62 protein-coding genes and 2 tRNA genes (2 of these 64 cut by a window edge) are annotated in these 54,767 nt (G+C 60.7%); 31 read left to right on the forward strand and 33 right to left on the reverse strand.

The features are described from left to right. Positions 1-619 carry the 5' portion of a fatty acid desaturase gene (locus ACX3VQ_RS09535; protein ID WP_462580832.1) on the reverse strand. 269 nt of this gene lie to the left of the window's left edge, so only the first 619 of its 888 coding nucleotides appear in the window; its start codon is at positions 617-619; its stop codon lies beyond the left edge, outside the window. A gap of 374 nt (positions 620-993) precedes the next feature. Beyond that, positions 994-1,626: a tyrosine-type recombinase/integrase gene (locus ACX3VQ_RS09540; RefSeq protein WP_462580834.1), complete on the reverse strand. Its 633-nt coding sequence runs from the start codon at positions 1,624-1,626 to the stop codon at positions 994-996. 286 nt (positions 1,627-1,912) lie between these two features. Between ACX3VQ_RS09540 and ACX3VQ_RS09545 the strand changes: the two genes are divergently transcribed. Next, complete coding sequence (locus ACX3VQ_RS09545; protein ID WP_462580835.1) at positions 1,913-2,473, forward strand: hypothetical protein; 561 nt, start codon at positions 1,913-1,915, stop codon at positions 2,471-2,473. Between the two features lie 23 nt (positions 2,474-2,496). On the opposite strand, the gene terL is transcribed toward ACX3VQ_RS09545, so the two are convergent. From terL to ACX3VQ_RS09565, 4 genes are all read right to left on the reverse strand, one after another. Next, the gene (gene terL / locus ACX3VQ_RS09550; protein ID WP_462580838.1) at positions 2,497-3,933 is read right to left on the reverse strand and encodes a phage terminase large subunit; all 1,437 of its coding nucleotides are present in this window, start codon (positions 3,931-3,933) and stop codon (positions 2,497-2,499) included. A 43-nt stretch (positions 3,934-3,976) separates the two neighbouring features. After that, positions 3,977-4,435 (reverse strand): DUF5681 domain-containing protein, encoded by a 459-nt coding sequence (locus ACX3VQ_RS09555; RefSeq protein WP_462580840.1) that lies wholly within the window; start codon positions 4,433-4,435, stop codon positions 3,977-3,979. After that, positions 4,428-5,858 (reverse strand): DNA modification methylase, encoded by a 1,431-nt coding sequence (locus ACX3VQ_RS09560; RefSeq protein ID WP_462580842.1) that lies wholly within the window; start codon positions 5,856-5,858, stop codon positions 4,428-4,430. The genes ACX3VQ_RS09555 and ACX3VQ_RS09560 overlap by 8 nt, the downstream gene beginning before the upstream one ends. A gap of 550 nt (positions 5,859-6,408) precedes the next feature. Then, positions 6,409-6,498 (reverse strand) — tRNA-Ser (locus ACX3VQ_RS09565). A 162-nt stretch (positions 6,499-6,660) separates the two neighbouring features. Here ACX3VQ_RS09565 and hspQ point away from each other — a divergent pair. Then, positions 6,661-7,041, forward strand: coding sequence for a heat shock protein HspQ (gene hspQ / locus ACX3VQ_RS09570; RefSeq protein WP_462573069.1), 381 nt, complete (start codon positions 6,661-6,663; stop codon positions 7,039-7,041). Between the two features lie 17 nt (positions 7,042-7,058). Here hspQ and ACX3VQ_RS09575 read toward each other — a convergent pair whose 3' ends face one another. After that, positions 7,059-7,640, reverse strand: coding sequence for a YceI family protein (locus ACX3VQ_RS09575; protein ID WP_462573067.1), 582 nt, complete (start codon positions 7,638-7,640; stop codon positions 7,059-7,061). Positions 7,641-7,797: 157 nt separating this feature from the next. Between ACX3VQ_RS09575 and ACX3VQ_RS09580 the strand changes: the two genes are divergently transcribed. The 6 genes from ACX3VQ_RS09580 (at position 7,798) to ACX3VQ_RS09605 (ending at position 13,669) form a co-directional block, all read left to right on the forward strand. Further along, complete coding sequence (locus ACX3VQ_RS09580) at positions 7,798-8,373, forward strand: thymidine kinase (protein WP_462573093.1); 576 nt, start codon at positions 7,798-7,800, stop codon at positions 8,371-8,373. A gap of 27 nt (positions 8,374-8,400) precedes the next feature. After that, a complete protein-coding gene (locus ACX3VQ_RS09585) occupies positions 8,401-9,120 on the forward strand; it encodes a site-2 protease family protein (RefSeq protein WP_462580844.1) in 720 nt (239 codons plus the stop codon). Then, positions 9,120-10,100, forward strand: coding sequence for a tRNA pseudouridine(55) synthase TruB (gene truB / locus ACX3VQ_RS09590; protein ID WP_462581202.1), 981 nt, complete (start codon positions 9,120-9,122; stop codon positions 10,098-10,100). The genes ACX3VQ_RS09585 and truB overlap by 1 nt, the downstream gene beginning before the upstream one ends. A 12-nt stretch (positions 10,101-10,112) precedes the next feature. Then, positions 10,113-10,382, forward strand: a complete 270-nt coding sequence (gene rpsO / locus ACX3VQ_RS09595; protein ID WP_462573063.1) for a 30S ribosomal protein S15 — start codon at positions 10,113-10,115, stop codon at positions 10,380-10,382. 257 nt (positions 10,383-10,639) lie between these two features. Beyond that, on the forward strand, positions 10,640-12,913 hold the full coding sequence (gene pnp, locus ACX3VQ_RS09600) for a polyribonucleotide nucleotidyltransferase (RefSeq protein ID WP_462573062.1): 2,274 nt from the start codon (positions 10,640-10,642) through the stop codon (positions 12,911-12,913). A 66-nt stretch (positions 12,914-12,979) separates the two neighbouring features. Beyond that, positions 12,980-13,669 carry a spermine/spermidine synthase domain-containing protein gene (locus ACX3VQ_RS09605; protein ID WP_462573061.1) on the forward strand — a complete coding sequence of 230 codons (690 nt, stop codon included), beginning with the start codon at positions 12,980-12,982 and terminating at the stop codon, positions 13,667-13,669. Here the strand turns inward: ACX3VQ_RS09605 and ACX3VQ_RS09610 are convergent. The 3 genes from ACX3VQ_RS09610 to ACX3VQ_RS09620 form a co-directional block, all read right to left on the reverse strand. Beyond that, complete coding sequence (locus tag ACX3VQ_RS09610) at positions 13,657-14,604, reverse strand: DUF481 domain-containing protein (protein WP_462580846.1); 948 nt, start codon at positions 14,602-14,604, stop codon at positions 13,657-13,659. The genes ACX3VQ_RS09605 and ACX3VQ_RS09610 overlap by 13 nt on opposite strands. Before the next feature lie 60 nt (positions 14,605-14,664). After that, entirely contained in the window at positions 14,665-15,189 is a 525-nt protein-coding gene (locus ACX3VQ_RS09615) for a DUF1993 domain-containing protein (RefSeq protein WP_462580849.1), read from the reverse strand. Between the two features lie 66 nt (positions 15,190-15,255). Beyond that, complete coding sequence (locus ACX3VQ_RS09620) at positions 15,256-15,930, reverse strand: GcrA family cell cycle regulator (protein WP_462573057.1); 675 nt, start codon at positions 15,928-15,930, stop codon at positions 15,256-15,258. Between the two features lie 106 nt (positions 15,931-16,036). Here ACX3VQ_RS09620 and ACX3VQ_RS09625 point away from each other — a divergent pair, with 106 nt between their 5' ends. After that, positions 16,037-16,930 carry an ABC transporter permease gene (locus ACX3VQ_RS09625; RefSeq protein ID WP_462580851.1) on the forward strand — a complete coding sequence of 298 codons (894 nt, stop codon included), beginning with the start codon at positions 16,037-16,039 and terminating at the stop codon, positions 16,928-16,930. Between the two features lie 2 nt (positions 16,931-16,932). Here ACX3VQ_RS09625 and ACX3VQ_RS09630 read toward each other — a convergent pair whose 3' ends face one another. From ACX3VQ_RS09630 to pspF, 9 genes are all read right to left on the reverse strand, one after another. Beyond that, positions 16,933-17,424 (reverse strand): GNAT family N-acetyltransferase, encoded by a 492-nt coding sequence (locus ACX3VQ_RS09630; protein WP_462573054.1) that lies wholly within the window; start codon positions 17,422-17,424, stop codon positions 16,933-16,935. Continuing rightward, positions 17,417-17,809: a ribosome-binding factor A gene (gene rbfA, locus ACX3VQ_RS09635; protein ID WP_462580853.1), complete on the reverse strand. Its 393-nt coding sequence runs from the start codon at positions 17,807-17,809 to the stop codon at positions 17,417-17,419. The genes ACX3VQ_RS09630 and rbfA overlap by 8 nt, the downstream gene beginning before the upstream one ends. 1 nt (position 17,810) lies before the next feature. Continuing rightward, positions 17,811-18,251 carry a PaaI family thioesterase gene (locus ACX3VQ_RS09640; protein ID WP_462580855.1) on the reverse strand — a complete coding sequence of 147 codons (441 nt, stop codon included), beginning with the start codon at positions 18,249-18,251 and terminating at the stop codon, positions 17,811-17,813. Then, positions 18,248-20,746, reverse strand: coding sequence for a translation initiation factor IF-2 (gene infB / locus ACX3VQ_RS09645; RefSeq protein ID WP_462573049.1), 2,499 nt, complete (start codon positions 20,744-20,746; stop codon positions 18,248-18,250). The genes ACX3VQ_RS09640 and infB overlap by 4 nt, the downstream gene beginning before the upstream one ends. A 16-nt stretch (positions 20,747-20,762) precedes the next feature. Next, the gene (locus ACX3VQ_RS09650) at positions 20,763-21,515 is read right to left on the reverse strand and encodes a DUF448 domain-containing protein (RefSeq protein WP_462580857.1); all 753 of its coding nucleotides are present in this window, start codon (positions 21,513-21,515) and stop codon (positions 20,763-20,765) included. Then, positions 21,496-23,160 (reverse strand): transcription termination factor NusA, encoded by a 1,665-nt coding sequence (gene nusA / locus ACX3VQ_RS09655; protein WP_462573047.1) that lies wholly within the window; start codon positions 23,158-23,160, stop codon positions 21,496-21,498. Before nusA ends, ACX3VQ_RS09650 begins: the two co-directional genes overlap by 20 nt. Next, on the reverse strand, positions 23,160-23,744 hold the full coding sequence (gene rimP, locus ACX3VQ_RS09660; RefSeq protein WP_462580858.1) for a ribosome maturation protein RimP: 585 nt from the start codon (positions 23,742-23,744) through the stop codon (positions 23,160-23,162). The genes nusA and rimP overlap by 1 nt, the downstream gene beginning before the upstream one ends. A gap of 200 nt (positions 23,745-23,944) precedes the next feature. Continuing rightward, positions 23,945-24,826 (reverse strand): hypothetical protein, encoded by an 882-nt coding sequence (locus ACX3VQ_RS09665; RefSeq protein WP_462580859.1) that lies wholly within the window; start codon positions 24,824-24,826, stop codon positions 23,945-23,947. A gap of 178 nt (positions 24,827-25,004) precedes the next feature. After that, entirely contained in the window at positions 25,005-26,069 is a 1,065-nt protein-coding gene (gene pspF / locus ACX3VQ_RS09670; protein WP_462580860.1) for a phage shock protein operon transcriptional activator, read from the reverse strand. Positions 26,070-26,221: 152 nt separating this feature from the next. Between pspF and ACX3VQ_RS09675 the strand changes: the two genes are divergently transcribed. The 10 genes from ACX3VQ_RS09675 to ACX3VQ_RS09720 all read left to right on the forward strand — a co-directional run bounded on the left by ACX3VQ_RS09675 (position 26,222) and on the right by ACX3VQ_RS09720 (position 30,115). Beyond that, entirely contained in the window at positions 26,222-26,374 is a 153-nt protein-coding gene (locus ACX3VQ_RS09675) for a hypothetical protein (RefSeq protein WP_462573042.1), read from the forward strand. Further along, positions 26,371-27,318 carry a phage shock protein PspA gene (gene pspA, locus ACX3VQ_RS09680; protein ID WP_462573041.1) on the forward strand — a complete coding sequence of 316 codons (948 nt, stop codon included), beginning with the start codon at positions 26,371-26,373 and terminating at the stop codon, positions 27,316-27,318. The genes ACX3VQ_RS09675 and pspA overlap by 4 nt, the downstream gene beginning before the upstream one ends. 3 nt (positions 27,319-27,321) lie before the next feature. Beyond that, positions 27,322-27,624 (forward strand): envelope stress response membrane protein PspB, encoded by a 303-nt coding sequence (gene pspB, locus ACX3VQ_RS09685; protein WP_462573040.1) that lies wholly within the window; start codon positions 27,322-27,324, stop codon positions 27,622-27,624. Continuing rightward, positions 27,621-27,998, forward strand: coding sequence for an envelope stress response membrane protein PspC (pspC, locus tag ACX3VQ_RS09690; RefSeq protein WP_462573039.1), 378 nt, complete (start codon positions 27,621-27,623; stop codon positions 27,996-27,998). Before pspB ends, pspC begins: the two co-directional genes overlap by 4 nt. Before the next feature lie 24 nt (positions 27,999-28,022). Continuing rightward, positions 28,023-28,334: a hypothetical protein gene (locus tag ACX3VQ_RS09695; protein ID WP_462573037.1), complete on the forward strand. Its 312-nt coding sequence runs from the start codon at positions 28,023-28,025 to the stop codon at positions 28,332-28,334. Next, on the forward strand, positions 28,334-28,684 hold the full coding sequence (locus ACX3VQ_RS09700) for a hypothetical protein (RefSeq protein ID WP_462580861.1): 351 nt from the start codon (positions 28,334-28,336) through the stop codon (positions 28,682-28,684). The genes ACX3VQ_RS09695 and ACX3VQ_RS09700 overlap by 1 nt, the downstream gene beginning before the upstream one ends. Then, entirely contained in the window at positions 28,681-28,962 is a 282-nt protein-coding gene (locus ACX3VQ_RS09705; protein WP_462580862.1) for a hypothetical protein, read from the forward strand. Before ACX3VQ_RS09700 ends, ACX3VQ_RS09705 begins: the two co-directional genes overlap by 4 nt. A 29-nt stretch (positions 28,963-28,991) precedes the next feature. Further along, positions 28,992-29,225, forward strand: coding sequence for a hypothetical protein (locus ACX3VQ_RS09710; protein WP_462573032.1), 234 nt, complete (start codon positions 28,992-28,994; stop codon positions 29,223-29,225). 133 nt (positions 29,226-29,358) lie between these two features. Further along, positions 29,359-29,766 (forward strand): SufE family protein, encoded by a 408-nt coding sequence (locus ACX3VQ_RS09715; RefSeq protein WP_462573091.1) that lies wholly within the window; start codon positions 29,359-29,361, stop codon positions 29,764-29,766. Next, positions 29,741-30,115, forward strand: a complete 375-nt coding sequence (locus ACX3VQ_RS09720) for a YbaN family protein (RefSeq protein ID WP_462573030.1) — start codon at positions 29,741-29,743, stop codon at positions 30,113-30,115. The genes ACX3VQ_RS09715 and ACX3VQ_RS09720 overlap by 26 nt, the downstream gene beginning before the upstream one ends. Here the strand turns inward: ACX3VQ_RS09720 and ACX3VQ_RS09725 are convergent, their stop codons facing one another. Then, complete coding sequence (locus ACX3VQ_RS09725) at positions 30,116-30,625, reverse strand: sterol desaturase family protein (protein WP_462573028.1); 510 nt, start codon at positions 30,623-30,625, stop codon at positions 30,116-30,118. It abuts the gene before it with no gap. A 30-nt stretch (positions 30,626-30,655) separates the two neighbouring features. Further along, entirely contained in the window at positions 30,656-31,054 is a 399-nt protein-coding gene (locus ACX3VQ_RS09730) for an acyl-CoA thioesterase (RefSeq protein WP_462573027.1), read from the reverse strand. A 118-nt stretch (positions 31,055-31,172) separates the two neighbouring features. Between ACX3VQ_RS09730 and leuC the strand changes: the two genes are divergently transcribed. From leuC to ACX3VQ_RS09775, 9 genes are all read left to right on the forward strand, one after another. Then, positions 31,173-32,606 carry a 3-isopropylmalate dehydratase large subunit gene (leuC, locus tag ACX3VQ_RS09735; RefSeq protein WP_462581203.1) on the forward strand — a complete coding sequence of 478 codons (1,434 nt, stop codon included), beginning with the start codon at positions 31,173-31,175 and terminating at the stop codon, positions 32,604-32,606. Between the two features lie 39 nt (positions 32,607-32,645). Further along, positions 32,646-32,798, forward strand: coding sequence for an isopropylmalate isomerase (locus ACX3VQ_RS09740; protein ID WP_462573025.1), 153 nt, complete (start codon positions 32,646-32,648; stop codon positions 32,796-32,798). Between the two features lie 27 nt (positions 32,799-32,825). Beyond that, complete coding sequence (locus ACX3VQ_RS09745; protein ID WP_462580864.1) at positions 32,826-33,665, forward strand: N-acyl homoserine lactonase family protein; 840 nt, start codon at positions 32,826-32,828, stop codon at positions 33,663-33,665. Continuing rightward, positions 33,665-34,267, forward strand: coding sequence for a 3-isopropylmalate dehydratase small subunit (gene leuD, locus ACX3VQ_RS09750; protein ID WP_462580865.1), 603 nt, complete (start codon positions 33,665-33,667; stop codon positions 34,265-34,267). The genes ACX3VQ_RS09745 and leuD overlap by 1 nt, the downstream gene beginning before the upstream one ends. Further along, positions 34,264-35,262, forward strand: coding sequence for an NADPH:quinone oxidoreductase family protein (locus ACX3VQ_RS09755; protein ID WP_462580866.1), 999 nt, complete (start codon positions 34,264-34,266; stop codon positions 35,260-35,262). The genes leuD and ACX3VQ_RS09755 overlap by 4 nt, the downstream gene beginning before the upstream one ends. A gap of 69 nt (positions 35,263-35,331) precedes the next feature. Further along, positions 35,332-35,655: a DUF1476 domain-containing protein gene (locus ACX3VQ_RS09760; RefSeq protein ID WP_462573019.1), complete on the forward strand. Its 324-nt coding sequence runs from the start codon at positions 35,332-35,334 to the stop codon at positions 35,653-35,655. 4 nt (positions 35,656-35,659) lie between these two features. After that, positions 35,660-35,899: a BolA/IbaG family iron-sulfur metabolism protein gene (locus ACX3VQ_RS09765; protein ID WP_462573017.1), complete on the forward strand. Its 240-nt coding sequence runs from the start codon at positions 35,660-35,662 to the stop codon at positions 35,897-35,899. A gap of 30 nt (positions 35,900-35,929) precedes the next feature. Next, complete coding sequence (gene grxD / locus ACX3VQ_RS09770) at positions 35,930-36,259, forward strand: glutaredoxin family protein (RefSeq protein WP_462573016.1); 330 nt, start codon at positions 35,930-35,932, stop codon at positions 36,257-36,259. A gap of 294 nt (positions 36,260-36,553) precedes the next feature. Beyond that, complete coding sequence (locus ACX3VQ_RS09775) at positions 36,554-37,336, forward strand: NUDIX hydrolase (RefSeq protein ID WP_462580868.1); 783 nt, start codon at positions 36,554-36,556, stop codon at positions 37,334-37,336. A 308-nt stretch (positions 37,337-37,644) separates the two neighbouring features. Here the strand turns inward: ACX3VQ_RS09775 and ACX3VQ_RS09780 are convergent. Beyond that, positions 37,645-37,721: transfer RNA gene (locus ACX3VQ_RS09780), tRNA-Arg, on the reverse strand. A 61-nt stretch (positions 37,722-37,782) separates the two neighbouring features. Here ACX3VQ_RS09780 and ACX3VQ_RS09785 point away from each other — a divergent pair. Continuing rightward, complete coding sequence (locus ACX3VQ_RS09785; protein WP_462573014.1) at positions 37,783-38,526, forward strand: queuosine precursor transporter; 744 nt, start codon at positions 37,783-37,785, stop codon at positions 38,524-38,526. Positions 38,527-38,532: 6 nt separating this feature from the next. On the opposite strand, the gene ACX3VQ_RS09790 is transcribed toward ACX3VQ_RS09785, so the two are convergent. The 11 genes from ACX3VQ_RS09790 to ACX3VQ_RS09840 all read right to left on the reverse strand — a co-directional run bounded on the left by ACX3VQ_RS09790 (position 38,533) and on the right by ACX3VQ_RS09840 (position 50,705). Beyond that, the gene (locus tag ACX3VQ_RS09790; RefSeq protein ID WP_462580869.1) at positions 38,533-40,095 is read right to left on the reverse strand and encodes a Ppx/GppA phosphatase family protein; all 1,563 of its coding nucleotides are present in this window, start codon (positions 40,093-40,095) and stop codon (positions 38,533-38,535) included. Continuing rightward, on the reverse strand, positions 40,092-42,245 hold the full coding sequence (locus tag ACX3VQ_RS09795; protein ID WP_462580870.1) for an RNA degradosome polyphosphate kinase: 2,154 nt from the start codon (positions 42,243-42,245) through the stop codon (positions 40,092-40,094). The genes ACX3VQ_RS09790 and ACX3VQ_RS09795 overlap by 4 nt, the downstream gene beginning before the upstream one ends. Positions 42,246-42,320: 75 nt before the next feature. Then, a complete protein-coding gene (gene virB11 / locus ACX3VQ_RS09800) occupies positions 42,321-43,319 on the reverse strand; it encodes a P-type DNA transfer ATPase VirB11 (RefSeq protein ID WP_462580871.1) in 999 nt (332 codons plus the stop codon). Then, complete coding sequence (locus ACX3VQ_RS09805) at positions 43,316-44,422, reverse strand: TrbI/VirB10 family protein (protein WP_462580872.1); 1,107 nt, start codon at positions 44,420-44,422, stop codon at positions 43,316-43,318. Before ACX3VQ_RS09805 ends, virB11 begins: the two co-directional genes overlap by 4 nt. Next, complete coding sequence (locus tag ACX3VQ_RS09810) at positions 44,422-45,231, reverse strand: TrbG/VirB9 family P-type conjugative transfer protein (protein WP_462580873.1); 810 nt, start codon at positions 45,229-45,231, stop codon at positions 44,422-44,424. Before ACX3VQ_RS09810 ends, ACX3VQ_RS09805 begins: the two co-directional genes overlap by 1 nt. Beyond that, positions 45,228-46,403, reverse strand: coding sequence for a TrbL/VirB6 family protein (locus ACX3VQ_RS09815; RefSeq protein WP_462580875.1), 1,176 nt, complete (start codon positions 46,401-46,403; stop codon positions 45,228-45,230). Before ACX3VQ_RS09815 ends, ACX3VQ_RS09810 begins: the two co-directional genes overlap by 4 nt. Beyond that, a complete protein-coding gene (locus ACX3VQ_RS09820) occupies positions 46,400-48,826 on the reverse strand; it encodes a VirB4 family type IV secretion/conjugal transfer ATPase (RefSeq protein ID WP_462580876.1) in 2,427 nt (808 codons plus the stop codon). The genes ACX3VQ_RS09815 and ACX3VQ_RS09820 overlap by 4 nt, the downstream gene beginning before the upstream one ends. Before the next feature lie 17 nt (positions 48,827-48,843). Continuing rightward, complete coding sequence (locus ACX3VQ_RS09825) at positions 48,844-49,128, reverse strand: VirB3 family type IV secretion system protein (protein WP_462573001.1); 285 nt, start codon at positions 49,126-49,128, stop codon at positions 48,844-48,846. A gap of 7 nt (positions 49,129-49,135) precedes the next feature. Beyond that, the gene (locus ACX3VQ_RS09830; protein WP_462580877.1) at positions 49,136-49,435 is read right to left on the reverse strand and encodes a TrbC/VirB2 family protein; all 300 of its coding nucleotides are present in this window, start codon (positions 49,433-49,435) and stop codon (positions 49,136-49,138) included. Beyond that, positions 49,436-50,086 (reverse strand): lytic transglycosylase domain-containing protein, encoded by a 651-nt coding sequence (locus ACX3VQ_RS09835; protein WP_462572998.1) that lies wholly within the window; start codon positions 50,084-50,086, stop codon positions 49,436-49,438. Between the two features lie 220 nt (positions 50,087-50,306). Continuing rightward, positions 50,307-50,705 (reverse strand): hypothetical protein, encoded by a 399-nt coding sequence (locus ACX3VQ_RS09840; RefSeq protein ID WP_462580879.1) that lies wholly within the window; start codon positions 50,703-50,705, stop codon positions 50,307-50,309. Between the two features lie 319 nt (positions 50,706-51,024). On the opposite strand from ACX3VQ_RS09840, the gene ACX3VQ_RS09845 reads away from it, so the two are divergent. Then, complete coding sequence (locus ACX3VQ_RS09845; protein ID WP_462580881.1) at positions 51,025-52,560, forward strand: hypothetical protein; 1,536 nt, start codon at positions 51,025-51,027, stop codon at positions 52,558-52,560. A 124-nt stretch (positions 52,561-52,684) separates the two neighbouring features. Further along, on the forward strand, positions 52,685-54,767 hold the 5' portion of the coding sequence (locus tag ACX3VQ_RS09850; protein ID WP_462581204.1) for a TonB-dependent receptor domain-containing protein. The gene runs 614 nt beyond the window's last position; the window shows 2,083 of its 2,697 coding nt (coding positions 1-2,083); the start codon lies at positions 52,685-52,687; its stop codon lies beyond the right edge, outside the window.

Here is a 54,767-nt window from a genome sequence, read left to right on the forward strand (position 1 = left end):
GCGCCTCCAATGCCAGGCCGTTCCAGGCGATTATCCCCAGGACTACAACGAAAACGAGCCGATAGAGTATAACCAGCGCGATCAGGTCGTCGCGCCCGTTGCGAGCGAGGCTTCGAAGGTAATCTTGGCCGCGCGTGCCATTCGGTTGTCGATGTTTGACCGTTTCCCAGATCGCCGACCAGGGCCCCGGAGCGCGTGAGCTGATATCGCAATCGAGCTCGTCGTCATTCGTATGCCGATGATGGTCCATATGCGTCACGCGAAGGACATTGAAGGGATAGATGATCATCCAGGTTGTGGCGTGTCCGACCAGTTCGTTGAGCCATCGAAGCGGCTGCCCCTTACGGGCGATAATGTCGTGCTGGGCATCGTGAGTGGGAAGATAGACGAGAGTCATGTTGATTGTCGCGATAACGAAACCGAGCCACAGCGGGATCACATTCAGCAACACCAGCGGCCAGAGCGAAAGCCATACCGCCATGTTGCCGAACGCCCAGATAACGCATTCCCATGGGACGCGGCCTGCATATTTCTTCGCGACCTCGAGTTCGAGCCGACGCAAGTCTCTATCGCTTAGACCGGCAAGGTTAGCAGGCATTTCGCGGGCCTCGGCGCTCATATCCACCTCCCAGTTGCCTGAGCGATTAGACCCCAGCTACCGCCAACGATGAGTGCGAATGTAAGCGTCGACAGGCCAAAGGGAGGTGTCACTGCGAGCGCCTGCATACTTTGATCAATCACCGGGACCAGAAATGCAAACGCGAAAAATGCCGGCAAAAGTGCCGCTGCAAGCTTGAGTAAGTGCCCCATTTGCTGCCTCCCCAGACGGAACAATTACCACGGGGGAGCGTGCCGCGCAAAGCTTCCTGCTCAATCGGAAGCTCTTCACCCATGAATGGATCCTGCGGCTGCTGAACTGACTGACGGAGTCGTCTGTCCGCTTTCCACCCAAAAGCGGACGCCAGCCCATAGCGAGCTGGCGCCCAACAGTAGTCAGATTTCAGTCTTCTCGGCTAAGGTGAGGGCATCTTCTATGTCGACGCCCAGGTAGCGGACGGTATTCTCGATCTTGGAGTGCCCGAGCAGGATCTGAATCGCCCTGATGTTGCCTGTCGCTTTGTAGATGATCGAGGCTTTGGTTCTGCGAAGCGAATGGGTTCCGTATTCTTCCGGCCGCAAACCTATCGCATCAACCCACTCATCGACCAGTCGAGCATATTGGCGAGTGCTGAGATGTCGCGCGTGATCGATGCGGCTCGGAAAGACAAAGTCTTCGACTCCACCTGCTCGGCGTTCGAGCCAAGCGAACAAGCTGGCTCTGGCGTCTGATGCGATTTCAAATTGAACTGGTCGGCCGGTCTTTTGCTGAGTGATCGTCGCCCGCGTCCTGACTTCCGGGCCAACAACCAGGTCACCGATCTTAAGCGCGACAAGATCGCAGCCTTTCAACTTGCTGTCGATCGCCAAATCAAAGAGGGCTCGATCTCGAATACGTTTCTCGCGGTCGAGAAAGAACCGGATCGCCCAGATCTGTTTCTGATTGAACGGACGCTTTGGGCCGATCTTGGCTCCAAAATTCCATGGCACACGGTTCTGCGCAGATGGGTCGTATTGAGAGTATGTCATCTTCATTCTCCTTGGCCGGAATGGCCGCAGAGAAGGTCCGCTTTTGGGAACTAAGAAATCGGAAGCCTACGTCTTGGATTGGGGCGCATTTCAGACATTGCGCAGATACTTGGCCTGATTGGTCACTTTCCATTGGACTTCAGCTGCAAAGCAAGCATTGCTGTTCATGCCGGACGACTGAGGATTGATGCCTCGATCAAGGCGCCCCGAATGCTAACTCACGCGATATTCGGGGCTTTGGGTGGTGGGACCAGCATGGTGCTGCGCTAATTCAAGGAGACCACCCATGAGCAATATTTCCAGATCCCCAGGACCCCCAGAGAAGCGAAACGAGGCTCCTTCTCCTGTCCGCCCAGAGCGCTTTGCCTGGAGCGATGGAGAATCCCTGCTGATCTTTACCAGTTCCTCCGCATCCAAGATCTGGCGGCTTTTTGCCGACGAAACCCAGAGCGGAGATAGTGGGCCCTACATCCTGGTTGGTGGCCGTTACTATCCACGCATTCAGAACGTTCCGGACGCGCTCGAAGCTGCGCAAAGCGCGCGGGTTGATCGCTTCGTAATTATCGAGCGATCCTCCAAGCACTTCATGCAGTGCCTGTGCCAGGGGGATCGTTGGATACTCGAGAAACAGGAAGGCAGCAAGGACGCGCATTTCCGGGCGATGCTTCAATCTGCCGATGCGGCCGCAATGACTGGAGACGATCCGCTGATATCAAGGATCTTCTCAGCAAAGCAGCAACCCTCCTACTTCCTGACCTTCGCGCTCGTGTGCGAGGCGATGCAGCGCTACTTCAATGGCGAGCCAGAGCCTCACTGGCTTGGATGGGAGCGTATCGACATCCCATGAGGCCCTCAAGCTGACAGTGATGGCTATCGGCGGCTACCCGGCTCGAACGGCAACCCTTGAGGCCGACGATCGCCCCTTGGCCGCGTTCCTGCAGGCCGCTCAGCGGCCATCTCCTGGCGCAGCCGGCGCTGGAACCACTGAAGCGCCTGGCTGGTGCTGTCGACCTGGTCATCGTGACGCGTATTGGGAAAGCCGAGCAGTTCCTGCTGATAGGTCGCAAGCCAGGGTGCCTCACGGGGGAAGAGCACCTTGCCCGTCTCGAACAGCACCGCCCGGGCCTGCATGCGCTCGATCTTGGCCAGCCTGGGTTTGACGATGCTCGGCCGGCACAGCCTCGAGCTGCTGCGCAGCGACTGCGCGATCGCCCGGCCCAGGTCACCATCCTCGATCAGCGTCAGGTCGCTGCCATAGGCGCAATGCGTGTCCTCGATGAGGTGCGTCAGCTCTGGGCTTTCCATCTTCATGCGGATCACGTCACGCAGATAGATTTGGCCACGGTGCAAGCCCCACACAGTACCCACCGACCAGTCGCTATTCTCACCCAGCGTCGATGCGGTGTCCCAGCTCACGAGCGCGGTCTCGAACTCTCGCGGCTCCTCTTCGTAGTAGCGCAGCCAGTCGCGACGAATGACAATGCCATCGTCCGGCACAGGTTGCTGCTGGTATTGCGCACTAAAGGTGAGATCACCCATGATCCGCCTTTGCCGCTCATATTCGCGATGATCCATGCGATCGGGCTGGATCGGTTCGCCACTGGCGCGAAAGTGAATTCGGCCATTACCCAGGTCCCATCGTTCGTCCTCGATCGCAATCGCGGGTATCAGGATCTGGCGATACTCCTCCTGTTCGAGCAAGTGTCCTGCGAGGTCTTCCTCGTGCAGGCGCTGCATGACGCAGATGATCGCACTTTCCCTCGGATGATTGAGCCGGGTTGAGATGACATTATCCCAAGTACTGATGACCTTGTTGCGCGCAACGCTTGAGAAGATCTCCTGCCCCTTGTTGGGATCATCGAGAATGATGAAGTCTGCTCCGCGCCCTAGCATGCTGCCCTCGACAGACGTCGCAAGGCGAAAGCCACCCACCGTGGTTTGCCATTCGAGCTGGCGGTTATGGACCGGAAAGCGGCAGGCGGGAAAGGCTCGGCGGAACCATCCCGAACGCATTACGCGCTGGAACGACACCGCCTGGGCCTTGGCGACTTCCTGGCTGTAAGTGACGCACATGATCCGCCTTGTTGGATCATGACCGAGGATAAAGGCCGGCAAGGCTATGCTGGTAATGATCGTCTTGAGACCACGCGGCGGCAAGTTGATCATGAGGCGGAGGGTCTCCCCCCGCCTCACGTCTTCCAGCGCATTCGCCATCACCTCAATATGCCAGTTCTCCGTGTAGTCAGTCCCCGGCTCCAGCTCAGCCATCACTTGTGCCAGAAATGTCGGGAAGTCCTCGCGGATCATTGCGTTCGCGATCTCAAGCGGCAGGCTGACAAGTTCTGCAGCATCAGTCATTGCCATCCTCCTCGTTCTCAATTGTCCCGCCCTTACGGGTCAGGAAGCCGAGCACTGTTGCCAATGGAACCACGGCTTGCTCATCGCTGCCATCGCCCTTGAGAGAAGCATCATGCTTAAGCACTTTGTCGACCGCCTTTAGGTCGCCTTTTGCTGCCTTGTTGACTGTGGCCAAGACAATGAGTTCACGCTTGGTCAGCCTGATCGTCTTTCCCCCTTCCGTGATCTGGACCTCCTTATCGAGTTCAGCTTCGAAAAGTTTTTGAAACGAGCGCTCCTTGCGCGGACGCCCGTTGGGATTGCCCGACTGGCCTGGCTGGAAGCGGGTGTCCTTGGACGAACCATCCGCGCTTGACTTGCGCTTGGGTGTGTTGGCCTTCGCTGCGCGCTTGCGCTCGCGAACCGGCTTGCTGGCTGCCTTCTTGGCAGACTTGGGAGGTTGATCAGTCATTGCTCACCTCCTCCCGGTCAGCTTTTCCGGGTACAGCAAGAGCCACCCCGCGCTCTTCGGCGATCTCGCGCCAGCCCTTGCCGCTTTCGACATGCACGGCCTCCTGGCCGGTCTTGGCCTGCCAGCGCTCAATCGTCGCGTCGCAATAGCCAGGATCGATTTCGATCAGCCGGGCGTGCCTGCCGGTAAGCTCAGCCGCCATCAGCGTTGAGCCAGACCCACCGAAAGCATCGAGCACGATGCCTCCACGATGCGAACAGTCGCGCAGCGCATCGGCGATCAACGCAACCGGCTTCACGGTCGGGTGGAGGGCTAGTTCATCATCGCGGGATGCATGGAACGAGTTGTTACCCTGGTAGTCCCACACATTGGTACGATACCGGCCGGTCTCGCCCAGGCCGAAGTTGTTGATCGGCGATTCTTCCCCTGCCTGCCATACGTAAATGAGCTCGTGCTGCGAACGGTAGAAGCTACCCTGGCCGCCCATGCCCTTGTTCCACACCACCAGGTTGCGCAGCTGCGAATAGACCGCTTCGCCTGCATCGAGCATCTCGCGCTGGTGCTGCCAGTCCATGAACTGGTAATGGATTGCTCCATCGACGCTGTAGCGCGCCATGAGATCAAAGGATGTGCGCAGGAAGGTCGTGAACTCTTCTCGGCTCATCTCGCCTGACGCCATCGCGAACTCCTCGCGCTCCCGTCCAGAGATGTTTCGCATAGGCTGATTGTAGGGCGCGTCGCTGATCACAATCTGAGCGCGTTCTTCGCCCATCAGCGTGATGAAGCTCTGCACATCAAGCGCATCGCCGCAGTAGAGCCGGTGGTCTCCCAACTGCCAGATGTCCCCGGGGACACAAACCGGAGGGCGTGACGGAAGACCCGGGAGAGTATCCCCGGGTTCATCCGGCTCGATCAGCAGGTCATCGATCTCGCTCATCGTGAAGCCGGAAAGCTCGAGATTGAAGTCGAGGCCCAGATCGAGTTCGCTCAGTTCCTTGAACTCAAGCCGCAGCGCGTCTTCATCCCACTCACCCAGGTCAGCGATCTTCGTCTCGGCGATGGCGTAGAGCCGCAGCTGTTCCTGCGTGAGGTGCGTGATACAGATGACCGGAACCCGTTCGAGCCCCAGATCCCGAGCAGCCAGCCAGTTCCCGTATCCAAAGACGATCTGACCGTCGGTATCGACGATCATCGGAAGATTCAGTCCGTACGATCGCACCTTGGCGCGGTTTGCAGTATCTCGTCTTTTGTTTGCCCTGCGCAGCCGCCGGTTGGGCGGTGTCAGCTCATCGGTTGGCCGGTACTCAATAGCGAGTTCGAGTCCAACATTGGGGTCGTTGGGCCGGCTCGCTTCTATGGCTCGCGGCGAGGGTGTGTCTTGCAGGTCGAGCTTGCGCCTGCGGGTACGTATGGAGGTAGTCATCGGAAGATTCCTTCGGATGTCGGCAACCGGATGACACAGGGCTACGAGCCGCAATGCGGCTGAGCTCTTCATCCTGCTGCTCGACGGATCCGAATGATCCTCGTGCTGCTCACCTTTGCCTGCCTTTGGGGCCAGGTGCGACTCGGTTAGAGCATAATTCACCGAGCATCACAACCCATTGAATTATAGCCATTATTGACAAAGGATCGTACATATGGCTTGGCCAGATGTGCTCATCGACCTGTTATTCGGAAACAGGCGAAGCCCGCGCAATAAGCAACTCTCTGCTTCTCCAATAGAATCTGGGATCGGCAGCACCTGGGGGCGGTGAAAATTGCCCTGTTTTTGCGGGAATAACAGGGAATGCCTCCAAATCGCGCCAAATACCCAATCCGGTACCTCGCAAAAGGCGCACGGAGAAAACCGGCCATTAGGGCAGAAATTCTCTCTCCTGACCGCTCTTCGCACTACCGGTTCACACGCCAAACCCCGCAGAACTGCGCGGTTTTGTAGGCCAGCTTCTCACATGTCTGGGATAGGGAGGACTAGGTGGCGGAGAGGGTGGGATTCGAACCCACGATAGGGTTTCCCCTATACCGCATTTCGAGTGCGGCGCATTCGACCTCTCTGCCACCTCTCCGCATTCAGGGTGCGCTTGTCGGGCCAGTGGCCCCGGTCGAAGCGAGCGCGCCGGTTAGCCCAAGCCCTGCGCCTTGCCAAGCCCCAAATCGCGCCGAAACTGGGGACTTCGCACAGCACGCATCTTGTTTCGCAACTGCGAAAGCCCATATCCTGCTCCACCATGGAACGTGCTGTGTTCTTTTCCAGCCAGGCGGGCCGCACAATCGAGGCGCCGCGCCACGTCAAGGCCCGCTTCGGGATCGGCGATATCGTGCGCCACAGGATGTTCGATTTCCGCGGCGTGATCTTCGATATCGACCCGGTCTTCGCCAATAGCGAGGAATGGTACGAGGCGATCCCGAAGGAAATCCGGCCCAGCCGCGACCAACCCTTCTATCACCTGCTGGCCGAGAACGACGACAGTTCCTACGTCGCCTATGTCAGCCAGCAGAATCTGCTCGCCGACCCGTCAGGAGAGCCAATAGATCACCCGCACATCGCGCAGCTGTTCGAGCAATTCGATGGCGGGCGTTACCGCATGCGCCGCGCCCTCACCCACTGATATCGCGCATTGGCGCTCTAGGCGGCCGGTTGCGGCACCATTCGAGCCCTGAGCTGGATATTGACCCATTTGCCCACGATCAGGCGATAGGAGGTCATGCCGAACGCATAGCGATTGATGCGGGTTTCGCCCGTCAGTGTAACCGGATCCCCTGGTTTCAGTTCACCCGGCGGCCGATCAAAGCTTACAGCCAAGGTGACCTGCCGTGTAACGCCGCGCGCAGTCAGATCACCTGTCACCTTGCCGGACACGGGCGTATCAAGCGCCATCTCCCGGCCGATAAAGCGAACGGTCGGATATTTCTCAACCCAGAAGAATTTCTCGCCCTTGAGGCGCTTCAAAGTCAATTCATCGCCAGCGGTCAGCGCACGCGCATCGATCGACACATCGAGCGCAATGTCCTGCGGCCTTGCACGATCGAGCCGGACCGTGCCCGAAACCGACGGAAAACCGGCGTGCTTGCTGCCAATGCCTAAAAAGCCGACCTTGGCCGAAAGCTTGCTGGCAGCCGTATCAACTGTGTAAAATTCGCCCCCTGGTGTCGCTGCACCAATCAGGATTGCTGCCAACAAGGTCAGCAAGTTGCGGGCTATCGTCATCAGAGCATTGTACCTCTAGAGCAGCGCTGCTTGCAATCGCCATGCGCCAGGCTGTGCATCGCGCCGCGACACCCAGCGATTCCAGCATCCTTGTTTCCCTGTGAATTGAACGTTGCCATGGCTGGTGCGGTTCCCGCCGCTCGCCTATCACCCTGGCATGGCCAAGCTCTATTTCTACTACGCCAGCATGAACGCGGGGAAGAGCTCAACCTTGCTGCAGGCAGCGTTCAACTATGGCGAACGGGGCATGCGGGTTTCGCTGTGGACCGCCGCGATTGACGACAGGCCGGGCTTTGGCGCGATCAGCAGCCGGATCGGCCTTTCCAGCGATGCGCATCGCTTCACCGCCGAAACCGATATTCTCGAATTCGTGCTGGAAGAGCATTCGCAAGGCCGGGTTGACTGCGTGCTGATCGACGAGGCGCAGTTCCTGACCGAGGAACAGGTGTGGCAATGCGCCCGCCTGGCCGATGACACCGGCACGCCCGTGGTGTGCTATGGCCTGCGCACGGATTTCCAGGGAAAGCTGTTTCCCGGCTCGGCAGCGTTGCTGGGGATCGCCGATTCCTTTGTCGAGCTGAAGGCGATCTGCCATTGCGGGCGCAAGGCGACGATGAACCTGCGGGTCGATGCCGATGGCAAGGCAGTGAAGCAGGGCCAGCAGACCGAGATTGGCGGCAATGACCGCTATGTGGCTTTATGCCGCAAGCATTTCAGCCAGGCGCTGGTATAAGCCGCACCTGGGCACTACCTACCCTCAATGACTGACACCATTCTGCTGGCAGCAATCCTGATCCCCTGCCTGATCATTGCCATCGTATTTCACGAAGTGGCGCATGGCTATTCTGCCTTGTTGCTGGGGGATACCACCGCGCACGATCAACGGCGGCTGAGCCTCAATCCGATCCGCCATATCGACCCGGTCGGAACTTTGCTGGTGCCCGGTATGCTGGCCTTGGCGGGTGCGCCGGTGTTCGGCTGGGCAAAACCCGTACCGGTACGGCAGGACCGGCTCGACAATCCGCGTTACGGCATGATGGCGGTGGCAGCTGCCGGCCCGGCGACCAATTTCGTGCTCGCGGCGATAGGCGCAGTTGCACTGGGCGCGGCCTTGCCAGTGGGCGCGCAGATCGTGCAGTCGGAAACCGGGTTGAGCCTTATTGCAGACACTGCGGGAACCACCTTGATCGTTCAGAGCGCGCTGTTCTATTTCCTGCTCATCAACGTGTTTCTTGGCGTATTCAACCTGTTGCCTATCCCGCCCTTTGACGGTTCGCACATTGTCGAGGGGCTGCTACCGCCCGCCCTCGCCCGCAGTTATCGACAATTGCGGCCTTACGGGATGCTGCTGTTCTTCGGATTGATCGCGATGACCTGGTTCGCCCCGCAATTGGGCGTGCTCGAAAACACAATCGGACCGCCGATCAATTGGACGCTGGAGAAGTATCTCAGCCTGGCCAACGCGGTCGCCGGTCGATGATGCCCCATGGCTGGCTGATCCTCGACAAGCCGCGCGGGCTCGGCTCGACCCAGGCGGTCAGTGCGGTCAAGCGGGTGCTGCGCCAGGGCGGTTATGCCAGGACCAAGGTTGGTCATGGCGGCACGCTCGATCCGCTGGCCGAAGGTGTGCTGCCCATCGCGTTGGGCGAGGCGACCAAGCTTGCCGGGCGGATGCTCGATGCGAGCAAGGTCTATGAATTCACTATCGCATTCGGCGAAGAAACCGATACGCTCGATGCCGAGGGCGCGGTTGTCGCAACTTCCGACCGCCGCCCGCCAATGGCGGCAGTTGCGGCGGTGCTGGAACATTTCACCGGCGAAATCGAACAGGCGCCGCCAGCCTACTCCGCACTCAAGGTCGATGGGCGCCGTGCATATGAGCTGGCGCGCGCTGGTGAAGAAGTGAATATGAAAATGCGGGCGGTGACGATCCACTCGCTGGTTTTCGCGGGCGAACGCATTGATCAGCAACTTCGTTCAACTTTTCAGACGACTATTGGCCGCCCCGATCCCTTCGACCCTGGTCCGCCGCTCGAGCGGGCCGACAGCGTGACGCTGGTCGCGCACGTTTCGAAGGGCACCTATATCCGCAGCCTGGCGCGCGATATTGCGCATGCCCTTGGCACGATCGGCCACGTCACCTATTTAAGGCGTATAAAGGCTGGTCCGTTCCACGAGAATCAGGCGATTTCACTGGACAAACTCGAGGAAATCGGTAAGGGCGCGCCTCTTCAAGACCTACTCCTGCCGCTCGAAGCGGGGCTGGACGACATCCCGGCTCTGCAACTCGATCCGGAAAGTGCGCAGGCGGCCCGCCAGGGCCGGGTTATTTCCGGGCTGCCCCAGACCGACGGGCTCTATTTTGCAAAGCTGGGACAAACCCCGGTGGCGTTGATGGAAATCATCGGTGGCACGGCGAAAGTCGTGAGGGGTTTCAATCTTCCAGATGTCGCAGAGTAAGAGAGTACACATATGTCGGTAACTGCCGAAAAAAAGCAGGAAATTATCAAGGACAACGCCCGTGACAACAAGGATACGGGCAGTCCGGAAGTGCAGGTCGCGATCCTCACAGAGCGCATCCGCAACCTCACCGAACATTTCAAGGGCCATCACAAGGACAATCACTCGCGTCGCGGGCTTTTGATGATGGTCAACAAGCGCCGCACCCTTCTTGCCTATCTCAAGAAGAAAGATGTCGAGCGCTATAACGCCCTGATCCAGAAACTGGGTCTGCGTAAGTGACGCAATGATCTCGGCCCGCTTCGGCGGGCCGTTTGCGTTTGCGCCACCCTGAACTTGTTTCAGGATCCATCGGGCCGCAGCGCCTGGTGGAAAAATGGATCCCGGCCTTCGCCGGGATGACGAGAAAGGGCCAGGCTTCGCAATAAGGCGAAGTCGGCCAAGGGCCGCAACAGGCCCCGCACCGGACCGGGACGGCTTGCCCGGAAATTGTAGGCCCCGTGACGCAATATGGCGCGCGGGTTCGTTAAGGAAAATCAATGTTCGACACGAAAACCGTATCACTGGAATGGGGCGGCAAAACCCTCACTCTGGAAACCGGCCGCATTGCCCGTCAGGCTGACGGCGCGGTCCTCGCCACTTACGGCGAAACTGTAGTGCTTTGCGCGGTAACTGCCGCCAAGAGCGTCAAGGAAGGGCAGGATTTCTTCCCGCTCACCGTCCACTATCAGGAAAAATTCTCTGCTGCGGGCCGTATCCCCGGCGGCTTCTTCAAGCGTGAACGCGGCGCAACCGAAAAGGAAACGCTGATTTCGCGTTTGACCGATCGGCCGATCCGCCCGCTGTTCCCCGAAGGTTTCTATAACGAAATCAACGTGATCTGCCAGGTTCTCAGCTATGACGGCGAGACCGAGCCCGATGTGCTGGCGATGATCGCTGCCTCGGCCGCACTGACCATTTCGGGTGTACCCTTCATGGGTCCGATCGGCGCTTGCCGTGTTGGCTATGAAGACGGCGAGTACACGCTCAACCCGGCGCAGGCCGCGGCCGCCGACGGCGCGCTCGATCTGGTTGTTGCCGCCACTGACAAGGCCGTAATGATGGTCGAATCCGAAGCCAAGGAGCTTTCGGAGGAAATCATGCTGGGCGCCGTCATGTTCGCGCATGCGGAATGCCGCAAGGTGGTTGGCGCGATTATCGATCTCGCCAAACAAGCGGCCAAAGACCCGTGGGAAATCGCAACCAGCGACAATTCCGGGATCAAGGATCAGCTCAAGAAGCTGGTCGGCAAAGATATCGCCGCCGCTTACAAGCTGACCGACAAGTCTGCCCGCAGCGAAGCGATCAATGCAGCCCGTGCCAAGGCAAAGGAAGCCTTCGCCGATGCCGATGGGCAAACGCAGATGGCTGCTGGCAAGGTGGTCAAGAAGCTCGAATCGGAGATCGTTCGTAGTGCCATACTTAAGGACGGCCAGCGGATCGACGGACGCAAGGTTGACGAGGTTCGCCCGATCGAGGCGATGGTCGGCCTATTGCCGCGCACGCATGGTTCGTCGCTGTTCACGCGCGGGGAAACGCAGGCAATCTGCACCACCACGCTGGGCACCAAGGATGCCGAGCAGATGATCGACGGGCTGGAAGGCCTGACCTATCAGAACTTCATGCTGCACTACAACTTCCCCCCCTATTCGGTGGGCGAAGTGGGCCGTTTCGGCATGCCGAGCCGCCGCGATGTTGGGCACGGAAAGCTTGCCTGGCGCGCGCTGCGCGGGGTGCTGCCTTCCAAGGAGGACTTCCCCTACACTATCCGCGTTCTGTCGGACATCACCGAAAGCAACGGCTCGTCCTCGATGGCGACGGTGTGCGGCGGCTGTCTCAGCATGATGGATGCCGGAGTTCCGATCACCCGCCCGGTTTCGGGCATCGCGATGGGCCTGATCCTGGAAGGTGACGAGTTCACCGTGCTGTCCGATATTCTGGGTGACGAAGATCACCTGGGTGACATGGACTTCAAGGTGGCCGGTACCGAGCAGGGCATTACCTCCTTGCAGATGGACATCAAGGTTGCCGGCATTACGCAGGAAATCATGACCAAGGCGCTCGAACAGGCGAAGGCCGGCCGTGCGCACATCCTGGGTGAAATGGCCAAGGCGCTGGGTTCGGCCCGTACCGAACTGTCTGCCCATGCCCCGCGTATCGAGACGATGCAGATCGACAAATCGAAGATCCGCGACATCATCGGCACTGGCGGCAAGGTGATCCGAGAGATCGTGGCCGAAACCGGCGCCAAGGTGGACATCGACGATGAAGGCCTGATCAAGATCTCCTCTTCAGACCTCAGCCAGATCGAGGCCGCCCGCAAGTGGATTTCCGGGATCGTGGAAGAAGCCGAAGTCGGCAAGATCTACGACGGCAAGGTTGTCAACATCGTCGATTTCGGCGCCTTCGTGAACTTCATGGGCGGCAAGGACGGCCTCGTCCACGTTTCCGAAATGAAGAACGAACGCGTGGAAAAGCCGACCGACGTCGTTTCAGAAGGCCAGGCAGTGAAGGTCAAGGTGCTCGAAATCGACAACCGCGGCAAGGTTCGCCTGTCGATGCGTGTGGTTGACCAGGAAACCGGCGAAGAGCTGGAAGACACCCGCCCACCGCGCGAACCGCGTGAACCGCGCGGCGATCGTGGAGATCGTGGTGACCGGCGCGGACCGCGTGGCAACCGCGATCGTGGTGGTGACCGTGGGGGACGCCGCGACCGTGGCAGCGATCGTGGTAGTGACGGCCCCGCACACATCCCTGACTTCCTGAAGGACTAGACCCTTCGGCATGATGACAGCAGGGGTCGCGGGTTCGCCCGCGGCCCCTTTGCTTTGGAGAAACCCATGCTTCCCCGCGAAACGATTGCAACTGCGCAGATTCCCGGCGGTGACACACTCACCCTGGTCAGCCACGGGCGCGACTTCATCATCATGCTCGGGCGTGACGAGTTGATGGGCACCCGCATGCAGTACAGCGAAGAGCAGCTGGCCCTATTGACGCTGGAACGCCTTACCGCACCCGCACCACGCATATTGATCGGTGGATATGGCATGGGCTTTACCTATCGTGCCGCGCTGGCAAAGCTGCCCCCCAAGGGGCAAATCGTAGTGGCAGAGGTTGTGCCGGAGATAGTCGACTGGGCGCGCGGCCCGCTCGCCCATCTTACCGGCAACACCCTTGCCGATCCTCACGGCGAGGTCGTGCTATGCGATGTGGCCGCGATAGTCGATGACGCCAATGACGGCACTTGCGACAAGTTTGACGCGATCCTGCTCGACGTCGACAATGGCCCGGACGGGATCGTGCGCGACGGTAACGAGCGGCTTTACACCCGGACCGGCATCGCCCGCATGCGCGACGCGCTGAAGCCGGGCGGGGTTCTGTCAATATGGTCAGCTGCGCCCGACCATAAATTCACCGGGCGGCTCAAGGATGCGGGGTTCCTGGTCGATGTGCAAACTGTCCGCGCGCGCCCCAACAACAAGGGGCCGCACCACACGATCTGGTTCGCCACGAAGGGTCAAAAATCGTAGATCAGCGTAAACCTGCTGAGAGTATCGGTCTTCACCGCGCCTTCGGGCGGATTGCTGTCATACTCGATAGCGTATGAAAAACGTGTCGTAACTTTGTCGCTGATCTTGGCGTTGAGGCCGGTGACGAGATTCACGCTGGTGTTGCTGGAATCAACGATGACCGTTGCCGAACCGCCGGTTTCCGCCACTGCATTTGTATCGTGGGTCAATTTTAGCCGGTCAGTGATGTTCCAGTCGAAATCCACGCCGACCAAGCCGGCGATCCGGCTTACGCTCTCGCCATTCACGAAGTCGATGATGCGATAGGCCGGGCCAACTTTCGCCGATAGCTGCAAGTCGGCTTCGTCTATAATTCGGTAGCCAATGCCGCCTGACGCTACGTAGCGGGCGGAAAAGCCCTGGAACCGGTCGCGCTCGTATTGCGCGAGCCCGAAAACAAACAGACTGTCGGAGATGTTGTAGTTGGGCTCATATGCAAATGAATATTGTTCGCGCGAGGTCACGCCATTGCTGCGCTGATAGTCCGCGCGCCCGCGCAGCTTATGCGCCCAATTTATCCCTTCTCGGTTGAGCGAGATCGCCGCTGTACCTCCTGTATTGGATGAATTGCCCGCGCTACGGAAAGCGCCAAGCTCCCCCTTGCCGTCCCAATTTTCGAAGAATCCTGCGCTTCGAATCGATTCCTGCTTAAGTTTCGCCTGCTCGGCGGCAAGGCGGGCCTGTTCAGCGTCATATGCGGCAAGCAGCGCATCAAGCTCTGCCGCATCGCCAGGGTTGGTCTGCCGCGCAAGGCGGATAACGGTGCGCACGGTCTTTGGATCGCCACTTTCAATCGCGGCATCTATTATGTCCTTCACCGGCCCGGGCAATTCGGCCAACGCAGGCGCAGAAAGACTGACCGCAAAAAGCGATGCTGCGAAAATGAAAATTCGCATGATCTTCTCCCCTTGCCCGTTCAAAGGTCTGGCAAACAGCCGGTTCCGGGATTCCCGCCCTCAGGCCAGTGTGCGCGGCACGCCCATGAAGTCACGCTTGCCCAACGGCACCCCTTTATGGCGCAAGATGTCGTAGAAGGTGGTGGCATGAAAATAGAAGTTTGGTTGCGAAAAACTGAGCAGGAAGTTCTGGGCAGAGAACTCCATCAATCGCTTGCCGCCCAGTACGAAAGCGATTGTGTTGTCGGCCACTTCCTCAAGCTGTTCGGGCGTAACTTGAGCCAGTTCATCCTGTGTCCGCGCGATCTGTGCACGCATTGTATCCCAGCTGCGAGGCAATTCGGTAAAATCAGGTGAGAACTCGCCAGTGGGCAGCTGATCGATGATAAAAGCCGAATGCACCCACACGGCGCGCGCGTGCCATGGTAGATCCCACATGGTGTCGGCAAGCCTTGCCTCGATCAGATCGCTATCGGCCAGGCCGTGTTCGGCCACATGCGCCTGCGCCTTGTCAATCAGTCCGGACATCCCGCCAAGAATCTGCTGGCAGCCGGGCACGATAGCTTCGTAGAGTGAAAGCGACATGGTCGTCCTCGCAAAATGAAATGGCCCGGCGATCCTTGCAGACAGCCGGGCCATGAACCAGGGCTCTTAGCGGACCCGCGGCCCGCCAAACGGCAACGGCGGAGGAGGTCTGCGCGCACCACGCGGCAGCTGCGCCTGATACGCGCGCCCGCAATGGTCGACACAATAGGGATAGCCAGGGTTCACCTGCTCACCGCAGAAATGAAAGTCTGGTTCGCCTGGATGCCCCATCGGCCAGCGGCAAACCTTGTCTGACAAATCAAGCAGGCTGGTCTTGTCAGCAATTGCGGGACTGGGCTTTGCCGGCACCAGGCGGCGCGGCGGTGCGGGCGGGATTGGCGGTTGCTGATCGCCCGGCCCTTGGCGCAGAAAGCCGCCCGGGCCGACCGACACGATCTTGGGCAGGTCCTGCGTCGGATTGGGCACCGGTTGTGACGGGATATCGGCATTGTGATCGGCCGACACGGCTTGCTTTGTCACCGGCTTGGCGATCGGCTTTGACGCTGCTGGTTTGGCCAGTGGCTTCTTGACAGCGGCAGGTTTTGCTGCGGCTTTTCCGGCCGGTGCCTTATTGTCGTTCGCCTTGACAGGCGAAGGGCGCGATTTGAGCCCCAACCGGTGTGCCTTGCCGATCACGGCATTGCGGCTAACCGCGCCCAGTTCATCGGCGATCTGGCTGGCGGTGGCCCCGCCTTCCCACATCTTTTTCAGCGTTGCGATACGCTCGTCGGTCCAACTCATCTAAATTCCAGTTCCTATGCTCTTGCCTGTGAATCCAATGCTCACAGCAAGACAAAAAAGCCCCTGACGCTTGTCACGGCAGCCGCATCGCACTAGGCGCGCCTGCATGGCCAATCAAGCACCTGCTGCCAGCCCCAAATCAGAGGCCCCCTTCGATAAAGCGCTTGCGGGCGAAGGGACCCGCTTTCCGCCGCGCGGCGAGCCGGTGATTACCGGGATCAACCGCATTGGCTTGTGGAGCCTCTATATGAAGGAGGTGCGCCGGTTTCTCAAGGTGCACACCCAGACAATTTGGGGTCCGGCAGTCACAACGCTGCTTTTTCTCGTCATCTTTACCGTGGCGCTGGGTCGCGGCGGACGCGAAGTGCTGGGCGCACCATTTGCCGATTTCGTAGCGCCGGGCCTGATCGTGATGGGAATGATGCAGAATGCCTTTGCAAATTCATCCTTCTCGCTGCTTTCGGGCAAAATCCAGGGTACGATCATCGACCTGCTGATGCCGCCGCTTTCCTATGGCGAACTGATGACCGGAATCATCGCCGCGGCAGTAACGCGGGCGGTAATAGTGGGCGGCGCGGTAGGCTTGGCCATCGCGGTTTGGCCAGGTGTAAGTCTGACCATTGCGCATTGGTGGGCGGTCATCTGGTTTGGCCTGATGGGCTCGATGATGCTGGCGCTGATCGGGTTGGCGACTTCGATCTGGTCAGAGAAATTTGACCACAACGCGGCCATAACCAATTTTGTCGTCGCGCCGCTCTCGCTGTTATCCGGCACATTTTACGTGATCGACAACCTGCATGGCGCTTTCCAGGCGGTGAGCCGCGCCAATCCCTTCTTCTATGTCATATCGGGCTTCCGCTACGGGTTCCTGGGCGAAAGCGATATCGGCGCAGGATCAGGCGCAGTGGTGCAGGCGGCGATTGGCCTGGGTGCGCTCAACCTGCTGATGGCGGTGGCTGTTTATCGCGTGCTTAAATCTGGCTGGAAGCTGAAAGATTAGGTTTACAGTTCGAGCAGCCAGTGCTCGGTCACTTCCAGCTTGCCGAAATCTTCCTGCTCTTCGCTAGCTATCAGTCGATATCCTTCGGCCAGATAGATCTTGCGCGCACTGTCGAGCGCGGCGTGGGTCATCAATACGATGTTGCGATAGCCTGCCTGGCGTGCAAATTCGGTGCATCGCCGAACCAGTGCTGACCCGACGCCAAGTCCGCGCGCCTCCGGTTCTGCATAAAGCAAACGCAAGCGAGCCGTGCCTTCGTCTTCCGCGCAGAGAAAAACGCCACCAAGTATCTTTCCCTCGCGTTCGGCAACCCAGCAATCTTCTCTGCCCGGCTGGAAATCGCGCAGGAACTTGCCAGCGATGTCATAGATCATCGCCTCCATCAGGCGGCCCCAGCCCCATTCTTCGGCATAGAGTGCAGCCTGGCGCCCTGCGATCAGCCCCAGGTCACCTGCACGGAAAGTGCGCAATGTCCACTGCTTCGCCTCAGTCATCAAGGTCGCGCTTGACCTTGGGATCGCGCAACAGTTTTTCGATCCGGTCAGCTTCGTCGAAACTTTCATCAGCGCGAAATTTCAGTTTGGGCGCGAATTTCAGGCCCAGCCGTTTGGCCGCCTCGCGTTGCAGATACGCGGTGTTCTGCCTGAGCGCAGTGACGATCTTGTCCTCTTCCATGCCCAGCAACGGCTTCACATAAACGATCGCATTCCTGAGATCAGGTGTCATGCGCACTTCCGTAACGGAGATATTGGCTGCGCTGACCACCTCGTCATGCACCTCCTGCCGGGCGAGCAGCTCGCTCAGGATATGGCGCACGCGCTCGCCTACCTTGAGAACCCGTACGGATTGCTGTTCCGCAGTGAATTGCTGACGCGCCACTTTACTGCCCCATCCCTGTTTCAGTGGGAGAAGGCCGCGGCGTCGGGATCGCAGTTGAGGTCGCCCGTGCCAGCACGCGCCCTTCCTCGTCGAACAATTCGCCCTCGAGGAACAATACGCGGCGGCCCGATTTGACCACCCGGCCCTTGCCGGTGATCACCGCGCCCTCTGGTATCAGCCGGATCATCGTCATCGACAGGTCCAGATTGAGCGGTGCCTGCGTGCCCCTGGTCGCCGCGACAAAGGCATATCCCATTACTTCATCAAGATAGCCCGCGATCAATCCGCCCTGCACGCCTCCACGCCAGGTGCACATCTCGCGCTTGACTGTGAAGCGCATGCTCGCCGTCTGCGACGCTTCATCCCAGCCCGTGAACTCTGAGCCGAGCAGCGCCGTGTGCGGCGACGAGCTTGCGTCTTCCGTCTCGAATCCCAGGCTCACAGCGTCCGCTCACGCTCCTCGACTTCGAAGACTTCGAGATTGTCGCCAGCCTTGATGTCGTTCGTGTCACTCAGCACCACCCCGCATTCGAGGCCTGTCCGCACTTCATCGACATCGTCCTTGAAGCGCCGCAGCGAAGCGATGGTGGTGGCCGAAACAATAACATCATCGCGGGTAAGACGCGCGTGGAGGCCCTTGCGGATAATCCCCTCGAGCACCAGCAGGCCGGCTGCCTTGTCTCTCTTGCCGGCCGGGAAAACCTGCTTGACTTCGGCACGCCCGACAACCGTTTCGATCCGCTCGGGGCCAAGTTCACCAGCCATCTCTTTCGCGATCTCTTCGGTCAGGTGATAGATCACATCGTGATACATCATCCGCACCTTGTCTTTCTCGAGCTGCTGGCGCGCCTTGGGATTGGGGCGGACATTGAAGCCGATGATCGGCGCGCCCGATGCTGCTGCCAGCGTGACATCGCTTTCGGTAATCGCGCCAACACCCGCGTGCAGCACACGCACCTTGATGTCGTCATTCGAGAGGTTGTGCAGCGCCGAGTTGATCGCTTCGACAGAGCCCTTCACATCAGCTTTCACCACCACCGGAAATTCGATCACATCGCTCTTGAGATTGGAGAACATTGTGTCGAAGTTGGTCGGTGCAAGCGCCGTGCGCTTTTCGGTTGCCTTGGCCTGGCGGAATTCGGCCACTTCGCGGGCGCGCTGCTCGTTTTCGACCACGGTCAGCCGTTCGCCGGCATCGGGCACGCCGCCAAGGCCCAGCACTTCGACTGGTGTCGATGGCCCTGCCTCCTTGACCTGCTTGCCCTTGTCATCGACCAAGGCACGCACTCGGCCGCTTTCCGTGCCAACCACGAAGGTATCGCCGCGCTTCAGCGTTCCGCGTGTGACGAGCACCGTCGCCACAGGGCCGCGGCCCTTGTCAAGCCGGGCTTCGATCACTGTCGCTTCCGCCGCACGTTCGGGGTTCGCTTTCAGCTCGAGCAGTTCGGACTGTAGCAGGATTTTTTCGATCAGCTCGTCAAGCCCGGTCCCGGCCTTGGCGGAAACTTCCACATCCTGCACATCGCCGGACATTTTTTCGACAACCACCTCATGTTCAAGCAGGCGATTGCGGATATTGTCGGGCTTCGCTTCGGGTTTGTCGCATTTATTGATCGCCACAATCATCGGTACGCCAGCTGCCCTGGTGTGTTTGATTGCCTCGATCGTCTGCGGCATCACGCCGTCGTCAGCCGCCACCACCAGCACTACGATATCGGTCACGTTAGCTCCGCGCGCGCGCATTTCAGAGAATGCTTCGTGGCCGGGAGTGTCGAGGAAGGTCAGCTTGTCACCACCCTTCGTATTGATCTGGTAGGCGCCGATGTGCTGGGTGATGCCACCGGCTTCGCCCTTGGTGACATCGGTGCCCCGCAGTGCATCAAGCAGGCTGGTTTTGCCGTGATCGACATGGCCCATGATTGTGACCACCGGCGGACGCGGCTTCAGCGTTTCCTCGGGATCCTGGTCCGTCGAAGTGTCGATATCGACATCGCTTTCCGAAACACGGGTGATGTTGTGGCCAAATTCCTCAACCAGCAGTTCGGCAGTGTCCTGATCAATCGTCTGGTTGACGGTCACCATCATGCCCATGTTGAACAGGGCCTTCACAAGGTCGGCACCCTTTTCCGCCATGCGGTTGGCGAGTTCCTGGACGGTAATCGCTTCCGGCACCACGACATCGCGTGACTGTTTTTCGCGCGGAACCGCCGGCCCGCCATGCAGGCGACGTTCCTTTTCCCGGGCGCGCTTGAGCGCGGCGAGCGAGCGGGCACGACGTCCCTCGTCCTCGTTCAGAGCCTTGGTAACCGTCAGCTTGCCCGAACGTCGCTTGTCCTTGCCGTCGCCCCGAGAGGGCTTTTCTTCTTTCTTCTTCTTTTCCGGACGCTTGGGCTCAGGCCGTTCTACCGGCGTGAACTTGCGTGCGGCAGGCGTCGGTGTCCCCGGATCGGCGGGCGCTTCAGCCGGTTCGGCCACAGCTTCAGCGGCATCCTGGACTTCCTGGACAACGCGCTTCTGCGCATCTTCCTCAGCCTTCTTTTCCTGCGCACGGTTTTCTCCGGCGCGCTTCTTTTCTTCCTCGGCAGCTTTCCTGGCCTGCTCATCGTCGCGTATGCGCGCTTGCTCGGTCAGCCTAAGCCGTTCTTCCTCGGCCTCGCGCTGAAGGCGCGCGACTCGCTCTTGCGGTGTTTCCTTGGACGCAGCGGGCTTTTTGACCGGGGCCTTCACCGCTACGGGAGGTGGCGGCGGAGGCGGCGGGGGCGGCGGCGGGGGCGCGGCCGGTTCCTCGCCCGGTTTCACGAGCTTGCGGCGGCGCTTGACCTCCACCGCAACCTTGTTGGTACGGCCGTGGCTGAAGGTCTGCTTGACCTCGCCAGCATCGACCGCCCGCTTCAGGCCAAGCGGTTTACGGGCAGGTTTGTTTTCTTCGTCGCTCATCTAGCTCGTACGTCCTTCACGCGTTCAATTGTTCGTCCTGGCATCCGGAAAAGCCCGGTTTGCCAATGTCTACGGAGGGCAAGGTGCCCTCCAGAAAATGCAGCAGGCGTCCCAGAGCCCCCAGGACTCGCCCCGCCGCGGCGCTGTCATTCAGCGCCAGGTGGACGACATTGTCGCGGCCCAATGCCACAGACAAAGCCGCCCGGTCCAGTGGCAAGACAATGCCACGCTCGCCGCTGCCCTCCGCATCGCGCCCCACGCGCCATGCCTGGTCAAGCTTCTTGCGCCCGTCCTCGCTGGCATCGCAGGCATGCAGCAGCAGTTCGGCCCGCCCGCTGCGGGCCTGTTCTTCGATGCGCGCGGTGCCCAGCACGACATTGCCGCAACGAAGTTCCAGCCCCAACCGGTCAAGCAGCGCCTTTGTCAGCGCTGTTTCGATCCGCGATGGTAAATCGGCCGGAATTTCCAGCCTCGCACCCTTGAAGGCCCGCATCAGCGCAGCCTTCAACTGGCCCTTCGCAAGCGCAGTTTCAAGTTCGGTGCGCCTGACCCCAAGCCAGGCCCCCCTGCCCGGAGCCTTTGCATGTGCATCCGGCAGGACAAGACCTTCCGGCGAAATCGCAAGCCGGATCAGTGATCCGCGCGTAGCGACCTTGCCAGTAAGGATGCAGCGGCGTTCAGGACAGGACTTGGCAGGCTCGGATTTGGTCCGTGCCTTGGGCGTGTCAGCGATGCCGGACGTCAGGCGCTCATTGGGTGGAGTCCGCATCGGCGGCCTCCTGGGTTGGTGCCTCGTCGGTCGCAGCGGGTGCTGCTTCCACTTCGTCTTCGAACCAGTGCGCGCGGGCGGCCATGATGATCTCATTGCCCTGCTCTTCGCTCAGGCCGTATTCGCCCAGCACACCGCCCTTGTCCTGCTCGCGGATCGAGGGGCGACGCATCGGCGGGCCGTCGGCATTTGCACGGCGGCGCGGCGCTTCGCGCTTCTTCGCGATCAGTTCATCGGTGGCAAGATCGGCCAAATCGTCAAGCGTCTTGATGCCCGCCTTGCCCAGCGTCACCAGCATCTGTTCGGTAAGATGCGGAATCTCGGCCAGATCATCTTCCACGCCGAGCTCGCGGCGTTCAGTGCGCGCGGTCTCTGTGTGGCGGTCAAGCGCTTCCTTGGCGCGGTTCTGCAGCTCTTCAGCCAGCTCCTCGTCGAAGCCTTCGATCGAAGCCAGCTCGTCCATTTCGACGTAAGCCACTTCCTCAAGCTCGGCGAAGCCTTCCGCCACCAGCAGCTGCGACAGCGTTTCGTCCACGTCGAGTTCTTCCTCGAACATCTTCGAGCGTTCGGCAAATTCCTTGCTGCGCTTCTCGCTCGCCTCTTCTTCGGTCATGATATCGATCTGGTGACCGGTCAGCTGGCTGGCGAGGCGCACGTTTTGGCCGCGGCGGCCGATTGCCAGAGAAAGCTGGTCATCGGGCACGACCACTTCGATGCGGCCTTCTTCCTCGTCAAGCACTACACGGGCGACCGTTGCCGGCTGCAATGCATTGACCACGAAGGTCGCCGTGTCTTCGCTCCAGGGAATGATATCGATCTTCTCGCCCTGCAGTTCCTGCACCACGGCCTGAACGCGGCTACCCTTCATGCCGACGCAGGCACCGACCGGGTCGATCGAGCTGTCGTGGCTGATCACACCGATCTTAGCGCGGCTGCCCGGATCGCGCGCAGCGGCCTTGATTTCGATGATGCTGTCGTAAATCTCGGGCACTTCCTGCGCGAACAGCTTCTTCATGAAATCGGGGTGCGCACGGCTTAGGAATATCTGCTGGCCGCGATTGTTGCGTTCGACCTTGGTGATCAGCGCCCGCACACGCTCACCGACACGGGCGGCCTCGCGCGGGATCTGCTGATCGCGGCGGATCACGCCTTCGGCACGCCCCAGATTGACGATCACATGGCCGAATTCGACCGATTTGATCACGCCGGTGATGATTTCGCCCGCGCGGTCCTTGAATTCCTCATACTGGCGCTCACGCTCAGCATCGCGGACCTTCTGGAAGATCACCTGCTTGGCGCTTTGCGCATCGATACGGCCCAGATCAACCGGAGGCAGGGGATCGACGATAAAGTCGCCCAGCTTCGCATCGGACTGCAATTTCTGCGCAGCCTTCAGATCGATCTGCTTGAAATAGTCATCGACCTCTTCAACCACTTCAACCACGCGCCACAGGCGCAGGTCTCCGGTTAGCGGATCGAGCTTGGCACGAATATCGTTCTCCGCACCATAGCGCGAACGCGCTGCCTTCTGGATCGCCTCTTCCATCGCTTCGATCACGATCGACTTGTCGATCATTTTCTCCGAAGCAACAGCATTCGCAATCGCGAGCAGTTCTGCCTTGTTGGCGGAAATTGCGGTGGCCATCAGTCTTGAGCCTCTTCTTCTTCTTCAACGATGTCTTCAACACCGCCAATCACTTCTTCTACACCAGAAGTGTCGAGCGGCCGAGTGGCGGCAATAAGCTCGTCGGTCAAGACCAGCTGTGCCGAATGAATCATATCGAGCGGGAATGACACCACGCCCGCCTTCCTGTCATCGATAGTGACCATGTCACCATCAATCCCTTTCAGGGTGCCGCGCAGATTGCGCTGGCCATCCCATGCCCTGTCCATGCTGACCCTGGTCTCGTGCCCTGCCCAATTAGCATAGTCTTTGGGCCGCGTCAGCGGGCGGTCGATACCGGGCGAACTGACTTCAAGGTGGTAAGCGCCCGCGATCAGCACTTCACCGCGTTCTTCCAACGCGTCCATCGCATCGGAAACCCGCCGCGAAAGCGCGGCGCATTGTTCGATCACCAGCTGGCCCGTCGCCGGGTCTTCAGCCATGATCTGCAGCGCCTGGCCACCGTCACCAGCTTCAGACGGCATCATCTTTACGCGCACCAGATCAAAGCCGAGAGCTTTCGCTTCGGGCTCGATGATCTGCGTAAGGCGCGTGATGTCCGCCATTTATTCTCCATTCTGCATGACATGTGCGACAAGGCCTTTTGGGCCGGCCCCTTGCGGCGCCAGCATCCAAACCTTGTATCGACAATGTCGGGATGGCGTGCAGATAGGCGGCAGATCGATTCTTTGCAAGCACCAAAGCAAAGGGGGCCGCGCATCAGGCCCCCATTACAATAGTCTGGTGCAGTTAGTTACTTGCCTGATCAATTATCGAAATGATGATCGCCACTGTGCTGGCGAACAACAGGCCCGTCATGGTGCCCCCCCTGCTCGAGGGCTTCCTCGATCGTCCATGTCACATGGGTGATAATTCGATATCCGTTCATCTCGCGCTCGAACATGAAAGGCTTGCCATTGGGCAGATAGTCGATCGGGGTGCCCCATGTGTTCTGGGTGTTCCCGACAGAGGGCAGTTTGGCCGGTTTACCGCCACCGCCGCCACCTTTGCCGCCACCTTTGCCGCCGCCGGTCGAGCCGCCACTGACAGTATACATCGCTTCAAGCTGGTCATAGTCGTGCTGGTCGGGCGTGGTATTGCCCGCTGGCCAACTGGTGTATTCCATGCATGACGTAGTGGCATCAGTATTGAAATTTTCGTTTTGATGCGCCAGCCCGTAATCGTGGCCTATTTCCTGACAGGCCACGAGCTGTTTCCAGTCCTCTGAATTGTACCGCGACTGGGCAAAATAAAAATCATTGAGCTTGGTGGAACCGGCGATGATCTCGTTCCCGTTGATCGAAATGCTGGCAATTCCAAGCCACCCATTGCTGCCATAATCATCGCTGCAAACGTGGATCTGGCCGGTAATCAGATCGCAACCAGGGTTATTGCCGTTTGTGACCGAGCCGTCGATCCGGCTTGATACATTCCAGTCTGCCGAAGCATCGGCTACACGGTCTGACCAGCTCCGACCGGTTTGATCGTGCCCCGCGCGGCTTGTATTGTCATAGATCACAACATTGATCGGCGTACCATCATAAGCCCATTCATATTTGCGCCATTGGTGCCGTGCATCAGCCACGGTAGCAACCAATGCGATCGCCGATACGGCCATCGCAGCCCCAATTCTTACCTTGGTTTTCATAGGATCAGCCCTCCCTGAAAATGGACCGCAAAGCTACATGCCTGCACGGCACCCGGCAACGGCCCCCAATCCCGCTTGCATCATATCCCAACGGGTGAATTTTGGCAAAACCCGGGCCTGATGAGCTGTGCGACACTTACTGCGCGTGGGATAGAGGCGGCCAAAAGCCGGGCTGCGTTCAACTTTCCTCAGTTTCCTGCATCAACCCATGCTTCTTGATGCAATGCCTCAGCTGGTCATAGGTCAGGCCCAACGCCTTGGCGGTCTGCCGCTGGTTCCAGCGATGCTTGCCGAGTGCATGCTCCACGATGGCGCGCTCATGCGCGTCCACCGCGCCGCGCAGATCGTCAACCGCGTCAAGATCAAGCGGCGCAGCGGCAGTCGGCGCGGCGTCCGCATTCCGACCGGAAGCTGGGGGGGATTTCGACTGCCCCTGTTCAGCCTTGCGATGGCTCGGCACAAAGGGCTTCCACGGACTGTCGAACGGGTCAAACTGCACGTATCCGATCGGTTCCGCCGGATTATCCCAGCGATAAACCGCCCGTTCGATCACGTTGCGCAGCTCGCGCACATTGCCGGGCCACTCATATTCATCGAGCTGGCGCTGCACATGCGGCGCAATTCCGGGCCACTCGTGCCATTCGAGCTCGGCCGCCATGCGCCGCCCGAAATAGTCCGTCAGCACGCCAACATCGCCTTCTCGCACCCTGAGCGGTGGCAAGGTGATCACTTCAAAGCTCAGCCGATCAAGCAGGTCGGCGCGGAACTCGCCGCGTTCGGCCATGCGCGGTAGATCGTCATTGGTGGCGGCGACGATCCGCACATCGACCCTGATCGGGCGCGAGGAGCCGATCCTTGTCACTTCGCCATATTCGACTGCACGCAGCAATCGCTCTTGCGCTGCCATCGAAAGGTTGCCCAGTTCGTCGAGAAATAGCGTGCCTTTGTCGGCTTCCTCAAACTTGCCCGCGCGAGCTTTGGTAGCACCGGTGAATGCCCCCGCCTCGTGCCCGAACAATTCGGCTTCGATCAGCGTTTCGGGCAACGCGGCGCAGTTCAACACGACCAGCGGTTCGCCCCAGCGAGTCGAGAGGTGATGAAGACGCTCCGCGATGAGTTCCTTGCCAGTCCCGCGCTCGCCAATAACCAGCACCGGGCGGCTCATCGGCGCGGCGCGACTGGCGCGCTCGACGGCATCAAGAAAGGCCCCGGACTGGCCAATGAACTGGTTTTCGCGCTTCATGGCCCAATCTATAGTGAAATCCCCCAATCCTTGGCAACAGAAACCAATCATCCCGGATCGGTGAGCTATCATCTATTTGTTTTATCGCACTTTTTTTAGTTTGGCACACTGCTTGCTGAGTAATGAACAAACCGCAAAGGAGTGTTCGAGCAATGTACGACCGCCGCTTTTTCCAGAGCAAGCTGGGACAGGCCGCCCTGGCAAGCATTTCCGCGATGGTCGCATTCGTCGCCCTCAGCGCACAGATGCATGCCACGCCAGCTTTCGCTGCCGCTACGCAGTGCGAAATGGTCGAAATGGCATGACCAAGCCAACCGAAAATTCCCCTTTCGGGCCGGAGCGCTCTGCCCCCCCCCTGAAATCTTCAGGTGAGAGCGATCCCGCTGGCGCCAAATCCAGTCCTGGCGACAGTGCTCCGGCCCAACCCCTTTCCCGCGAGCTCCCCCAGCGACGCACGCGGCTCGATGCGGAAATCGAACGCCTGCGGCAGAGCCCCACCCCCACCCAGTCGCGCAAGCGTTCGACTGACGATGAGAGTTTTTTCAACGGAGTAGCCTTCATGGGCATTTTCAGCCGCACACGAGATATTATTGCCGCCAACTTCAATGATATGCTCGACAAGGCCGATGACCCGGCCAAGATGATCCGCATGATCATCCTCGAGATGGAGGAAACGCTGGTGGAAGTTCGCGCCAGCGCGGCACGCACCATCGCCGATCAGAAAGAGATGCATCGTCACATCGTCAAGCTTGACCGGCTCCAGGCCGATTGGGGCGAGAAGGCCCAGTTGGCGCTGAGCAAGGATCGCGAAGACCTGGCCCGCGCGGCACTGGTTGAGAGGAAAAAGGCGGTCGACATGGCTGACCAGCTCAAGCAGGAGATCGCGGTGCTGGATGATGCGCTGCGCGCTTATGAGGAAGACATCCAGAAGCTGCAGCATCGCCTGCGCGAGGCGCGCAGCCGCCAGACTGCAATTGCCGCGCGGCTCGAAAGTGCGGAAAACCGCGTCAAGCTGCGCACGCTGATGAGCACCGAGCGGACCGACGAAGCGCTCGCCCGCTTCGACCAGCTCGAGCGCCGCGTCGATTATGCCGAAGGCCGCGCCGAAGCGCTGAGCATTGCCGACCAGTCAGGCAAGCCCAGCCTTGCGGACGAAATCGCCGCGCTCGAAGGTGCGGACAAGATCGACGAAGAATTGGAAGCAATGAAAAAGGCGCTCGGCAAAGACGGCGCCGAAAAGGAGGGCTAAGCCATGGATTTCGAAAGTGTACTGGCGATCTTTGGGATCTTCATTTTCCTCCCATGGATAATCCTCCACTACATCACCAAGTGGAAAACCGCCGCCACCATCACCACTGATGACGAAGTGCTGCTGGACGAACTCTACAGCCTTGCCAAGCGCCTGGACGAGCGCATGGATACCGTCGAGCGCCTGGTGGCCAGCGACAATCCCGATTTCCAACCCAAGCGACTGATCGCCGAACACGAACGCGACAACCAGCAATTGCGCGAACTCGAAAGCCTGATGGCCGAGAAGAAAGGAGCTTCCAAGTGAACAGCCCCCGCACCACGCTTTACCGCGACAAGCACAATGCCAAACTGATGGGCGTATGCTCAGGCATTGCAGATTATACCGGAGTTGACACCTTCTGGGTGCGTCTGGGCGCACTGTTCCTGATCCCGATGACGGGAGGATGGGTAATCCCGGCCTATTTCATCGCTGGCCTGCTGTTGAGCAAGAAGCCGCCGCATCTTTATGTTGACCAGGACGAACAAAAGTACTGGCAGCGCGTGCGCCAGAGCCCGCAGCGCACCGCGCGCGAGATCCGCGCCCGCTTCCGCGACGTTGACCGCCGCCTGGCCGAAGTCGAGCATTATTACGTCAGCAGCAATCCGCGCCTTACCGCGGAAATCGAACGCCTGCGTTGAAATCAGGGAACGGGGAATAGAGTTATGGAAGACATCATCTGGATACTGGTACCGCTAGCACCCTTCCTGATGGTCAGCTTCATTGTCTGGACCAAGCACCAGCAGAAGATCGCCGAATTGCAGGTCAGTACTACCGCCGAGAATACGGCCGAACGCGCGGCGCAATATGCTTCGCAGGTTCAGCGGCTCGAAGACCGCGTGCAGGTGCTCGAACGCATCGTCACTGACAAGGGCTATGATGTTGCCACACAGATCGAAGCACTGCGCGACACGCGCCGTGTGGACGAGCATGACAGCGGCGTGCCGCTGGGCATGGCCAAACGGGAGCGCGCATAATGGACGCGGCAATGCTTGAAGTATTGGCCCCCGCGATTGGCGTTGGCGCAGTCGCCATGTCGATTGCCTGGGTGATCAACACTTTCATCCGGGTCAAGCACGGCTATCCACTGGAAAACAGCTGGGGCAAAGCCGTCTATCCCAAAAGCACCGAATCCGAAGATCGGGTCAAGCGTCTGACACAGGAAAACGCGCAGCTGCACGCCGAACTCGGATCGATCAAAAACCGGCTCGCCAATGTCGAAGGGATCGTGACCGATAGCGGATACCATTTGACGCATGAAATCAATCGACTGCGTGATGCCGAGAAACACGATATGCTGCCCCAGCAACGGGAAGCCGCACAATGAGCATGTGGAGTGCCATAGTCCTGATCGTGCTGATAGCCGCAGTCGCCGGTGTCATGCGTTCGCGCTACCGCGGCAGCGACCGGCCTGGTTATCATGACCAGGGCCAATCAAGCGCCCGCGAGGCCGAACTACAGGATGAAGTGGAAAGCCTGCGCGAACGTATCCAGGTACTCGAACGCATAGCCACTGACGGAAATTCGGTCGACGCGCGCGAGACGCGCCGGATCGCTGAAGAAATCGAAGGCCTGCGCGACCATCATGGCAAGCAGGACAGGTAGGGCCAAGGGTTCAAGGAGGGCATGAGGGCATGTTTGAACCGACAATGATTATCGCCGCCGCATCGCTGGTAGGCCTGTGCGTGGTTGCCTTTGCGCTGCTCAAGGCCTGGCAGGGCTGGTTGGCATTGAAGCAGCAAGAGCTCGACATTGCGCCGCGTGAAATCGAAGGCGGCGTGGGCAACAGCGCGGCAAGGATCGAGATTGCTGACCTCAAGGAACGCATCAAGAAGCTGGAAGCCATCGCCAGCGGGGTGGATTTGTAATCAGGGCCGCCTACATGTGCAGCATCCCCGGAGATCGTCATTGCGAGGAGCGCAGCGACGAAGCAATCCATGAGCGGATGCGCGCAAGACCCTGGATTGCTTCGCTTCGCTCGCAATGACGAGTATTGAACACTTGCGATCCCTGTCCGATATCCTTGAAGAATACGAGTTCCTTGAAGGCGATGAACGCTATCGCCTGCTGATTGAACTTGGCCGTGAACTCGACGAAATGCCCGATGCCCTGAAGACCGATGCAACGCTGGTGCGCGGCTGCTCGGCCAGCGTTTGGGTCTATCCCACCGAGCAGAACGGCAAGCTGCATTTCCTGGCTGACAGCAATGCCGCAATCACCAAGGGGATCGTCGCGCTGGTAATCTCTGCCGTGCAGGACAAGCCAGCGAGTGAGATCGCCAGGCTCGATGTTACTGCGGCACTTGAGCCGTTCGACCTCAGGAACCAGCTTTCCTCCAACCGCACACAAGGCGTGCCCAATATGATCGCTCTGGTACGCGAGCATGCCGCGCGCATTGCTGCGGGCTGATATGCGCGGGTTCTATCTGGCAGGAGGGATTGCCTCGGTCGCGCTGGCTGCGGTGGGCGCGTTCCTGCCGATCTTGCCGACTGTGCCATTCTTGTTGATCGCGGTTTTCTGCTTTGCCCGCAGCAACCCTGCGTGGGAAAAGAAGATCCTCGATCACCCGCATTGGGGGCCGCAGGTCCTGGACTGGCGTGAACGCCGCGCGATCAACCGCCGCGCCAAGGTGATGGCGCTGGGCGCACTTACTGCAGGGGTCGGCTTCACCTGGCTTACGCTGGGCGCGCCGTGGGTGTTCCTTTCGCTGGCAATTCTGCTGATCTCGGGAAGCTGGATCTGGACACGCAACGAGTGATCAGGTGTCTGCCGCCCCTCGCACGACGGCTATGCCTGCTTCGCGCTGCAACTTGAGCTCGGCCTTCAATTTCGCTGGATCGCGCGCAAAGACAAAACCGAAACTCACCCCACCCTCCTTGCCGATCGTCGCATGGTGCAGCTTGTGTGCCTGCACCAGTCGCTTGGCATAACCGCGCTTGGGCACCCAGCGGAAATAGCGCTGATGGACCAGGCCATCGTGCACCAGTGTGTAGATGATGCCGTAGATCAGGATACCCAGCCCGATCCATGTGCCCGGCCACCACGCCTGCGCCCCCATCACCATGGGCGAGCCAACGGCAAACATGGAAATGCTCATCGCGGCACCAACAATCGCGAATAGATCGTTCTTCTCCAGCGCCTTGTCGTGCGGTTCGTGGTGGTCACGGTGCCACCCCCAGCCGAAGCCATGCATGATATATTTGTGTGACGCCCATGCGACCCATTCCATGGCCACGACCGTGGCAAGAATAATGACGAATGGGATCAACCAGTGGGGCATGGCAAGGCTTATAGCCGATCAGCCGTCCGGGAAAAAGAAGCTGCGCAAATGCTCGCCGATCCGCGCCGGGCGCAAAGTCTGGGCATCGATGCAGCACCAGCTCGATTTGACCTCGGCCAGGACTTCCTCGCCGCGGCGGATCACGGTGTGATAGAATGCGCGCGCACCCTGGAAATGTTCGAGCACGGTCTGTGCAATAACATCGTCCTCGAGGAAGGCGGGCCGGCGATAGGTGATCTCATGCTTGAGCGCGACCCAGGCCTTGTCTGCCACCTCTTCGGCCGGGGCCAGCTTGTTCCAATGCGCCAGGACGGCGTCCTGCACCCAGTTGAGATAGCGGGCATTGTTCACGTGGCCCATGAAGTCGATATCTTCAGGGGCGACCTTGATCGGAAAGGTAAAGGGTTGTGCTGACATGCATGTTAGTTAGGTATGCAAAGCTTTCCTTTCCATGACTATTCAATTCGTGGCGCTCAACTGGCTTGCCAGTGTTGCCGATTGGCCGCTAATCGCGCCGTTGAAAGAGCAGGAACCCATGGCCAGCAACCCGCGCACGTTATACGAGAAGATCTGGGACGCACATGTTGTCGAAACCCGCGATGACGGCACCTCGCTGATCTACATCGACCGGCATCTTGTGCATGAGGTGACCAGCCCGCAGGCGTTCGAAGCATTGCGGCTTAGCGGTCGCAATGTGCGCCGCCCTGATCTCACTCTGGCCGTGCCCGATCACAATTTGCCGACCACCCCGCGCCTGGATGCGAGCGGGAAACGCATCCCGATCGCTGACCCGATGAGCGCGCAGCAGCTTGCCGCGCTCGAAGCCAATGCGCCGGCTTTTGGTATTCGTTACATCGATGCGGCCGCAGCGACGCAGGGGATCGTCCATGTCGTCGGGCCAGAGCAGGGCTTCTCGCTGCCGGGCACAACGATCGTCTGCGGGGATTCGCACACCGCCTGTCACGGCGGGCTGGGCGCCCTCGCCTTTGGCATCGGCACCAGCGAAGTCGAACATGTGCTCGCGACACAGACGCTGCAATTGAAGCGTTCAAAGACGATGGAGGTTCGGGTCGATGGCTCGCTTGGCCCGGGCGTCACCGCGAAAGACCTCATCCTCCACATCATCGGCACCATCGGTGCGGCCGGCGGCACGGGCCATGTAATCGAGTATCGCGGTTCGGTTTTCGAGGCGATGAGCGTCGAGGAACGCCTGACCGTCTGCAACATGAGCATCGAAGGCGGGGCGCGCGCGGGTCTGATCGCGCCGGACGAGACAACCTTTGCCTATATCAAGGGCCGGCCCTTGGCTCCCAAGGGCGAGGAATGGGATGCCGCGCTTGCCTGGTGGAAGACGCTAAGTACCGATGAAGGCGCAGTTTTCGACAAGTCGGTCACTATTGACGCCAGCAAGGTCGAGCCGACTGTCACCTGGGGCACCAGCCCCGAGGACACGGTGGCGATTGGCGGTGTGGTGCCCGATCCGGCCAGCTTTGCCGACCCTTCAAAGCAGACGGCCGCTCAAAAAAGCCTTGAATATATGGGGCTTACGCCGGGCTTGGCGATGCAGGATATTGCGATCGAGAACATCTTTATCGGCAGTTGCACCAACAGCCGGATCGAGGATTTGCGCGCTGCGGCAGCGGTACTGAAAGGGCGCACAAAGGCACCTAACGTGCGCTGGGCGATCGTGGTGCCGGGATCGGGGCTGGTAAAAGCACAGGCCGAGGAAGAGGGGCTCGACAGGATATTTCTCGACGCCGGGTTCGAATGGCGCGAGCCGGGCTGTTCGGCCTGCCTTGGCATGAACCCCGACAAGGTCCCGCCGGGCGAGCGCTGCGCCTCCACCTCCAACCGCAACTTCGTCGGCCGCCAGGGGCCGGGTGCGCGCACGCACCTGCTCTCGCCTGCCATGGCAGCAGCGGCGGCGGTTGCCGGCCATCTCGCCGATGTGCGCCAGTTCACCGCATGATCCCTTGCCCCCAAGCGATAGCGACACCATAGAGAAACCATGACCAAATCGAACAAAGGCAAGGCAGCCCTGGGCGCTGCCGCAATCGGTTCCGCAGCCATCGCCGCTGCATTGCTTTATGCCAGCAAGCGCAAGAAGAAGGACGAGCCCAAGCCCACCATTCCATCGGGCGAAAATCCGGAGACCGATTGAACGCTTGGCGCAAGTAGGGGGGATACGATGATGAAGAGATTTCTTGCCACGATCTTTGCAGCCGCTCTCTCCGCGCCGCTCGCGGCGCAAGACACCCCCGATCTCGAGATGTGGCGGCTTGATTGCGGCACCATCGATTTGAGCGATTCGGAATCGTTTTCCGACGCGCATCTTTACGACGGACAGCCGCGGACTCTGACCGTAAGCTGCTATCTGATCCGCAATGGGGGCCAGTACCTCTTGTGGGATACGGGCCTGTCATCGCAATTGTTGGGCACGAGCTTTACCGATGGTGCCTTCACCGTCTCGCTGGAGCGAACAATCACCGATCAGCTTGCCCAACTGGGCATCAGCCCCGCAGATGTCACCTACGCAGCAGCCAGCCACTACCACTTCGACCATACCGGCCAGCTGGCAGACTTCGCCCAAGCAACCTTGCTGATCGGTGCTGCCGACTGGGAAGTGGTCAAGGCCACGCCAGAGCCCAATCCGCTTGTCGATCCTCGCCCTTTCGCTCCGTGGCTGAGCGAAGAGGCCGCACCGGTTACCGCCATCGGGCAGGACCATGACGTGTTCGGTGACGGATCGGTACTGATCAAGGCGATGCCGGGTCATACGCCGGGCCACACAAGCCTTTTGGTCCGCCTGCCCGAGAAGGGCGACGTCCTGCTGACCGGTGATCTCTATCATTTCGAAGAGCAGGTTACGAACCGTGGCGTACCCCAATTCAACACCAACCGCGCGGATACACTTGCTTCGATGGAACGCTTCAACGCAATCGCCAAGTCGCTTGATGCGACTGTGATTATCCAGCACGACGCGCGTCACCTGGATCGATTGCCAGCGTTTCCAGAGTCGGCAAAGTAATGGAGCCGGTCAAAGAGATCGAGGGGCGCGCCTATCCCTTTGGCGCGAAGAACATCGATACGGACGTGATCATTCCCGCCGAATGGCTCAAGACCATCACCCGCGAAGGCCTTGGCCGGGGCGCCTTCGAAAGCATTCGCGCGCAGGAAGGCAATGTCTTCGACGACCCACACTACAAGGGTTCGCCGATCCTGATCGCGGGCGACAATTTCGGTTGCGGATCGAGCCGCGAACACGCGGCCTGGGCGCTGGGCGATCTGGGCATCAAGGCAGTGATCGCCCCAAGCTTTTCCGACATATTCTCGGGCAATGCGTTCAAGAACGGCATTCTCACCGTGGTGTTGCCGCAGGATGCGGTCGACCGGCTGATGGAAGTCGCCGAGACCGACGAGATAACGATTGACCTTGAGAACCAGACGGTGACGACGCCGTTCCAGGATCGCTTCACCTTCGAGATCGATCCCTTCCGCAAGCACTGCCTGATGGGCGGGCTCGATGAAATCGGCCTGACGCTGGCGCGTGATGAAGCGATTGCGGCATATGAACAACGCCGGGGCCGCGACATGCCCTGGATCGAGAGAGGAACGGAGATTAGCGCATGAAAGCCCTCAGAACCCACGCAATTGGTGGGCCGGAAACCCTGACGCTTGATGAAGTGGAGGTCCCCTCCCCCGGCAAAGGTGAGGTGCTGGTTGCGGTGAAGGCCTGTGCCATAAACTTTCCCGATACGCTGATGATCCGCGATCTTTACCAGTTCAAACCCCAGCGCCCCTATGCCCCCGGAGGCGAGATCGCCGGAGTGATCGAAGCCGTCGGCGAAGGGATCGAAGATTTCAAGGTCGGCGACAAGGTGATGGCCGGGATCGGCAATGGCGGGCTGGCCGAAAAGGTAGTGGTGCCCGCCGGCCGGATGTTCCCCATCCCCGATGGCGTGCCGTTCGAAAAGGCCGCCAGCCTGCTGATGACCTATGGTACCACAATCCATGGCTTGAAGGATCGCGGCCATATCAAGGCAGGCGATACCGTGCTGATTCTGGGGGCTGCTGGCGGCGTGGGCCTTTCCGCAGTCGAACTTGCCAAGGCTTTCGGTGCGCGCGTAGTCGCGGCCGTATCCTCCGAGGAAAAAGGCGAGGTTGCGCGCAAGGCGGGCGCTGACGAAGTGGTGATCTATCCCAAGGGCGAGATGGACAAGGACGCTTCAAAGGCGCTTGCCAATGCCTTCAAGGAAGCTTGCGGCCCTGAAGGCGCGAACATCGTCTATGACATCGTGGGGGGGCAATATTCCGAACCTGCGCTGCGCGCCATCGCCTGGGAGGGCAAGTTTCTGGTGGTCGGTTTCCCGGCGGGCATCGCCAAGATGCCGCTCAACCTGACGCTGCTTAAAAGCTGCGATATTGCAGGCGTGTTCTGGGGCGCGTTCACGGCGCGCGAGCCGATCAAATTCCGCCAGCAGGTGGAGGAGCTGTTCCAGATGATGAAGGATGGCAAGATTGATCCGCTGGTTTCCGAAACCTTCCCGCTCGAGCGCGGCGGCGACGCCATTGCCAAGCTCGAAAGCCGCCAGGCGGTAGGCAAGCTTGTGGTCACCATGGACTGAAGCGGCTTGCCGCCACGGCTTGCGCGCCCTATTTCCAGATAGAACTCAAACCCCAAAGGGACTGCACAGATGACCGATTTCAGGGATCGCGAGCGCGGCGAGGAAGCCAAGTTTGCATTCGACGAGGAAACCGCCTTCAAGATCGCGGCGCGCCGCAATCGGCTGCTGGGTGAATGGGCCGCGGGCCTGATGGGCCTCACGGATGAGGAAACCGACGCCTACAAGAAAGCGGTTGTGCAGGCCGATTTCGAAGAAGCGGGGGATGAGGACGTGATCCGCAAGGTCCTGGGAGATCTGACCGGCGCAGGCTGCGATGTCAGCGAAGCCGACATTCGCAGCAAGCTGGAAGAGAAAAATATCGAGGCTCGCCGCCAGCTGATGAGCGGAGCCTGACCCGATGCCAATGTCTGCCGCTGAAATCGAAGACATGATTACCACCGCACTGCCCGGGGCGGCGGTGGAAATGACCGATCTTGCCGGCGACAATGACCATTGGGCAGCCAAGGTCACCGCCCCGCAGTTCGCGGGCAAGACCAGGGTCCAGCAGCACAAGATGGTTTACGAGGCATTGGACGGGCGCATGGGCGGCGTGCTGCACGCCTTGCAACTGACCACAGCCGTCCCCACTTCAGGCTGACCACGCACACCAACTCCAGGTTTTGATTATATGTCTGACGTCAACGCCCGAATCTCTACCCTCGTTAATGACAATGATGTCGTGCTGTTCATGAAGGGCACGCCGCTGTTCCCCCAATGCGGCTTTTCCAGCCGCGCCGTGGCGATCCTGGACCATTGCGGCATCGCCTATGAAGGCGTCGACGTGCTGCAGGACATGGAAGTCCGCCAGGGGATCAAGGCCTTTTCCGAATGGCCGACCATCCCGCAGCTTTATGTGAAGGGCGAGTTCGTTGGCGGCAGCGACATCATGATGGAAATGTTCGAGGCTGGTGAATTGCAACAGCTGCTCGACGAAAAGCAGGTCGCGAAAACTTCTTAGTTTCTGCACGCCCATCCCTGGAACAAAAAAGCCGCCCCGGGGGTACCAGTGGGGCGGCTTTTCCTGTTCGGGGAGGCTGCGCCGGGGAGACCAGGTGGCGCTGCCTCATTCATCGAAGACTGTTTCGGGTACTCTTCCCTCAGCACAAGGTGTGCCAGTTTCAGAAAACGGCGCTTTCATGCAGAGTCCGATGGTTAACGCCCACGATAACCATGTCGCGTTTGTCAAATTTTCCGACAGGCTCGCATATTTGGTGATTGGCAATTGCTTGCCGCTGCGCTCTTATGCTCGGCAATGAGCGCGCCAGCAGATCCATCACCCAGCGGCATTCCAGCCGCCACTGTCATAATCTTCCGCAATGGCGAGGAAGGGCAACCGCCTGAAATCCTCATGACCATCCGCTCGCGCGAGATGGTGTTCGCGGGCGGCATGGCTGTGTTCCCGGGCGGGCGGGTTGACCCCGCCGATTTCGAGCTGGGGGCGCAAATTGGCGGCGAACTCGATCCTGACGAAGCGGCGCATCAGGTGGCGGCGGTGCGCGAAACGCTGGAAGAAACCGGCCTTGCGATCGGGCTCGCGGGTGAAATCGATGCAGCCAGGGCACACGCCGCGCGGGCATTCCTGCACGAGACGGGCCAATTGACACCGGTGCTGGAGCATTTCGGCTGGGATCTGGATCTGGCGCAGCTGACGCCCTTCGCGCGCTGGTTTCCCAAGAACGAGCGCATTCCGCGCGTCTATGACACACGCTTTTACCTCGCCAACCTGGGCACCGGCGCGGTCCAGATCGAAGCCGACCTGTCGGAAAACACCCATTTGTTCTGGACCACGGCGCAAGGCGCGCTCGATGCGGCCGAACGGGGAGAGATAAAGCTGATCTTCCCGACCCGCCGCAATCTGGAGCGGCTCGCACTGTTCGGCAGCTTCGAGGAAGCGCGCGCGCAAGCCGAAGCCATTCCGGTGCGCACGATCACGCCTTTCATGGACGATGTGGACGGAAAGACCTGGCTCAATATCGGCGAGGACCTTGGCTATCCGGTGACGGGCGAGCCGCTCGATAGCGTTATGCGGGGGTAGCGGCGCAATCGGGCGGCAGTGCGGCAGGATGCCTGATGGCTGGCGCGCCCGGCAGGACTGTCCTCGCCGCTACGCGGCTCGTTCATCTTCGCGCCTTTGGCGCTTCGATTCCGAACTCTGTTCGAGCCCGCGAACGCATCAGCCACCACGCACCCCTGCGGGATGCCTGATGGCTGGCGCGCCCGGCAGGACTGTCCTCGCCGCTACGCGGCTCGTTCATCTTCGCGCCTTTGGCGCTTCGATTCCGAACTCTGTTCGAGCCCGCGAACGCATCAGCCACCACGCACCCCTGCGGGATGCCTGATGGCTGGCGCGCCCGGCAGGACTCGAACCTGCTACCTCAAGATTAGAAGTCTCGCGCTCTATCCAGATGAGCTACGGGCGCGCGCCGGGACCCGCATTAGCGTGCTTTCCCCCCGGTTCAAATGCCGTTAGTCATCCCCGCAATGGAAAAATCGCAAATCCCGGTCGCCACCAGCCACGCGCCGCAAGCCTTCCGCTATTACGATCTGGTGATGGCGGCGTTTGTCGCGATCCTGCTGCTCTCCAACCTGATCGGGGCTAGCAAGCCGAGCTATATCCCGCTGCCCGGCGGCGAAAGCTGGATTTTCGGTGCAGGCGTGCTGTTCTTCCCGATCAGCTACATCATCGGCGACGTGCTGACCGAGGTGTACGGCTATGCCCGTGCGCGGCGCGTGATCTGGACCGGTTTTGGCGCGCTGCTGTTCATGGCCTTCATGGCCTGGGTGGTCGTGTCGCTTCCGCCTGCTGACGGGTGGCCGCATCAGGGTGCCTATGAAGCCGTGTTCGGCAATAGCTGGCGCATCGTGCTTGCCTCCATGACCGCTTTCTGGGTGGGCGAATTCGCCAATTCCTATGTCCTGGCCAAGATGAAGGTTTGGACCAGTGGGCGCTTCCTGTGGATGCGCACGATCGGCTCAACCGTGGTGGGGCAGGGATTGGACAGCCTGATCTTCTATCCGCTCGCCTTCTGGGGTCTGGCCGGCTGGCCGCCCGAGACACTGGCGCAGGTGGTGCTCTCGCAATGGTTGATCAAGACCGCGTGGGAAGCGCTGCTGACGCCCGTTACCTATCTGGTGGTGGGCACCCTCAAGCGCCGCGAGGGAATCGACCTCTACGATACCGAAACCGATTTCTCGCCTTTCGCCACTACCAGCCGCAACGCCTGAACGGCGCTATTTGACGAGGCTGAAACGCGCGTCAGCCTCATCGCTATCCCACACCATGTCTTCCGCCACGATCTCGACCGCCGGCTCAAGCCTTAGCCGTTCGGCCAGCAGCGCAAGGTCTCTTTCGACCGTGATACCGTAGAGGTCGCGGTGACTTTCCTGCAGCCGCAACACCAAGCGTCCCCCGTCACGCATCAACCGGCTGACCTGGAACGACTTGCGCGAACGCGCGCCCACCCGCCGCGCAAGCCGGATCGCAAGGCCCCAGCAGATCGCCTCTTCAAGCGCTTCGGCAGAGGCCAGCTTGGTGAGCGACTTGGGCATGCCGAGCTGGTTGCCATTCGCCGCCGAAGTGGCCGCCATCTGCGCGCGGCCGACCGGATCGATCGCGAGCCAGCGCTTGTGCAGCGCCCAGTCGATCGCTTGCTCGACCCTGAGGTTGGGCTCAATCTGGATCGACGCCAGCGCCAGCATGGTAGCCGCCAGCCGAACCCGTTCACTGCCAGTCTCACCGGTCGGCACCGCCTCGACCGTCCACCCGGCAATGCGTGCCGCAAGCTGGGGCGGCGCACCGCGATGGCCAACAAAGTGCGCCATGCCGGCCAGCAGCGGGTCCTGTGCCTTCTGGTGCGGTTCGAGCCGCCCGTAAAGCAATCCTTCGCGCAGACCCCATGACGAAAACACGACGCGGCTCGGGGCGAGCTGTTTGAGCAAGGCCTGCAACAATACCGCAGCATCGGGCAGAACATCCGCACGGTTCAACGTCAGGCGCGGTATGCTAGCCAACGTCTCGGGCGCCGCGCGCGCTACTCGCCTCGCCAGCAGTGCCGCTTCGTGTGCATCAAGTTCGAAGGCATGCGGGTCTGACAGCGGAAAATTGCGCTCTTCCATCGCGTAAACCGCGAGCGCACGCCATGTACCACCGACAAGATAAAGCGGCCCATCGGTCGGATTGCCCCAGCCGCCCTGCTTGAGCGCCATGCCAAGCCGTTTGCGCATACCGCCTGGCTTGGTTTCGCCCTCGCCGCGATATTCGTTCAGCCGCAATGTGCCAAGCGGCAGAGAGGTTGCAGTGTCGCACATTCCATCGGCGATTCGGACCAGCTCCAGGCTGCCTCCACCAAGATCCGCTACAACGCCCTGCGCGCCGGGAAAGGCACCGATCACACCGCTGGCGCTGACGCCGGCTTCCTCCTCGCCCGAAAGCAGGCGCGGCTCAAAGCCCAGTGCACGCACATGTTCCAGAAACTCCGGGCCATTGTCGGCCTCGCGCACGGCGGCGGTCGCCACAGTCTCGACATCCTGGACACCCAGATCCTCAAGCAGCAGGGCAAAGCGCTTCAGCCCGCGCATGGCCAACTCGATCGAGTCTGCAGGCAGGAGCCCGGTGGCCGCGATTTCGCGCCCGAGCTGGGCGACCACCTTCTCGTTCAGCACCACCACCGGCGCGCGCATTGTGCCGCCATAAACCACCAGACGCACCGAATTCGAACCGATATCGATTATCGCGCGTTCGGCGACATTGCCGGAAAAACTCCCCGCCCGGTCCCGCCGCCGCCGTGCGATCATGCTGGGCGAACCTTGCGCAATGAAAGCTTGGGCACGGCATCGGGATCAAGCGCCTCGCCGCGCCCCGAAAGCGAGGGATTGGTCATGAAATAGTGGTGGCAATTGAATGACCTGTCTTTCGACACCATGCGCAAATACCCCCCGTCGGCCCCCAGCAGCCAGCTCTGCTCGGTATCCAGCATATTCGCGAGCAGCACCTGCTGCAAAACCTGGTCATGTACGGTGTGGTTGCGGATTGGAATGAAGGTCTCGACCCGCCGGTCAAGATTACGCTCCATCAGGTCAGCCGACGAAATATAGACCAGGGCCGCGCTGCTCGGCATCGCCTCGCCATTGGCGAAGGCATAGATTCGGCCGTGCTCAAGAAAACGCCCGATAATCGATTTCACGCGGATGTTCTCGCTCACGCCCTCGACACCGGGCCGAAGGCAACAGATCCCGCGCACCACCAGCTCGATCTCGACCCCGGCCCCGCTGGCTTCATAGAGCTTGTCGATTATCGCCTGGTCAGTCACCTGATTGCATTTGATCCAGATCGCCGCGGGCTTGCCGCTGCGCGCATGGGCAATTTCGCGGTCGATCGCCGCATTGATCTCGGCACGCAGATTGAGCGGCGAGATCACCAGCGCTTCGGTGCCGCGCGGCTCGACATAACCGCTCACGAAATTGAACAGCTTGGCCGCATCGCGCCCGAATTCCGGGGCAGCGGTAAAGAAGCTCAGGTCGGTGTATGTACGCGCGGTCACCGGATGGTAATTGCCGGTGCCGAAGTGGCAATAGGTGCGAAAGCCATCTTCCTCGCGCCGCACCACCATCGCCACCTTTGCATGGGTTTTCCAGTCGACAAAGCCGTAGATCACCTGCACGCCTGCGCGCTCAAGCTGCGAGGCCCACATCAGGTTCTGCTCTTCGTCGAAGCGGGCCTTGATTTCGACTACCGCAGTGACCGATTTACCCTCTTCCGCCGCCGCAATCAGCGCACTGATGATCGCAGACTGATTGCCGGCACGATAGAGCATTTGCTTGATCGCCACCACGTCAGGATCGCTCGCCGCCTGGCGCAGGAAATCGACCACCACTTCGAAGCTTTCATAGGGGTGGTGGATCACGATATCCTTTTCTCGGATGGCCGAGAAGCAATCGCCATCGTGCTCGCGAATCCGCTCGGGATAACGCGGGGTATAGCTTTCGAACTTCAGATCGGGCCGATCGATTTCCACGATCTCGCTCAGCCTCTCAAGCCCGATCACACCTGCGCTCTTGAGCACCAGCGCATCGCTTACGCCCAATTGTTCGAGCAGTATCTGCTCTGCCACCGGATCAAAATCCTGCTCCAGCTCTAGCTGGATCACCGTGCCCCGGCGGCGGCGCTGGATCGCACTGCGGAAAGTGCGAACAAGATCTTCAGCCTCTTCTTCAATCTCGATATCGCTATCGCGCAGCACACGAAACAGTCCGTCGCCTTCTATCGCAAAGCCTGGAAATACATGTTCGGCGAAGCGGCAGATTACATTTGTGATGCTGATGTAACATGCCTCCTCGCCCGGCACGCGCACGAAACGCGGCAGCGCGGGCGGGATCAGCACCATCTCGATCAGCTGCTCTCCGTCACTCTCTCGCGTGAGCGTGAACAGCAGTCCGAGCCCGCGATTGGCAACAAAGGGGAACGGGTGCGCCGGATCTAGCGCCTGCGGGGTGATGACCGGCAGGATTTCTTCAAGGAAATATTCCTTCAGCCACGAATATGCATCGGGTTTTACGAAGTGATCATCTGCGACGTAAATTCCTGCCTGACCCAACAGGCCGTGCAACTCGCTCCATACCTGCTGCTGACGCAGGGATAGCTGGGCAACCCGCTCGCGCACCGCGATCAATTGCTGCTGCGGAGTGCGCCCGTCGATCGAAAGGCGGTCAATTCCGCGCTGCACCTGGCCCGCCAGGCCAGCCACGCGGATCATCACGAACTCATCAAGGTTGCTGCCCGATATGGCGAGGAAGCGCAGCCGCTCGAGCAGCGGATAATTCCCGTTCGAGGCCTCGGCCAACACGCGTTCGTTAAACGCCAGCCAGCTCAGCTCGCGATTGAAATAAAGCTCGCTCGCATCGCGCGGGGCTGCGGTGGGCAATTTCGTGATGGGTTGGCTGCTCATGATCGAACGCTCAGTCTACTATGCGCCTTGGATAATGTCGAAAAATGGATGGCCACAGACGTCCTGGCGCGCAGATCAAATCAGCGAGCGGCAGTCAGCGATTTCGGTGATCCCACGCTTGCCCTGCCCGTCACGCCCCAATTGCACGATCACATCGATCACCGATGCGGCATATTGGATCGTGTCGCCGCGTGAGAGCCCGATTCCGGTCTGCATCACCATCAGCGACAATTGCTCCAGCGCGCCGGTGAGGCTGTTGGCGTGAATGGTTGAAAAGCTTCCCGGGTGGCCGGTGTTGATCGCGCGCAGGAAGCTTACGCTTTCCGCCCCGCGCAATTCGCCCAGCACGATCCGGTCGGGCCGCAAACGCAATGCCGCCTGCAGCAGCTCGTTGGCAGAAACCTTCGCTTCGCCCAATTCGCCCTTCACCGCCACCAGGCCAACGCCATTGGCGCCGGGCAGTTTTAGCTCGGGTGTATCCTCCACCAGCACCACCCGTTCGCTGCGCGGAATTTCCTTCAGCATGGCGTTGAGGAAGGTGGTTTTGCCGGTGCTGGTCCCGCCCGAAATCAGGATGGTGCGGCGCTGGCGGATCGCTTCGCGTAGATAGGCGATCGGCTGGGCTTGCGGGTCAGGCATGGCGGGCGCATCGGGCTTTGTCAGCGGACCGCTGTCATAGGCGTCAAGCGGCAGATCGAGCCGGCGGTGGCGGCGGATCGCCATCGCCCAATGCTTGCGCGCGGCAGGCGGCCCGCAAAACTGGATACGCGCGCCATCAGGCAGTGTTGCACCCAGTAGCGGATGCTCGCGATTGATCCCCTGATGGCTGACCCGCGCAACCTGCTCGGCCAGGCGCTGCACCAGTGCATCGTCAATCTCGGGCGTCTCGATCCGCTTCATGCCGGGATCGGCGGCATCCTCCACCCAGACTTCGCCGGGACGGTTCACCATGATTTCGGTCACGGTATCCAGGTCAAGCCAGCGCCTGAACGGCGCCAGATAGGCCTCAAGATAGACGCTGCGTTCGCCAGCGCCGGTGCTATCAAACGGCAGCGGATGTATCTCTGCGCTCATCCGCTGACCTGCGAGAAATCGAGATCGCGCGCCGTGAACACCCGGATCGGCTCTCCCTGGCGCACGCGCACGGTGGGACCGATCTGGCCATCCTGCTGGGCTGCTGCGGCCGCCGCAGAACTGCCGCCTCCCAGCACAATCGAAGTGCCGCCCGTCGCGATCGCGGTCAGCCCGTCGACGACCGACAAAAGCATTGCTGAACCGAACCGCTGGAAGAAGTTGGATTTCACCTGGCCTTGTAGCCCGGTGGTGCCATCAAAGCCCACCGCAGGCGAGGCAAGGTTCACTGAAGCGCCATCGGGCCGGATCAACCGCGTCCAGATGACATAGGCGCGCTTCTGCCCGCCCTGCAGGCCCGACTGATATTGCCCGATCAGCCGCGAGCTGCGCGGCACCAGGATACGCGTACCATCGAAGCTGCGCACATTCTCGCTCACCACCGCGCGGACATAGCCCGGCACATTTGTATCGATCGCGGTTTCCAGGATCGCAGGGATCAGCGTGCCCTGGGTGACAGTGGTTGAAGGATTGGTCATCGCCCGCGCTTGCGCGGGGGCGCCGCCTACGCCGCCGATGCGGCTGGCGAAGTCGGCTGCCGAGCCTGCACCGGCGCTGGTGGCGGTGGCGGCATCGGCGGAGGCTGCTTCACCCGCAGGAGACTGGGCCTGCTGCACCGCCGCGCTGGCATCGAACACCATGGTCGGGCTGGCATAGGGATTGACAGCGGAAACGGGGGCTGGCGCGGCGCTCTCATTGATCGGTTGCACGCTCGCTGCGGGCATGGGTTGTGCCTCGGCGGGCTGCGGCGCGGGAACGACAGCCGCCTGCACCGGCGCCTCGACCGGTGCGGGCGCAGGCACGCTGGCCTGGTCTTCCAGCCGCGCCGAATTCATCCCCCAGAAGGCAACCGCGCCCAACCCCGCTACGATCGCAATTCCGGCAACCAAGCCGAGAGTGTCGGACTTGCCCTGCTGCTGCGCCACCACAGGATAGGCGGTGCGGCTGGCAAGGTCGATGATCTCCGCCGATTCCTGCTCACGCGGATCAGCCCCGCTTGCTTCGCCACCCTTGCCCTTGGTGGGCAGCCTCATTGCCAGGCGCATCAGTTCGCCTCCCTCGATTGAGCTTCGGCCCTTGCCAGAGCAGGATCGTCACGCAGCGGCAGCGCCGGGCGGACAGGGCCACGATTGACCAGCAGCGCACTATCCTCCCCCGATTTCAGCACAATCTCGCGCGGCACGGCCTGCACCACGATCGTGTCGCCGCGCACCGTGAAATTGACCGGCCCTTCTGTCCCTTCCTGATCCTTGATCAATATCGCCGGAACTGCACGATCGGCGGGCCAGGAAAGGAAGGTCGCGCGGCCATCGTCATAGGCCCGCACCGGCAGAAGGCCGGCATTGCCCTGCTTCTCCCAGTCGAAATTGAGCACGGCTGGATCGACCACGGCATAGGGGTCTGTCGCAGCCGCCATTTCCGCCGGATTGGCGGTCTCGCGCGCTGCCAGTGCGGCCTCCTCTGCCGTGGGCTCAGGCGGATCGGGATAGGTAAAGCTCAGCACATAGACCGGGCGGCCACGCGGATTGGCAACCAGATCGAACAGATAGGTGCGCTTGCTGGTCACCACCGTCATATTGGTCACAGCAGTTGCCGAAAGGGGTTTCACAAACAGCAGGTTGGCGCGCTTGTTCGGCGTTACCTGCCAGCTCTGCGAATCCCCGATGGCGACATTTTCGATCACCTCGTCATCGCCGAACATGATCGTTGCCTGGACCCGCGCCTTGCCGTCGATCCGCACCACTTGGGCAGGATCATAAAGCCGCTCGACCAGTCGCGGATCATCAGCCAGCGCTGGCCCGGATACGAAGGTGGCAAGCGCTAGCACAGCTGCGGGGATCGCGGCGCGAATCATGTTGGCATCTCCGATTTGCGCGCCAATGCGCGCGCTTGCACAGGGCGGAAGCGATTGCCGATTCCGCGCGTGCGTGAGGGTGCAGCGGCACTGTCACCTGCTGCCGATGGCGGCGAACTGGTGGCATAGACCCGCGTTTCGCGAATTCGGCTCGATCCGGCTTGTCCGCCCGCATCATTGGCGGGGGTAGTGGCGGTCACCGCACTCACATCGATGCGGCGGGCGGCATTTCCCGAAGCGGCGGCATAGCGCGGATCGGGTTGGCGCGATTGCGCGGATCCGGCGGCTGTCGCGGGCGTATGGCCCGTGCTGTCTTCCCGGCCCGCGGCAAGCCCGAAAACCTCCCAGCCAGAGACCATGGTGGCCGCAACCTTGAGCACCATCACCATGAGTGCCACATGCACTGCGCCAACCAGGAAAAAGGCCATGGCGGCACGTGGGTCAATCTGGCCCGGTGTCCCGGTCAGCCCCGCCAGCACCGGCACAGCAAGCTCTAGCATGATCGTGCCGCCGAGCACCGCGAACAGCGGAGTCAGCGCCAGCATCACCAGTCCCTTGAGCCAGCCGGCGAAAATCCCGCGAGTCCCATTGAACAGTGCCATGACGACGAAGATCGGCCCCAGCGCCACCAGCAGCGCCAGCGCGATACGCGAAGTAACGAGCACGCCCACGGTGCCCAGCAGCAGCATGACCGCACCCAGCCACATCAGGCCGGCCGGCGAAAAGGCCTCAAAATTCTGCTGCCCCTGGCTCGCCTGCTGGACCGCGGCGAACACCACGTCGAGCTTCTCGGCAAACACCCGCGTTGCCGATCCGTCGCTGCCGGTCAGCAGCGTAGCGAGATAATCCGGCGTTTCGACGAACAGCGGCCAGATGAAGCTGCGAAAGGCGACCCAGCTGGTCGAAAAGGCCAGCACCAGGCCGACGGTGATCATGCGCGGCAACAGCGCCCTGACGCTGAGGTTCGAACGCCCCAGCATCAGGCTGATGGCGAAGAAGGAAACATACAGCGTCAGCAGGATTACAAGCGCGGTTTCGAGCGCCCCGCCCGGAGCGAAGATCTTGCCAAAAGCGCTCGCGGCGCCATCTGCGGCAATGCAATCCACCGCCTGCAGCGCCGCCGCAATGCCCCCGCCCATTTCGGACAGTGCACTGTCACAAAAGCCGTTCATTCGGCTGCCTGCCAGATCGGCAGCTCGCCCATTTCGCCGCCATCGCTGTGGCCCGGCCACACGCGCCCGGTAAGCGGCGGGAACCAGTCCGCCGGATCATCGCCCACCGCCGCGCGCAGCAGGTCCAGCCGCCGGACCGAAGCTTCGCGGCCCGAAAGGATGGTGAGCACTTCGGGTGCCCCGGAAAGGTCAAGCCGCACAACCACGCTGGCATCGGGCTGGCGCACCAGGAAGCAGCGGCTGTGCGCGGGCAGCGAACGGATCAGCGCGAATTCGTGGGCAGTCAGCCCAAACCCGTCGCAATAATCCTCTGCCCGGGCGCGCGAATTGGGCATGAAGATCATCGTCGCGGTCTGTTCGACCAGCGCCGCCGAAATGCGGCTCTCAAGCGCGTCACGCGCGCTCTGCGTGGCGAAGCCGACCAGTGCATTGCGTTTGCGCAGCGTCTTGAGCCAGTCACGGATGCGCGCGGCGAACACCGCGTCGTCAAGCGCCTTCCACCCCTCGTCGATCAGGATCATCGTCGGCTTGCCGTCAAGCCGCTCATCGATCCGGTGGAACAGATACATCATCACCGGCGTGCGCAGCCGCGGATTTTCGAGCAGCGCGGTCATGTCAAAGCCAAGCACGCGGTTCTCGAGATTGAGCTCGTCACGTTCATTGTCGAACAGCCAGGCATGTTCGCCATTATGAATCCAGGCCGAAAGCCGATCGGCAAGATCGCCGCGCTCGGGCCGCCTTGCCCCGGCAAGCAGTTCCCTGAAATGCCTGAGTTGTCGCAGCGAGGCGTCGTTTTCATAGGCCGCATCGACCGCTGCCGAAATCAGCGCCAGTTCCTCGGGCCCTTCGGCTGCAAGCAGCACGCCCAGCCAGTCGCGCAGGAAGGCGCGGTTTGCCGCACTATCGGGCAGCGCAAGCGGATTGAACCCTGTCGGCTCACCCGCGCTGATCCGGTCATAACGCCCGCCGATGCCGCGAATGAACAGCTCGGCCCCGCGGTCCTTGTCAAACAGGATGGTGCGGGGTGAGAATTTCTGGGCCTGCGCGGCGAGGAAATTCATCACTACGGTCTTGCCCGAACCCGATGGGCCGATGACGGAGAAATTGCCGAGGTCACCGTGGTGAAAATTGAAGAAGAACGGGGTCGAACTGGTCGTCTGCAACAGGGTTACTGCATCGCCCCAGTGGTTGCCGCTGGCCTTGCCCAGGGCAAAACCGTGCATCGACCCGAAGCTGGCCATGTTGGCGCTGGAGATCAGCGCGCGCCGCACGACATATTGCTCGTTGCCAGGAAACTGCGCCCAGAAGCCGGGCTCGAGATTGATGTCCTCGCGCACCGCAATCGCGCCGGTGTCCGCCAGGGCTGCGGCGCAGGCGGCGGCTGCCTCGTCGAGCCGCGGCAGGCTGCTTTCGCGCACCTGCACCGTAAGGTGATGGTCGCCAAAGCCCACCGCGCCATTGCCTAGCGCATCGCGCGCCGAAAGCATGTCCGCCCGCTCGGCGGCGGCTTCCTCGTCAACCGAACGAAGCCGACGCAGGGCAAGATCGATCCGTTCCTTGGCCGTCGTCCGCTCTGCAGGGGCATAGCTTTCAGTCACGATCATTTCGAAGGGCTGCCGCAGCAAGCCGTCCAGCAGTCCGGGCGAAGTCGCTTCGGGATAGTCCTTTAGGCCCAGAATCGCACCGAACTCGGACCCGCCCGACCCGCGCAATTCCATCGCGTCGAGCCCGAAGCTCGCCCGGCGATAGGGCAACATCTGCCCGATATCGGTATCCTCTGCGGGCCGGCGCACCGGGCGCATTTCGCCATTGTAGAGCGCAGAGAGCAGCTCGAGCATCTCGGAATTGGTGCCGCCACCGGGATTGTCATAATCGCCCAGCACCTGTGCGCCATAGGCCTGCAACGAAGCGACCAGCCCGGTCACCGCCGCCTTGAGCGTGCGCACATCCTTGGGATCGGCCTCGATCTCGCCGCCGCCCCTGCGGCTGAATTTGCGTGCAATGCGCTCGGCCAGCCCGGTCTTGCCGCGCGCAGGGCGGCGGATCAGTGTGATGAACTGGTCGTTGACGAACAGCGCGCCGCCCGCCAGCCGTTCCTTCCAGCGGGTATCGATATGGCGGCATAGCGGATCGTCGAAATCGGCTTCCAGCTCCACCTCGACCCGCCGCCGGATGACGTGGTGGTAGAGCACGAAGCGCGAATCGAGCGTGGAGCGCAGCACCACTTCGCGGGTTGCGGCATGGGCATTGAGGCTGTCCGAATCCTCGGTTTCGAACAGCAGGCCGGGCACCTGGATCGATGTCATCACCGATCCGTCGCGCAGCAGCATCGTGCTCTCGTCAATCAGCCGCAGATAAGGCAAGCGGTCGCCCGCGCGGGCTTCCTTTGCGCCCCAGGCCGCCGCTCCGATCCATTTGCTCATCAGATCAATGTCCTGCGTTACGGCGCATAGCTGTTGCAGCCCCAGCGCTTGTAATTTTTCACGCGCGGGCATTGCGACACCTTCGTGATCCACAGATCGAAGATGCGCGGCTCACGCAGCGAAACGAAATAGCCGACCACATGGGTCACGATCGGCACGGGAATGATCCAGAAGCTTTTCAGGACCAGGAAAGCGATCGTCGTCACCATCAGATTGATGATGAAGAAATTCATCGTCACGCCCGCGAACATCTGCGGCCGGGTGAGTGCGCGGTGCACGGGATGGCGGACGAGGTCGCTCATGCGCGCCCTACCCCGCCGCCGCCTGGATACCGGCGACAATGGTGGTCGCGCCGAACAGGATGAACACGCCCACGATCACCGTCACGCCGAAGCGCCAGTTCATCCGCCCGGTCAGCATCATGAAGCCGACCGCTGCCACCGCCATCACCGCAACCGTGGTCGCGACTGTGCCCAGCAGCGTGCCCTGAAGCCATGCCAGCGCCGCCACGATCGGGCCCGAGCCCTGCGGATCGCCGGCCTGCTGCGCAAATGCGGCGGTGGGGCTAAGCAGCAATGCCAGGGCCGTCAGGCGGGAGAAGAGACGCATTTATGGTGTTTCCTTGGAACTGTGATTGGCAAGGCGATCCATGATCGCCACGACATATTGCTGGGTTTCGCGGATACGCGGCACGCCGCCCGCGCGCTCGACCCGTCCCGGCCCGGCATTGTAGGCGGCGAGCGCCTTTTCCAGATCGCCGCCAAACCGGTCGAGCTGCTCGCGCAGATAACGTGCGCCGCCTTCAAGATTGGCAAAGGGATCGTCAGGATTGACGCCCAGATAGCTGGCAGTTCCCGGCATCAGCTGAGCCAGCCCGCGCGCGCCCTTGGGCGAAACCGCAGCAGCGCGCCAGCGGCTTTCCTGCCAGACCAGCGCCTCGATCAGTGCGGGGCTAAGATCGTAACGCGCCGAAAGCTCGGCAACCTTGGCGGCAAATTGCGGTGGAACCCCGCGGCTGCTGGCCTCTGCCTGGGCCACGGGAATATACCGCGCTGGCACAGCAGCCTGATCGGGAATTACGATTGCTTGCGGCGGCGTTTCGGCCGCCAAGCCGATCTCGAGCGGGCCACCGGACACCCAGCGCGAGCCCTCCGCGCCGATTTCAAGCACGTCTGCCCTAACTGGCGCAGCCACCAGCGCCAGAATCGCCGCTGCCGATAAACAACCGGCTTGCGCGAGAATCACTTGGGACGCCTTCATCAGGCCCCCATGCTTAGCCCAAGTGACAATGCAGTGACAAAACTGCGAAGGACGCGTTTCTCAAGTCATGCACAGGCTATCCACACCCCGCCCGGCGATTGCCGCTCGATCGGCGGAATTCCCCGGTCAGGACAAGAAAAAGCGCCCCGGAACTACAGTCCCGAAGCGCCTTAGGTGGCCCGGTTTTTCAGGCCTGCCGATATGATGCGGAACCCGCCCGTCAGCGCACCGCCATGCGCGTAGTGTGGAGCGAACCATCTCCAAGCATGCGCAGGGCCTGGCGTGCAAGCGCCCGCGAATAGACCCAATCGCCCTGAGAGGTTTCGAGTTCCATCTGGTCTGTGCTCGTCAGAGCCGCCTGGAACATTGCGCGGGCCTGACTTTCATCACCGCTGCGCGCGTAGGCAACACCCAGATTGAGCAGCCGCGCCGGATCGTTCTGCGCCAAAACTCGATTGGCTTCGATCTCGGCGATGGCGCGTTCGTTGTCGCCCGCCATCAACGCCTCATACCCAACCTGACTTTCCGCCGAACGAACCTCGATTTCAACCGATTCGCCAGCAGGCAATGCAGCCGACTGAGCCAGAATCATGGTGCAGGCGATAGCTGCTGCGATCATGTTTGTTCTCCCATTGACGCATCAAGAATGGCGCAATGCGCATGGGGGAGCAATAAAAATGAAACATTGTCATAAATCCGCAATCTTTAACTCATAACACACTGATATATATCTGTAATATACACACCCAGACTGTGAGAAGCGAGTTGGAGCCGTAGCGCGCCCGACGTCATATTTGTCATTCTTCAGTCATAGTTTGTGGATTGTTGCAAAACCGCAATCTTGGCCCCCAAACTGTCATCAAGCCCCCCTAGCGAACCGGTGCGCACCAACGCGCAGACTTTTCCGATTCTGGGTTTTCTTGAGGGGACCGCTCGCTGTGAAAAACATTCAAAAAACGCTCATTCTTGGTTGCAGCCTGGTCGCCCTGGCCGGCTGTGGTGCAGACGAAATCGTCTCTCCCGGCACTGGCGGGAACATTATCATCAACAACCCGGCACCAACACCCACGCCCACGCCGCCGCCCGGCTCCGGCAACGTAACACCGGCTGCGGGCTGCCCGACCATTGCGGCCACCGGCGGGCTGACAGACGGCGGGACGATTTCCGGCCCAACCGGCGAATATCGCATTTGCCAGCTTCCGGCCTTGATCGATGCGGATTCCACCCTCCCCTTTATCAGCGGTCTGCTCTACTCCCTGCCCGGCCAGGTTGATGTCGGCACGGACCGCGGCCCCACCAGCACCGGAACCGATGTCACGCTGACCATCGAGCCAGGCGTAATCGTGTATGGGGCAACGGGCCGTTCGTTTCTTGTGGTCAACCGCGGCAACTCGATCGAGGCAAGCGGTACCGCTGCACGGCCGATCATCTTCACCAGTCGCGACAATGTGCTTGGACTCAGCACCGACGCCTCGATCTCGCAATGGGGCGGTGTTGTCCTGCTGGGCCGGGCGCCGGTCTCGGATTGCCGCTCCGGCACCATCAATCCGGCCAATCAGGCTGATTGCGAACAGCAGCTTGAGGGGACCAACACCACTACGCTGTTCGGCGGCGCCAACCCGGCTGACAGTTCGGGCTCGCTCGAATTTGTACAGATCCGCTTTTCCGGTTTCAGTATCGCCCCTGGCAGCGAGCTGCAGTCGCTGACTACCGGCGGCACCGGCACGGGCACGAAGTTGAACAACATCATGTCGTTCAACAGTTCCGATGACGGGATCGAACTCTTCGGTGGTTCGGTCAACATCAAGAATCTGGTCGTCGTGGGCGCTGATGACGATTCGATCGATGTCGATTCCGGGGCGCAGGCCAATCTTCAGTTCGTGATCGCCGCGCAGCGCAGCGGCGGGGGTGACAATATCATCGAACTCGACTCGCCCGATTCGGACTTTTCGACAGCAGCCAACCCGCAAACCGTGCTGCGGGTTGCCAACTTCACCTTCCTCGAGCGCTCGAGCACCAATTCGCAGGCCGTGCGCTATCGCGGCGGCGCCAAGGGCGTGCTCGTCAATGGCGTGATCGACACTGACAACGAAACCGGCATCCGCGTGGATGAAGCAGTAACGCTTGCGGCCGTACCTGTATTCCAGTCAGTGATCGGTGACTTTGACCCGGCGCGGCCATTCCGCGGCGATGCGGGCAACACCGATGCCCAGGTCAAGGCAGCATGGGATGCAGGCAGCAACAACAACGAGAATGTTGTCATTACGCTGACCATGAGCATCGCCAACGGAACCAATGAGACAGCGGTTCCAGCTTTCGATGTGACCGGCCTGTCGTCCTTCTTCGAAGCGGTGAACTATATCGGTGCAGTCCAGAACGAAGCCGATACCCGCTTCGACAACTGGACCTGCAACTCGGCGACACTCAACTTCGGCAGTTCCAATGGAGCCTGCACCTCGCTGCCGGTCAACTGATCGCGCCTTTCGCACCAAGTGGGAGGCGCCACGCATAGCGGCGCCTCCCACACCCGCATTTACCGCCAGAGCGCATGCTTCTGGCTCAAATTCAGGACCTTAAAACATGAAGGGGTCTTCCACCATGTCGACCGTCAAGCGCTTGGCAGGGCTGTTGCTGCTCACATCTTCGCTCACTTTCCCGGCACTTGCAGCGGCTCAGGAAACAACGCCGCCGGAAGAACCGGCCGATGCCGAAGAAACTGAGGCTCAAGCTTCCCCGCAGGACGAACAATATGTCGAGCCCGATGTCTCGGTCCCCGGCGGCGGGATCATCGTCACCGGGCGGCGCAACCGCGACCCCGCCCGGTCTTCGACCCAGGTTCTCAATGTGCTGTCCGAAGCCGACATCGCGCGAACCGGTGAAGGCGACATCGCTGGCGCGCTTGGCCGCGTGACCGGCCTTTCACTGGTCGGCGACGGACGCGTGTTCGTGCGCGGTTTGGGAGATCGTTATTCGCTGGCACTGCTCAACGGCCTGCCATTGCCGAGCCCCGAACCGCTCAGCCGCGTGGTCCCGCTAGACATCTTCCCGACCAGCGTGATCGCATCCTCGCTGGTGCAAAAGACCTATTCGGTGAATTATCCGGGCGAATTCGGCGGCGGTGTGATCAATCTCACCACGCGCGCGATTCCGGAGGAGAGCTTCCTCAAACTGAGCGTCAGTGCCAGTGGCGACAGCGAAACAACCTTCCAGAATGGCTTGCAATATTTCGGCTCCTCGACCGACTGGACCGGGTTCGATAACGGCAATCGGGACATCCCCGCCAACCTTCAGGCCTTCTTCGACAGCGGCGAACGGCTTGCTGATACCTCGATCGAGATACAGGAAGGCATAGCGGGTCAATTGTTCCCGGCGAACCTTGTCACAGTGCAGAAGAATAATACGCTACCAGCGAATTTTTCGGCCTCGATCACCGGCGGTTCTTCATTCGAGGTGGGTGACGGCGACTATCTTGGCGTGATCGCGACCGCGAGCATCAAGAACAGCTGGCGCAACCGCTCGGTCCGCTCCCAGGCGGCCAATACCGATCTGACGGTCATCACCGACGATTTCACCAATTTCATCACCGACAACAACATACTGGTGAACGGCCTGCTTGGTTTCGGGCTGGACATTGGCGAACATACGATCCGCTGGACCAATCTCTACATTCGCGACACGCTGAAGACCGCGCGGCTCGAACAGGGTACCAGCTTCCAGCTGGGCGAGACCGGCTTTGACTTCGTGAACCAGAATACGGCCTGGTTCGAGCGTCAGTTGATCGACACGCAGCTGGTGGGCGAATTCAAGTTCGGCGATCTGCAACTGGACCTGCGCGGCGGCTATGCACGGACCGATCGGGAGGCCCCGTTCAATGCGCTGTTTTCCTATACCCGCACCAATGTGGCTGACAGCCCCTTTGGCGACCAGTTCGTGGCCTATTTCAACCGCCTGTCAGACAGCGGGTTGACGCGGATCGCCTTTGACGACCTGCAGGAAGAGCTCATCTATAGTGGCATCGACGTCAGCTATCCGCTGACTGACAATCTCGAGACCTCCTTTGGCTACGCCTATACGGATGTGGATCGCTATTCCATCCGGCGCGAATTCGCCCCCAGAGTCGAAGGGGATTTGCTGGACGAAAGCCTGATTCCGGCAATTGGCCTGCGCCGACCCGGAGATATATTCAACGGATCGACACTGGCCGGTTTTACCGTGCGGCTTGATGAAACAAGCGATTTCCCGGCCTTTGACGCTGGGCTGCGCATCCATGCCGGCTATGGCCTGGTACGCTTCCTGCCGAGCAACACACTGACAGTGGAGCTTGGCGTTCGCTACGAAGATGCCGTGCAGACCGTGGCGCTGGACCAGTCGATTTTCAACACACCGATTGTCGGAGCCACACCGACCAACAATCGTGAGGATTACTTCCTCCCCGCCGGAACGATAACCTGGGAAGCGATGGACGATCTGCAACTGCGCCTTTCAGCGTCGCAGACGATTGCCCGGCCGCAGTTCCGCGAACTGGTTGAACAGCTCTATTTCGACCCTGAATCGAACCGCGCGCTGCGTGGCAACCCGTTCCTGGTCGACAGCGAACTGCTGAACCTTGAAGCGCGCGGGGAATATTATCTCGGCGGCGGTGACCGGATCAGCCTGGCCGGTTTCTGGAAGAAGATCGATA

The organism is Altererythrobacter chaiwopuensis (genome assembly GCF_054957735.1).

Coding starts and splice junctions, on each gene's coding strand:
- ACX3VQ_RS09540 (WP_462580834.1), bottom strand. CDS start 1,626: ATGACATACTCTCAATACGACCCATCTGCGCAGAACCGTGTGCCATGG.
- ACX3VQ_RS09545 (WP_462580835.1), top strand. CDS start 1,913: ATGAGCAATATTTCCAGATCCCCAGGACCCCCAGAGAAGCGAAACGAG.
- terL (WP_462580838.1), bottom strand. CDS start 3,933: ATGATCCGCGAGGACTTCCCGACATTTCTGGCACAAGTGATGGCTGAG.
- ACX3VQ_RS09555 (WP_462580840.1), bottom strand. CDS start 4,435: ATGACTGATCAACCTCCCAAGTCTGCCAAGAAGGCAGCCAGCAAGCCG.
- ACX3VQ_RS09560 (WP_462580842.1), bottom strand. CDS start 5,858: ATGACTACCTCCATACGTACCCGCAGGCGCAAGCTCGACCTGCAAGAC.
- hspQ (WP_462573069.1), top strand. CDS start 6,661: ATGGAACGTGCTGTGTTCTTTTCCAGCCAGGCGGGCCGCACAATCGAG.
- ACX3VQ_RS09575 (WP_462573067.1), bottom strand. CDS start 7,640: ATGACGATAGCCCGCAACTTGCTGACCTTGTTGGCAGCAATCCTGATT.
- ACX3VQ_RS09580 (WP_462573093.1), top strand. CDS start 7,798: ATGGCCAAGCTCTATTTCTACTACGCCAGCATGAACGCGGGGAAGAGC.
- ACX3VQ_RS09585 (WP_462580844.1), top strand. CDS start 8,401: ATGACTGACACCATTCTGCTGGCAGCAATCCTGATCCCCTGCCTGATC.
- truB (WP_462581202.1), top strand. CDS start 9,120: ATGCCCCATGGCTGGCTGATCCTCGACAAGCCGCGCGGGCTCGGCTCG.
- rpsO (WP_462573063.1), top strand. CDS start 10,113: ATGTCGGTAACTGCCGAAAAAAAGCAGGAAATTATCAAGGACAACGCC.
- pnp (WP_462573062.1), top strand. CDS start 10,640: ATGTTCGACACGAAAACCGTATCACTGGAATGGGGCGGCAAAACCCTC.
- ACX3VQ_RS09605 (WP_462573061.1), top strand. CDS start 12,980: ATGCTTCCCCGCGAAACGATTGCAACTGCGCAGATTCCCGGCGGTGAC.
- ACX3VQ_RS09610 (WP_462580846.1), bottom strand. CDS start 14,604: ATGCGAATTTTCATTTTCGCAGCATCGCTTTTTGCGGTCAGTCTTTCT.
- ACX3VQ_RS09615 (WP_462580849.1), bottom strand. CDS start 15,189: ATGTCGCTTTCACTCTACGAAGCTATCGTGCCCGGCTGCCAGCAGATT.
- ACX3VQ_RS09620 (WP_462573057.1), bottom strand. CDS start 15,930: ATGAGTTGGACCGACGAGCGTATCGCAACGCTGAAAAAGATGTGGGAA.
- ACX3VQ_RS09625 (WP_462580851.1), top strand. CDS start 16,037: ATGGCCAATCAAGCACCTGCTGCCAGCCCCAAATCAGAGGCCCCCTTC.
- ACX3VQ_RS09630 (WP_462573054.1), bottom strand. CDS start 17,424: ATGACTGAGGCGAAGCAGTGGACATTGCGCACTTTCCGTGCAGGTGAC.
- infB (WP_462573049.1), bottom strand. CDS start 20,746: ATGAGCGACGAAGAAAACAAACCTGCCCGTAAACCGCTTGGCCTGAAG.
- ACX3VQ_RS09650 (WP_462580857.1), bottom strand. CDS start 21,515: ATGCGGACTCCACCCAATGAGCGCCTGACGTCCGGCATCGCTGACACG.
- nusA (WP_462573047.1), bottom strand. CDS start 23,160: ATGGCCACCGCAATTTCCGCCAACAAGGCAGAACTGCTCGCGATTGCG.
- rimP (WP_462580858.1), bottom strand. CDS start 23,744: ATGGCGGACATCACGCGCCTTACGCAGATCATCGAGCCCGAAGCGAAA.
- ACX3VQ_RS09665 (WP_462580859.1), bottom strand. CDS start 24,826: ATGAAAACCAAGGTAAGAATTGGGGCTGCGATGGCCGTATCGGCGATC.
- pspF (WP_462580860.1), bottom strand. CDS start 26,069: ATGAAGCGCGAAAACCAGTTCATTGGCCAGTCCGGGGCCTTTCTTGAT.
- ACX3VQ_RS09675 (WP_462573042.1), top strand. CDS start 26,222: ATGTACGACCGCCGCTTTTTCCAGAGCAAGCTGGGACAGGCCGCCCTG.
- pspA (WP_462573041.1), top strand. CDS start 26,371: ATGACCAAGCCAACCGAAAATTCCCCTTTCGGGCCGGAGCGCTCTGCC.
- pspB (WP_462573040.1), top strand. CDS start 27,322: ATGGATTTCGAAAGTGTACTGGCGATCTTTGGGATCTTCATTTTCCTC.
- ACX3VQ_RS09695 (WP_462573037.1), top strand. CDS start 28,023: ATGGAAGACATCATCTGGATACTGGTACCGCTAGCACCCTTCCTGATG.
- ACX3VQ_RS09700 (WP_462580861.1), top strand. CDS start 28,334: ATGGACGCGGCAATGCTTGAAGTATTGGCCCCCGCGATTGGCGTTGGC.
- ACX3VQ_RS09705 (WP_462580862.1), top strand. CDS start 28,681: ATGAGCATGTGGAGTGCCATAGTCCTGATCGTGCTGATAGCCGCAGTC.
- ACX3VQ_RS09710 (WP_462573032.1), top strand. CDS start 28,992: ATGTTTGAACCGACAATGATTATCGCCGCCGCATCGCTGGTAGGCCTG.
- ACX3VQ_RS09720 (WP_462573030.1), top strand. CDS start 29,741: ATGCCGCGCGCATTGCTGCGGGCTGATATGCGCGGGTTCTATCTGGCA.
- ACX3VQ_RS09730 (WP_462573027.1), bottom strand. CDS start 31,054: ATGTCAGCACAACCCTTTACCTTTCCGATCAAGGTCGCCCCTGAAGAT.
- leuC (WP_462581203.1), top strand. CDS start 31,173: ATGGCCAGCAACCCGCGCACGTTATACGAGAAGATCTGGGACGCACAT.
- ACX3VQ_RS09740 (WP_462573025.1), top strand. CDS start 32,646: ATGACCAAATCGAACAAAGGCAAGGCAGCCCTGGGCGCTGCCGCAATC.
- ACX3VQ_RS09745 (WP_462580864.1), top strand. CDS start 32,826: ATGATGAAGAGATTTCTTGCCACGATCTTTGCAGCCGCTCTCTCCGCG.
- leuD (WP_462580865.1), top strand. CDS start 33,665: ATGGAGCCGGTCAAAGAGATCGAGGGGCGCGCCTATCCCTTTGGCGCG.
- ACX3VQ_RS09755 (WP_462580866.1), top strand. CDS start 34,264: ATGAAAGCCCTCAGAACCCACGCAATTGGTGGGCCGGAAACCCTGACG.
- ACX3VQ_RS09760 (WP_462573019.1), top strand. CDS start 35,332: ATGACCGATTTCAGGGATCGCGAGCGCGGCGAGGAAGCCAAGTTTGCA.
- ACX3VQ_RS09765 (WP_462573017.1), top strand. CDS start 35,660: ATGCCAATGTCTGCCGCTGAAATCGAAGACATGATTACCACCGCACTG.
- grxD (WP_462573016.1), top strand. CDS start 35,930: ATGTCTGACGTCAACGCCCGAATCTCTACCCTCGTTAATGACAATGAT.
- ACX3VQ_RS09775 (WP_462580868.1), top strand. CDS start 36,554: ATGAGCGCGCCAGCAGATCCATCACCCAGCGGCATTCCAGCCGCCACT.
- ACX3VQ_RS09785 (WP_462573014.1), top strand. CDS start 37,783: ATGGAAAAATCGCAAATCCCGGTCGCCACCAGCCACGCGCCGCAAGCC.
- ACX3VQ_RS09790 (WP_462580869.1), bottom strand. CDS start 40,095: ATGATCGCACGGCGGCGGCGGGACCGGGCGGGGAGTTTTTCCGGCAAT.
- ACX3VQ_RS09795 (WP_462580870.1), bottom strand. CDS start 42,245: ATGAGCAGCCAACCCATCACGAAATTGCCCACCGCAGCCCCGCGCGAT.
- virB11 (WP_462580871.1), bottom strand. CDS start 43,319: ATGAGCGCAGAGATACATCCGCTGCCGTTTGATAGCACCGGCGCTGGC.
- ACX3VQ_RS09805 (WP_462580872.1), bottom strand. CDS start 44,422: ATGCGCCTGGCAATGAGGCTGCCCACCAAGGGCAAGGGTGGCGAAGCA.
- ACX3VQ_RS09810 (WP_462580873.1), bottom strand. CDS start 45,231: ATGATTCGCGCCGCGATCCCCGCAGCTGTGCTAGCGCTTGCCACCTTC.
- ACX3VQ_RS09815 (WP_462580875.1), bottom strand. CDS start 46,403: ATGAACGGCTTTTGTGACAGTGCACTGTCCGAAATGGGCGGGGGCATT.
- ACX3VQ_RS09820 (WP_462580876.1), bottom strand. CDS start 48,826: ATGAGCAAATGGATCGGAGCGGCGGCCTGGGGCGCAAAGGAAGCCCGC.
- ACX3VQ_RS09825 (WP_462573001.1), bottom strand. CDS start 49,128: ATGAGCGACCTCGTCCGCCATCCCGTGCACCGCGCACTCACCCGGCCG.
- ACX3VQ_RS09830 (WP_462580877.1), bottom strand. CDS start 49,435: ATGCGTCTCTTCTCCCGCCTGACGGCCCTGGCATTGCTGCTTAGCCCC.
- ACX3VQ_RS09835 (WP_462572998.1), bottom strand. CDS start 50,086: ATGAAGGCGTCCCAAGTGATTCTCGCGCAAGCCGGTTGTTTATCGGCA.
- ACX3VQ_RS09840 (WP_462580879.1), bottom strand. CDS start 50,705: ATGATCGCAGCAGCTATCGCCTGCACCATGATTCTGGCTCAGTCGGCT.